Raw genomic sequence first — 57,671 nt, 5'->3', positions numbered from 1 at the left:
TGCTTGTATGATTTTTTTTATTATTTAAAAATTAAAAAATTGTGCCGCTTATGCTTGAAATAGTTTTGCATTCACCCTAACTATGACAACGAACCATCATAAATTGGGTTAATTATTTTTATTCTTACTTTTAGGAGTTACTTACTATGGCAGATTCAAACAAGCCTGAGCCAAAAAAACATAGCTTTGAAGCTGAAGTCGCGCAGCTATTACATCTAGTCACCCACTCGCTTTATTCAAATGCGGATATCTTTGTGCGTGAGCTGGTTTCAAATGCGTCTGATGCCTGTGACAAGTTGCGCTTTGAAGGCAATCAAAACGACGCGCTGTATGAAGGTGACAGTGAACTACGTATTCGCATTGATATTGATAAAGATGCCAAAACCATCAGCTTTATTGACAATGGTATCGGTATGAATGAAGCCGATGCGGTAGAGCATTTGGGGACTATTGCCAAATCAGGCACCAAAGCTTTCTTAGAAAAATTATCCGATGCACAAAAACAAGACGGCAATTTGATTGGTCAATTTGGGGTGGGGTTTTATTCAGGTTTTATCGTAGCGGACACCATCACGGTGGAATCGCGTAAAGCAGGTGAGCCTGCCAGCCAAGGTGTACGCTGGGTTTCAGACGGCACCGGTGAATTCACCACCGAAACCATCGAAAAGCCTACCCGTGGCACGACAGTGATTTTACATGTTACCGATGAACACAGCGAATACCTTGACCGCCACAAAATCAAATCTTTAGTCAATAAATACTCTGACCATATCAGCTTGCCCATCCAAATGCGCAAAGAAGTTTGGCAAGAAGAAGAACTCACTGACGCGCAAAAGACTGCTAATTCAGAAGCAGGGGGCGAAACTGCCAAAGGTGAGATGCCCCAAGGTCAAATGATAACCACTGACGAATGGGAAACCATCAACCAAGCCAATGCCCTATGGACGCGCTCACCTTCAGAAATAGAAGACGAAGAGTATCAAGAATTTTATAAAAATCTTACCTATGACTATGATGAGCCGCTAACTTGGACGCACAACCGTGTCGAAGGACGTCTACAATATACTCAGCTGCTATATATCCCTAAAAAAGCGCCGTTTGACCTGTACCAACGTGAGCAAAAACACGGTCTAAAACTGTACGTCAAACGTGTATTTATCATGGATGATGCCGAGCAGTTATTGCCGATGTATTTGCGTTTTGTTAAAGGGGTGATTGATACCGCTGATTTACCGCTCAATGTCAGCCGTGAAATCCTGCAAGAGTCTCGCGATGTCAAATCTATCCGCGATGGTAACGCTCGCCGTATATTGACTGTGCTAGCTAGCCTAGCCAATAGCGATGAAGCCGAAAAGCAAGAAAAATATAGACAGTTTTATGCTGAATTTGGCAACGTCTTAAAAGAAGGCTTGGGTGAAGACCAAAGCAATAAGGATAAAATTGCCAAATTATTGCGCTATGCCACTACCACTGATGACAATGTGGTCACCAGCTTTGACGACTATAAAGGTCGTATGAAAGACGGTCAAAAGGCGATTTATTATCTAACAGCTGAAAACCTTGCCGCCGCCAAAGCCAGTCCGCAACTTGAAGTGTTCAAGAAAAAAGGCATTGAAGTCATCTTAATGACCAACCCGGTTGATGAATGGGCAATGAACTTTATGTTTGAGTACGATGGCACACCGCTACAAAACATCGCCAAAGGCGCGGTAGACTTGGGTGATTTGACCGATGAAGCCGAAAAAGAAGAAGCCAAAAAGGCGGAAGAAACCTTCAAGCCTGTGGTAGAAAAACTCAAAGGCGTGTTAGGTAGCCGTGCTAAAGATGTGCGCGTGTCAAATCGTTTGGTGGATAGCCCTGCTCTGCTCGTTACCGCTGATGGTGAACTATCACCACAGATGATGCAAATGCTCAAACAAATGGGTCAGCCTGTGCCGGAGAGCAAGCCAATTTTAGAAGTCAACCCGAACCATCCGCTCATTCGAAAATTGGAAAGCGCGGAGCAGTTCGATGACCTCGCGCAAGTGATTTTTGACCAAGCACTACTTGCCGAAGGCGGTCAGCTTGAAGACCCAGCCGCTTATCTAAAACGCGTCAATGCGTTGTTGATGAAGTAAGTTATTTTGCTGACTTCAATATAAAACCCATAAATAAAAACAAAAAAACCGAAGCCTAGGCTGTTGCTTAGGCTTCGGTTTTTTTTTGAAAACCACTGCCATCGCATCGGCTAGTGGTTGTAAGGACAACTATTTTATCAGCGCTCGGCAAGCATACACTGTTTGGGGATTTGCTTGCGATTGAGTGAGGTGATACAGCCCCAACTACCATCGACTTTACTATCGCCAATACGATACATGGTCAGCGTCTGACCATTGAGCCAGCGATTGGGAAACGGCACGCCTCGTACGGTCGCTTGAATCATACAATGACTGTCAGTTGGAATGCTTTCTGCTTGGGTCAGCACTTTTAACACCACTTTTTGGTTATCTGTGCTTAGTGGTGTATTGACAGGACATTGACCGGTGGCTTTGTAGATGGCATCGACTCGCCCCTGTGCGCTTTCTACGATATCAAGCACCTCAAACAGCGTGGCATTGGCTTTTTGTTTGGCATAAATCGGCAAAAACTGCACTTGTATTACAAACAAAGAAAACGCATAAAACCCAAACGCCAGCGCCAAACCCACCAAACTCACCCCGCCGTGCCTGCGGATATGAGCGAGCTGTTTTTCCTCATCCCGCGGATACATTTCAATCGCATCGGCAATTTCACGGCGCGCCATCCGATAATAATAAGCATCGCTCCAACGTGCCACCATCACTGACCAAAACAGCCAAATCGCAAGCCCAATGCCAATACGTAGCGGCATACGAATCGCTTCATCAAGATTGCGTATCAATAAATACTCTATCGCCACCAAAATGATGGTGACATTGAGCTGAATAAATGACCATCCCGCCACCGAATAGACAATGCTATCTAAGAATCGCTTACGGTATAACAGCCAAGGAAACGTCATCAAAAACCCTGCCCAATGCCACTTTGCCGTCAATCGCCCTGCCTGATCAAACTGGGCAAAACGCTTGAGATAATAGGCCTGAGAACGATTGCCGATAAAGGCTTTGTCGTACATCAGACGCTGTTTATCGGTTAGCTGTGGCTGCCAAAATGGCGGCGGTGATGTTTTTTCAAGAAATAACATGGCGATTAGGGATTATCCATTGGTTGTGTTCACTTGTTGAGGTTTTTACTTTTTGGGGTTTTCACTTATAATAGCCGAATTTTATCACAACCACCCTTTATCACACCAACTACGATTTTTGCAAATGATGACACCCCAACATACCCAAACTTCTGAGACAGTCGATGCGGCTAAACCCGATGCACCATTGCTTTCTCCCAATCTCCCCACTAGCCCACAACCGAATGATGAAAACCCTGATTCATCCCCGCACTATCGCGCCATTCAAACTTTTATGAAACGCAAAACCCATGTGGGCAAAAAGGCAGAAGCTGGGTTACAGTCAGACTTTGCCCATTTTTTTGTCCAGCCCAATTTGGATGCAATACAAGCAATGGATATCGGTGGCATAACCAATTTGCGTGAGCTATTTTCAAACCCTGATGCGCCTTTGACACTGGAAATTGGCTTTGGTATGGGCACAAGCTTGGTAGAAATGGCAAAAAATGACCCAACACGAAACTTTGTCGGCATTGAAGTGCATGAGGCAGGACTGGGTAACTGTGCATTTTTGGCAGGGGAACTGGGTCTAAATAACCTCAAACTCATCAGTGGCGATGCCATTGCCCTGATGCAGCAATTACCGGCGGCGCATATTGACACGCTGCAGTTGTATTTTCCCGACCCTTGGCAAAAAAAGCGCCATTACAAACGCCGTTTTGTCAGTGCTGATCGCATGAGGGTGGTGGAACGGGTGCTTAAAAAAGGCGGCATGTTCCATGCTGCTACCGATTGGGAACATTATGCCCACTGGATGATTGAAGTCATGGATAGTTTAACCGCGTTTGCAAATGTCGAAGGCAAAAACAGCGAAGGTATAGGTAACTTTTTGCCACGTCCCGATTTTCGCCCCCTGACTAAATTTGAAAAACGCGGTATGGAGGAAGGTCGCGCTATTTACGATATTATGTATCGCAAAATTTAGCGCGTTGACAATTTTATGCCATAAACAGGATAATCAAAGCGATTATCCTTTTTTTATGCCTGATATTTTTCTACAATGTGACTTTTCGTTATTAGATGGTATCTATCAGGATGTCGATTAGCGTGTGATGCCACGTAAAATCTCTATGACTGCTATCAATTTTTAGTGGTTTTATTACCTTGAATCGGGATGACCTTAGGAGTGATGGGATGACACCCGTTTATATTACATTTACGTTGTATTTGATTTTGGTATTGGGCATCGGGTTTGCGGCATATTTTGCCACGCGTAACTTTGATGACTATATTTTGGGTGGCCGTAGTCTAGGCAGTTTCGTGACCGCAATGTCGGCAGGTGCGTCAGATATGTCAGGATGGCTGCTGATGGGGTTACCTGGGGCGATTTATGTATCGGGGTTGAGTGAATCTTGGATTGCGATTGGCTTGGTGATTGGTGCGTATTTTAACTGGCTTTTGGTGGCGGGTCGACTGCGAGTGCATACTGAGTTTAATAACAATGCGCTGACTTTGCCTGAATACTTTCACCACCGCTTTGGCGCCAACAATCAATTGATTAAAATTGTTTCAGCGGCGATTATTTTATTTTTCTTTACCATTTATTGCGCCTCAGGCATTGTCGCAGGTGCGCGGCTATTTGAAAGCTTGTTTGAAATTGACTATACCACGGCTATGTGGCTAGGGGCATTTGCCACCATTATCTATACCTTTATTGGGGGATTTTTGGCGGTGAGTTGGACGGATACTATTCAAGCAAGTTTGATGATTTTTGCGCTGGTATTCGCGCCCATCATGGTTTATTTAAATTTAGGCGGTATGGATGAAATCCATGCGGCGGTCAGTATGGCGGCACAGGCAAATAACAAAAACTACAGTAACTTGCTGTTTGGTACGTCATTCGTCGGTATCATCAGTGCGGCTGCGTGGGGCTTGGGTTATTTCGGTCAGCCGCATATTTTGGCGCGTTTTATGGCGGCAAATTCGGTCAAATCACTAAATAATGCCCGTCGTATCGGTATGACTTGGATGATTTTATGCCTAGCAGGCGCGGTAGCGGTCGGTTATTTTGGGCTTGCCTATATGACGGTGCATCCTGAACAAACTGCCATTTTAAAAGATAACAACGAGCGTATCTTCATCGGTTTGGCACAATTGTTATTTAACCCTTGGATTGTCGGTGTAGTATTGTCTGCTATTTTGGCGGCGGTCATGAGTACCCTCAGCTGTCAATTATTGGTATGCTCAAGCGCGATTACAGAAGATTTTTATAAAGGTTTTATTCGCCCTACTGCCACGCAAAAAGAGCTGGTTTGGATTGGTCGCTTCATGGTGCTTTTGGTCTCAGCGATTGCCATTGTCATTGCCCAAAACCCAGACAGCAAAGTGTTAGGATTGGTCTCGTATGCTTGGGCAGGTTTTGGCGCGGCGTTTGGTCCTGTGGTGTTGATGTCGTTATTTTGGCGACGTATGACTGGGACAGGCGCGTTGGCAGGTATGCTCGTAGGCGCATTGACGGTCATCGCTTGGAAACCATTAACCGGTAGCAGTCTTTATGAAATCGTACCAGGCTTTATTTTAGGCATGATTGCCATCTATGTGGTATCGCTGTTAACGCCCGCATCTGATAAAGTCATGGCACGTTTTGATGATGCCAATAAAGCCTATAACGATGCTCGTTAATATTGAATGACAATGTGAATAGTCATTTAAATGACAAAAGGGTGATACAGCTATCGCCCTTTTTTTGTTTTTCTTTTTCATTTTTTTATTGTCAAATGACAAACAACCAAATGACAAGCAACAAAAAAGCCAAACATCAAAATGCTTGGCTTAGCAAAATACGGGACTTATCAAAATACTGGGCGTTAAGTTATTTGCAAATGGTGGCGATGAAGAGACTTGAACTCTTGACCTCACGATTATGAGTCGTGCGCTCTAACCAGCTGAGCTACATCGCCATGTTTGGCAAATTTGCAGGATTTAGGCAGAATTTTGAAACTATTTCTTGTCTGTCATGGGGTGCATATTATGCGTATTTAACCCTATGTCGTCAAGCATTTTGTCACATTTTTTTTCATTTTCTCAAAATTTAATTTTTTGCCTGTCGTGGCTGAGCATTGGCTGAGTATTGGCTGCGTGTCGACCTCAAAATCATTTGAAATGACAAAAACCCGTGAACGTCACTTGAATTTTTGCATATATTTACCATAATAGTATCAACGTGCCAAAATATTATATTGGTTACTGTCATACTCCCCTAATCTCTCAACCTTATGATTTATCACAACTATAAAAACCCATAAAAGGAAGCACTCTTGAGCGATACCATCAGCAGAACGGTCGATTTATCATCTCTAAAAGCCCATCAACTCAAAACCTTACTTGGCGAATACAATAACCACATTAAGTACCTTGAACATCGTCTGTCAGTCCACATTCACCAACGCAAAACCGATTTTGTGATTTCAGGTGAACTAGATTCAGTCGCGCGTGCTGAGCGTATTTTGGCACAGCTTGCCGATGAATCACAAAGCAACGACGTCATCTCGCCAGAAGATTTGCACCTGCTCGTGCAAACGAGTTTTAGCCGTGAGCAAGATTTAGCGCTAGAGAATGATGCCGCTAGCGAAAATGGCAGCGAGCGCGTAGATAGCACTGAATTCACCCCGATTAGTTTGAGAACCCGTAAAGGAAAAATCATCCCACGCGGTTACAACCAACAGCAATATGTCAAAAAAATCTTACTCTCTGATGTTTCGTTTGGCGTAGGGCCTGCAGGGACGGGTAAGACTTACTTGGCGGTGGCTTGTGCGGTGGATATGCTAGAGCGCAATGAGATTGAGCGTATTTTGCTTGTGCGCCCTGCGGTAGAAGCAGGGGAAAAACTGGGCTTTTTACCGGGGGATTTGACCCAAAAAATCGACCCTTATTTACGCCCACTTTATGACGCTTTATATGAAATGCTAGGGTTTGAAAAAGTGGCAAAACTGATTGAAAAACAAGTCATTGAAGTAGCCCCCCTCGCTTACATGCGCGGTCGTACCTTAAACAATTCGTTTGTGATTTTGGATGAAGCACAAAACACCACCCCTGAGCAGATGAAAATGTTCTTGACCCGTTTGGGATTTGGCTCGCGGGCGGTCATCACGGGCGATATGTCACAGGTCGATTTACCTCGTGGCACCAAGTCAGGCTTGCGGCATTCGCTAGAAATCTTGGCGGATATTGAAGAAATTCATGTGACGCGGTTTGATAGCAAAGATGTGGTACGCCATCAATTGGTTCAAAAAATCGTGCAAGCCTACGATAAATACGATGAAGCGCAAGAAGCGATTAAAGAAGCCAAAAAGCAATCGCGCCTACTTGAACAAAGCCAAGCACAGTCCCAAGCAGCAAGCTCGGCTATCAGGGTAACGGATAACAATGCACCGGTTGATAAAGCTCCGATTGATAACGCACCCATTGATATAGGTATCGCGGAGTAGCTTATGTCATCAGCTTTGCCAACCCAAATTGATTTAACAGGTGATTTAGCAGGCGCTTTGCCGCAAGCGCCGCTTAGTCAAGTGCCGATAGGTCAAGTGATAATTAGTTTTGCCGAAGACTTACTTGAACTGCCAACTTTTGGCGAACTTGAAGCCTTGTACCAACAAGACAAGATTGTCGCTATTTTGCAACAAGTTCTGCAGTATTTTCAAACCCATCAAGACACTACCGAAATACCTAGTCAACTGAGTGAATTTATCTTTCAAAAAACGGTTGAATTAGAAATTTATGTCACGGAGCCTGTGGAAGCTCGCGCCATCAATTTGGATGCGCGTGGCAAAGACTATGCCACCAATATTTTATCCTATGCCAGTGAGTTGCCTGAAGCTGTGCTAGAATTACTGCCCGCACTGCCGCTAGGTGAACTAGTGATTTGCCATGCGGTGGTGGTCAGTCAAGCCGCTGAGCAAGGCAAGACAGTAGAGCAGCATCTCACCCATTTGCTGGTGCATGGTATGCTGCATTTGCTGGGTTTTGACCATGAACTTGGGCAAGCTGAGCAAGATGAAATGGAAGCGATTGAAATCGCTGTCCTTGATAAGTTATCCATTGCCAACCCTTATGAGTAAAATTTCAATTGAGTAAATCTATCACCAAATCAGGTATTGGCATCATCTACGCGGGCGGCACTTTTGGCAGTTATGGCAAACCGCTTGCCAGCTTAGATGCCGATATTTTTTTACCTGTGTTATCACAGATATTACAGACCCATTTTGCCACCTACCCAAACCATGCACACGACCCTGTGGATTGGCGGATATTGGATAATGAGGTTATTAAAGACAGTAGCCAGTTAACGCCTGCCGATTTTGCGCATTTTTATCAATTGATTGTAGAAGCCATTGCGCAAGGGCTTCGCCAATTTGTGGTGCTAACAGGCACGGATACGCTCAGCTACCTCGCGGCTTTTTTGGCAGAGTGTTTTGCGGGTAGTCATATCAGTATTGTGGTGACAGGCGCAATGAGACCTTTGCTTGATAGCAATGTGTTAACCGATTACCGCATCGACCCGCAGAGCGATGCCACGCAGAATTTATTTGATGCATGCAAAATAGCCCGTCATGGTGAGCCTGGGGTGCGGGTGTGTTTTTCTGGTGAAGATTGGCCTGCGCAAACGGTGCAAAAAATTCATAGCCATGATTTAATGGCGTTTGTGGGGCACCACCGTGCTGGTTATCCCGCCAATAGCTATACCGCAAAAATCACCCAGGCTCAGCATCAACTGTGGCTAGAAGATCGGTTGAGTCAATTGCCGCAAGTCTTTGACAGCTTGTCCTATGCCAACATTGCCACACTCTATCTGACGCCCGTGGATACGCAGTTGCTCGCCACTCGCTTGGGTAATTTATTGTCTGAAAAACCTGATGCCATCATTATTTTGGCATTTGGTGCAGGCAATGTGCCGTATGCCGAATCCATCAAAAACCAATTATTACAGGCGAAAAAACAAGGCTGTCTGGTTGCAGTGACGACCCAATGCGCGTATGGCGGCGTCAGCCAAGCGTATGAAGCGGGGGCATGGCTGGCTCAATGTGAAGTTTTGATGACGGGACGATTGACCTTACCTGCGATATTTGCGCGTCTGCTTTGGTTGATTGGCAATTATGATACCCCTGCTCGCCGCCGTCAGCGCTGGGCGCATTGTCTAAAAGATACCCACACCGTCGCCTAATAACTGATTAGTTGTTATACTAGGCTTTTTTATCGTATGTTTTGGCAAAATTGGCTTTTTTATGACTGTAAATACTTATGCGATCAGCATCGAATTTATTGGTACTCGCTATCGCGGCTGGCAACGCCAACAAGAAGTTGATAGTATTCAGCAGCATGTTGAAGCAGCGTTATCAAAGATAGCCAATGAACCTATAGAAGTCATCGCTGCGGGTCGTACTGATGCCGGCGTTCATGCGTCAAATATGATAGCCCATTTTCAAACCACTGCCATGCGTCAGCCCTATAATTGGCTGCGTGCCGCAAATTCTCTCCTACCTGATGATATCGCGGTGCGCTGGATACAAGTGATGCCCGCTGAGTTTCATGCGCGCTTTTCTGCCATTGCTCGACGCTACCGCTATATTACCCTCAACCACCCCTTTCGACCTGCGATACTCAATCAGCAAATTACCCATGAATACGCCCCACTGAATGTCCAACTGATGCAGCAGGCAGCGACCTATCTAGAAGGCACTCATGATTTTACCAGTTTTCGTGCCGCTTCTTGCCAATCTAACCAGCCTGTTCGTCATGTCCATTTTGCCAAATTGATTCAGCATGGTGAGCTATTGGTACTGGATATCCAAGCCGATGGTTTTTTGCATCACATGGTGCGAAATATTATGGGTACGTTATTTGAAATTGGGCGCGGTGAACAGCCAGTCGCATGGATTGAAGCACTGCTACTGAGCAAAAATCGGTCACTTGCGGCAGCGACGGCTTCTGCCAATGGGTTATACTTTATCAACGCGCTATATCCACCCCAATTTCAATCACTGTTACCGGCAACAAGGCTATCCCCTATTTGGCTAAATTTGCCTGAATAAGGACGCGATGCGTGCAAATCTTTTAGCTGTTTTTTTCAATTGATTGATTTAGGGCTTAAAAGTTGCGATAACACACGCATCAGCGTATAATCTGCATTTATACATTTGACTCATAGATATAGGTATTATGGCAAAAAAAGACGATGTAATTGAATTTGAAGGCGAAGTGGTCGATACTTTACCTAACACATTATTTAAAGTGCGTTTAGAAAATGGGCATGAAATTATTGCGCATATTTCTGGAAAAATGCGTAAAAACTATATTCGTATCTTAACAGGCGATAAAGTTAAAGTTGAAATGACACCTTACGACTTATCGAAAGGACGTATTACTTACCGCGGTCGATAGTTGTTTAGCTAGATATAGTCAGTAAAAAGAGGGTGTTAACTCATTGAGTTAACACCCTCTTTTTTTCGTGACTGCTCAGGTCAATAAATTCTTACAAAAATGTGATTCTACGGTTGTCAATTGTTAAAATTTTGATTATTCTTTACCTAACCAAAGGAAGGTACTACGTCAATTCTAATTTACTGATAAGTTTTTGTTAAATTAGCTGTTAGACGTGATGATTAAAATCAAACAGGGAGCTTCACATGTCATTTAAAATTTCTTCTCTTGCGCTAGCTGTTGCTACGCTTTCTACTGTTTCCATCGCAAATGCCGCCGGTCTAGACCGCTCTACCCAACCAAGTTGGGCTTTTACCGAGCAAGGTACTTTTGCCTATGTTGAGCACATTACTATTGATCCAACAATCGAGGGTAAAGATAACGCAAAAGTTGCGACAACTGACGCAAACTTTACCGCTGGTCGCAATGTCCCTGATATGGCCGATGATTACCAGTTTTTAAACTTCGGCGCAAAAGCCGATGTCAATGACACCATCAGCGTAGGGGCATTTTTTGATCAGCCTTGGGGCGCCGATGTTGAGTTTTCTGGCGATAATAACTTTGTTGGTACACCAACTTCTATAGTGAATGGTATCTATGCGCAGGCAGCAGCGGGATTGCAAAATGCAGGTATTCCACTCCCTGTTACCAATGCGACAGAACTGCAAACCGCTATCTCAACCATCCAAAATCAAGTTACTGCGGGGCAAGCGCGATTAGATGCAGCAAATACTCAATTAGCGAGAGCCCAAGCTGCTTTGGCTGCTAACCCTGCATTAGCGCCTGTTTTAACGCCACAAATTACTGCACTTCAACAAGGGATTGCTGCAGGTACTACCCAAGTTGCGGCTGGTAACCAAGCAGTTAAGACTTTATCTACCGCACAAGCAGCTTCACAAAATTTATCTAAAGTCACAGGTGCCACCAACGTTTCTATCAGCAGCCAAAATTTCACAGGACTGTTGGGGGTAAAACTGGGTGAAAAGAAAAACATTCAAATCTATGGTGGTCCTACGATTCAGCGTTTAGAAGGTGATGTTCACTTACGTGGTAACGCTTATAAAACCGCCTCTGGGTATGATGCAAATTTTACGCGTGATACGGCTTATGGCTGGATGGCTGGGATTGCTTATTTAAAACCTGAAATTGCCCTCAAAGCCGCGTTAACCTATCGCTCAGAAATTGACCACGATGTCACTATGACGGAAAATCTTCCTGCACTTGGTGCGATTGGTGTAAGTAATGAAATCACTATCACCACGCCAAAATCTGTTAACTTAGATTTCCAAACAGGTCTCAATCCAACAACTCTTTTAACTGCAAAAGTACGTTGGGTACCTTGGAGCGATTTTGCGATTAAACCAAAAATCTATGGTAGCGCAAGCGGTTTAAATTTAGTTTCTTATGACGATGACGCTTGGACTGCTGAAGTCGGTCTAGGTAAGAAACTATCACCACAATTAGCTATTTCGGGCGCTGTGGGTTATGACTCAGGTGCAGGCAATCCCATCACTTCTCTAGGACCTGTCGAGGGTAACTGGAATGTGGGCTTGGGGGCAAAATACAATTTGACACCTGAATGGGCTGTCTCAGGCGGCGTTAAATACTTGATGTTTGGTGATGCCAAAGCGAAACTACCCGATGGTAGCATTGTTGGCGATTTCCAAGACAATGATGGCTGGGTATACGGTGTACGTTTATCTTACCAAAAGAAATAAGCTAACTTTCAATAATAAGAAAGCCAATCTGTTTATCAGGTTGGCTTTTTTATGTGTCTAGTTAATCAATTGTTGACACAGTAAGCCTTTCACGATTATTACATAGGTGCCGCTTCAACGATATATTCTATGGTTTAATTTGCAAGATTGGTCAGTGCTATGGTGAGATTACCAATGCTTGGTACCGTGACGCCATTGGCTTTTTTTGGGTAAAGTTTGGCTTTTTGCACTTGTTGGCAAATAAATTTATCCACCTCTGAATCACCCGATGTTTGCGTAATCCTGCATTTTTCCACGCCACCTTGGGCATTGACATTAAGTTTTACTTGCAGGCTTGATAGCTGCTTTAGTGTCACAATACGCGATAAATTGGGTGGTAACTGCGTGTTAGGTTTTTTCTGCCAACTTGCATCCGCATTGCCAAAGGTGATGGGTGTTGCTGGTTTTGGTGACGAATTAATAGCTGGGACATCGGGGATAGCTGAAATAACTGGGCTAACGGGCTGATTTGGCGTTTTTTGTATTTGAGGGCGCATCGAGTCTTTAGATGATTTAGCACGCTCATCGTGAGTTATAGTTTTTAAAGCATACTCAGCATTGGTATGGCTTTGGTTAGTAGTAGCTGATTTGATAGTAGCTGAGTTGGATTGAGCAAGAGATTGGCTATTATTTGAACTTATGTTGCCGTCTATTTGCGCCGTTTGCTGTTGTTTATAGTGGGCATTGTTTTCATGGACGTTCAGTAATGGCTGGCTAGGAATATCTTGTGATTTTTTTTGGGATTGAGTTTGGCTTTGACTTTGACTTGCTGTAGATAACGAAGTTTTAGGTTGACTGGCTTTTTTTTGGTTAGTCGAATTATCTATCGTTGGTCTGAGTTCGATTGGCTTGTGGCTACTATTTTTTGCTGGGTCATTTACCATTTTAGCGGGTACAGGGTTTGGTGTTGATAATGGTTTTTCCTTAATATCATCCGCTTGTGTGTTATCGCTAGGATAAGGTTGTATGGCAGGGTTCGCATGATTAATGGCGACAGGCTGCGGTTGTGAATGGTAAGTCTGCGAGGGGTGTTGAGGCTTCAGCTGGATAAAGCTAATTTCGAGCGGCTGTGTCGTTTGCGGTTTGATTTTTAATGGCGTTTGGTACTGAAAAAATAGATACAGCAGCAGCCCATGTAACGCGGTAACGATTCCGACCACCACTACCCTAATATATAGTTTTGACGCTTTGTTATCGGATGATGGGGTAGATAGCATAACAGGGAAATCGCTTGATACACGCTTGAATGATGGCAGATGATATTGCCATCTTAATATAATTGTGCCATAAATCAAATAATTAGTTTGCTATTTAAGGCGCGTATATCGCAAAGCCAACACAACGTTTACCCGACTTTTGATGCAGGTGATTGCACATTTTTGCAACGGCATGAGTGGTGTTTTACCGTTACGATAGCACAATAAATCTGAAAAAACGTCTTGGGAAGACAAGCCTTTGTTGACATAATACCCTAACGATAAATTGTTGTATTGGGGTAAAGATAATGAGCAGCACAATGAACTTGATGTGGTTTCGCCAAGATTTGCGCACCTTTGACAATACCGCTTTTGCGGCTTGCTGTGAGCATGCACAGCAAAACCATGCTGGCGTCATCGCCGTGGTTTATTTGACACCCAAGCAATGGCAATCACACCGCAAATCGCTGTGGCAAATTGACTTGATACTGCGGCAAATCCGCGCACTGGAGCAGAGTTTATCTCAGTTGAATATTGGTATCATCGTCAGAGTGGTGGATGATTTTGCCTCGCAGGCAACGGACGTGCTTGAGCTTTGCCAGCAGCTTTCTATTAGCCATTTATTTGCCAATTTGGAGTACCCGGTTAATGAAGTTGCCCGCGATCAGTATATTGCCCAGCAGGCGCAGTCGTTGGGCATAGTTACTCAATGGTTTGATGATAGTCAAGTGGTTGCCCCTCAGCGTATCGTCACCGACAAAGGTATGCCGTACAAAGTCTTTACCCCTTTTTACAAGCGTTGGCTTGCGATGATTGAAACTGGCGGCTTAACCCTATCGCCCACCCCTGCTGCAATGGCTATAAATACCATACAACTCGCCAAAGACAGCCGCAATACCAATGACCATATAACGATTGATGCATTTTATCGCGCTTATTTTACCCCCACCGCTGCGCTTGATAAACAGCTCACTCACATGGGTAAGTTAGCTCAATTGTTATACCCTGCCGGTGAAGCGGCTGCTCAATCACGACTGGATGATTTTTTAAAATACCATATCGCTGATTACAATACCGCCAGAGACATGCCCGCTTTGAATAATCACTTGGGTGCGACCAGTCGTTTATCGCCCTATTTGGCAATCGGTATGCTATCACCCAGATTATGCTATCTTGAAGCCAGACAAAGGCTGAACGGTCAGCAAGGACTTGCAAGCGAGAAAGACATCATGCGCTGGATTAGCGAACTGGCTTGGCGCGATTTTTATTATGATGTTATGGTTAACCGTCCAGATATCGTTAAAGGCAAGGCATTTTTGACCCCACTCGATGAATCTGTGGCTTGGCGTTATGACCTAGCCGACTTTAAAAGCTGGTATCAAGGCAAGACCGGTGTGCCGCTGGTGGATGCAGCGATGCGCTGTCTCAATAGCACAGGTTTTATGCACAATCGGCTGCGTATGGTGGTGGCGATGTATCTGAGCAAAAACCTATTAATCGATTGGCGTTGGGGTGAGGCATATTTTATGCAGCATTTGGCAGATGGTGATTTTGCCAGTAATAATGGCGGATGGCAATGGTCAGCTTCCGTCGGTACCGATGCTCAGCCTTATTTTCGGGTGATGAATCCATTTAGCCAGGCGGCAACACACGACCCTGACGCCAGCTATATCCAACACTGGGTGCCCGAGCTTGCAACAGTGCCAGCTAACATCATCAACGATGAGCAAAAACTGCAAACCTACCTAACACAAAATCCTCACATCGCCTATCCAAAGCTTGACACCCCAACAAAAGCCTCACGGGCGATGGCGATTGAGGCGTTTAAAAAACCAATACCCTAAGATAGCTCAATAATCAACTTTGTGTGTATGAGCGTCAGTTGATACGGTTAATGAGCAAAACGGATATGCCCAGTTGCCGAGCAGTTGATTGAAAAAGTTGCTATTGCCAAGTGTGTCGCAATGATGAAATCGACTACCAAGACAGCTTATTGATTGCTGACTATTTATTGAATGGCTGACAAATTACGGCTTGGTTGATATTGCCTGACTGATAAAATCCGCTAATTGTGTACCCCATAGTGCGTAAGTTTTCGCACTGGGGTGAAAGCCATCTTTTGCAAATAAGTTTTTACTATCGTCCTGCTCAGCAAAACTCACTGCTAAATAATGGATTTGGGTATCTAATTGGTTATTGGTGTTTTGATAGTTTAAAATCAGCTGATAAAGTCGCTTGTCCAATAATGACGCTTTTTTGCCTATCAATTGATTCAGCGGGCTTGGCAAGGCAGGCATTTTTTGCATGGGTGGCAATCCAACAAAAATAACATACTTAGCAGTAAATTTACGCCCTGCGATTTCAATAATAGCTTCTATATGTGCTTGCCAGTCTCTAGGCCTTGTATTTGTTACGACATCATTGACCCCGACATTGATGATGACTATGTCTATCTTTTCACTTGCCAATACATAAAGTTGTCGAAGCACATCAAAACTGGTAAATCCAGACACAGCTGCCATTTGCCATTGTAAGTGGCAATAACGTTTTACAATTATTTCATTAGAGGATAAATTTTTGATTAGCTGCCCCATGAGCGCTGCTTCTTGGCTTTCCACCCCTACGCCTGCCGCAGCACTATCGCCTACGAGTAACAGGGTTAAAGATGAATCAGATGCGGAGTTATCTATCTTGTTGAAATCTACCACACCTTTTCTCTCAGACAGCGGCGTTGGTAATACGATGGTTTGGCGTCTTACCTGCTTGCCTTGGTAATAGTATATCGGGCTGATTAGTATATCCTTATAAGACAAGCCATTGATATGTTGTTGCATAACTTTCCTTTTTAACAGCGCTTTTTGGATTATTGTATAGTGATAATTACTATAAAAAAACCACGTTGATTGTTCAAAGGGTGGTTTAACGGATTGATACATTAACGATTAGTCGAGCAACGCATGCTGTTTCGCTAACTGATGCTAAATTGGTACTGGTGATACTTTACCTTATGTTAAACAGCATTGGTGAATAGCAGCGCTTTGCCAAAACATCCGCAAGAATAGTCATGTTTAACAAAAAACGCTTAGACACTCTCTAGCCGTTTTTTATTTAAGGAAAAACCTTAAATGAATAAAATTCATCATTTTTAAATTTTAATTCGTTTTTATTCATCTTAATTTTAGCGTATAACTGTCTTTGTACTTTTAGCAGTGACGATTTTTAGTAATCGTAGGGTGCTAAAAGAAAATTTTTTTGCGCTACTGTTACGGAGATTATAGACATGACTTTACCGATTGATTGTCATATCAAAACCATTGCATTTGATGAAAATTACCAACCTGCCAAAGATACTAGGCTGACTACCAACTTTGCCAATCTGGCACGGGGGGAACACCGCGAGCAAAACTTACGCAATACCCTGCAAATGATTAACCGTCGATTTAATGACTTGGCACATTGGGACAATGTGACGGGCGACCGCTATCAGGTCGAGCTTGAGATTGTCTCTGCCAATCTTGAGATTGTTGGTACGAAAGACAGCTTTCCGGCTATTGAGATTTTAAAAACCGTTATCTTTGACACCCAGACCCAGCAGCGAATCGATGGCATTGTGGGGAACAGTTTTTCTTCCTATGTGCGCGATTATGACTTTAGTGTATGGCTGTTGGCGCATAACAAAAACCAGCCATCGTTTAGCGTGCCCGAGCGGTTTGGGGATTTGCATGGCAAGTTGTTTGAGTATGTGTTGAACTCGCCTGCCTATCGTGAGCAATTTAACAAACCCCCGGTGATTTGTCTGAGTGTATCGACCACTAAGACCTACACCCGAACCGCCAATTGTCATCCGATTTTGGGCACTGAATATGTACAAGACGCATATTCGCTGACGGATGAATACTTTAGCAAAATGGGTTTATCGGTGCGTTATTTTATGCCGCCAAAATCAGTGGCGCCTTTTGCATTTTATTTTAAAGGTGATTTGCTCAATGACTACACCAACCTTGAGCTTATCAGCGCGATTAGCACGATGGAAACGTTCCAAAAAATTTATCGTCCTGAGATTTATAACGCCAATAGCGTGGCAGGTCAAAGCTATCAGCCCAGTTTAAATCATGAGGATTATTCACTGACCAAAATCGAGTATGACCGTGAAGAACGTAGCCAGCTAGCGATTCAACAAGGTCAATACACAGAAACCCACTTTATCAAACCCTATCAAACTTTGTTACAAGAATGGTTAAATTCCCAAGTCGCTTAACCCAAGTAGCTTAATAAGTCGCTTAAGCAGTTTTGCTAACACCAAACAATTAAAGAGAAAACAATGACGACACTTTTTCCAACATCAACGGCAGGTAGCCTGCCTAAACCAAGCTGGCTTGCTGAACCTGAACAACTTTGGTCACCTTGGAAGCTGACAGACAGCGCGCTTGTCCAAGGCAAACAAGACGCGTTATTGGTATCATTGCAGCAGCAATTAGCGGCAGGCATTGATATTGTGAGTGATGGCGAGCAGACCCGCCAACATTTTGTCACCACCTTTATTGAGCATCTAGATGGGGTTGATTTTGCCAATCGCGCTACGGTAAAAATTCGCAATCGCTATGAAGCCAGTGTGCCGACTGTGGTAGGTGCGGTGTCGCGCCCGCAATCGGTATTTGCTGAGGACGCCAAGTTTTTACGTCAGCACACAGACAAACCTATCAAATGGGCGCTACCTGGACCCATGACCATGATTGATACCTTAAGTGACCAATACTACGGCAGCCGCGAAAAACTGGCTTGGGAATTTGCTACCCTACTCAACCAAGAAGCCAAAGAACTCGAGGCGGCAGGGGTTGATATTATTCAATTTGATGAGCCTGCCTTTAATGTATTTTTTGATGAAGTTAATGATTGGGGCATTGCGGCACTTGAACGTGCTATCGAAGGGTTGAAATGTGACACTGCTGTCCATATCTGTTATGGTTATGGTATCAAAGCCAATACTGATTGGAAACAAACCTTGGGCAGTGAATGGCGACAATATGAAGCCATCTTCCCCAAACTACAGCAATCGGCGATTGATATGGTGTCGCTAGAATGTCACAATTCGCGCGTACCGATGGAACTTATCGAATTGATTCGTGGCAAAAAAGTGATGGTGGGCGCGATTGATGTGGCGACGCATCAGATAGAAACGCCTGAGCAAGTGGCAGCAACGCTACATAAAGCCTTGCAGTTTGTGGATGCCAAAAATTTGTACCCTTGTACCAATTGCGGGATGGCGCCGCTCCCCCGTCATGTGGCACAAGGCAAGTTGTCTGCCTTAGCACAAGGCGCCAAGCTTGTCCGAAATGACTATTTAGCCACGCATCAATTGGACGACCTCATAATTTAAAAAGTACTTTGGAAAAAATAATGGTTGACGTTACTGATTTTAGAAATGCCATGTCGATGTTATCGGCTGCGGTCAATGTGGTCACTACTGATGGCCCTGCGGGTCGTCATGGCTTTACTGCATCGGCGGTGTGCAGTGTAACCGATACCCCACCGACCTTGCTCGTATGCATGAATACCGCCTCACGCTCGTATGAATATTTCGTGCAAAACAAGGTATTGGCGGTGAATGTGCTTGCCGATCATCATGCACCATTATCTGCGGTTTTTGCCTCCAAACTCGAAGCGCAAGCGCGCTTTGAGCATGGCACATGGCATACCTTGATGACCCAATCACCGATTTTGGACAATGCCTTGGCGAGCTTTGATTGCCAAATCGAGCAAATCCAGGAAGTCGGCACACACGGGATTTTTATTTGTCGTATCGAAGCCATACAACAAGGCAAAGACCAGACAGGCTTGGTGTATTTTAATCGTGAATACCATGCCGTCAATAAAATTAAAGTCGAAACGCCCAACCAACCATAATGCCAAGCACAGAGTCAGATTTTGTACAATCCAAGCGAATTAATGCTAAAGTAGTCACTCTTATCAATAGTTACAGAATTTAGGATGGGTAATGGCGATTATTAAGTCTTTGTTGGACACGGATTTATACAAATTTACCATGCTACAAGTGGTACTACACAAGTTTCCACAGACGCATAGCGTATATGCGTTTCGCTGTCGCAACCTTGAAGACACCGCCTATCCTCTATCAACGCTACTCGATGAAGTCAATGCCGAGCTCGATGCGCTTTGTGAACTACGCTTTACAGCTGATGAGCTGCAATACCTTCGTGGTCTGCGCTTTATCAAAAGTGATTTTGTTGATTATCTGGAATTATTTCAACTCAAACGGCGTTTTATCAAAGCGACCCTTGATGCCGAAGGTCGGTTAGACATTCGTATTGAAGGCCCGATGATTCAAGCGATGATGTTTGAAATCTTTGTGTTGGCGATTGTCAATGAACTGTATTTTAGTCACCTTGATCAGCAATCGGCTTGGCAAGTCGGTGAACAACGGCTAAACGATAAACTGCTACTGTTACAAGATTATCGTCGCCAAATGGCGGCTTATGACGTCCCGTTTTTGGTATCAGATTTTGGTACGCGTCGACGTTATAGTGTCGCTTGGCAAGAACAAGTGATTGAGCGGTTGATGGCAGTGCCGGAAATATTTCGCGGTACGAGCAATGTGTATTTTGCCAAACAGTTCGATATCACCCCAATTGGCACAATGGCTCATGAATTTCTGCAAGCCTTTCAGGCGCTCGATGTGCGCTTGCGTAATTTCCAAAAAGCGGCACTCGAAGCTTGGGTTCAAGAATATCGAGGAGACTTAGGTATTGCATTGACAGACGTGGTCGGAATGGATGCCTTTTTGCGCGATTTTGACTTGTATTTTGCCAAGCTATTTGATGGACTGCGTCATGACAGTGGTGACCCGTATGAATGGGGCGAAAAAGCCTACGCGCACTACCAACAACTCAAAATCAACCCAAAAACCAAAATGTTAAATTTTAGCGATGGGTTGACGCTGCAGAAGGCGTGGGCACTGTACTTGCATTTTAACGACCGTTTTCAACTAGGGTTTGGTATCGGGACTCACCTGACCAATGATATGGGGCAAACACCGCTCAACATCGTCCTAAAACTGGTTGAATGTAACGGGCAATCGGTTGCCAAAATATCCGATAGCCCGGGCAAAACCATGACCGATAACGATACCTTTTTGGCATATCTGCGCCAAGTATTTGATATCGCTGAGTAAAAATTCTAAAGCGCTCATTGCAAAAAACCAATAAACTAAATCTGCGCGTTCAATCTCACGCCCAATCATGGCAATGTATGCCATGAATTTGGACGATTGAACTATTATTGCACATCAATACACCAATATTTGGTAGTCACATAATCTTCAATCCCATATTTTGAGCCTTCACGACCGAAACCGGATTGCTTCACACCGCCGAATGGTGCAACTTCAGTTGATAACAGTCCTGTGTTTTGCGCAACCATACCATATTCGAGTCCTTCACACACTTTCCACGAACGCGCAACGCTTTGGGTATAAAAATACGCCGCTAGTCCATAAATCGTATTGTTGGCATGGGCAATCACTTCGTCATCGGTATCAAAAATAAATACCGGGGCGACGGGACCAAAAATCTCTTGGCTAGCGATGTCCATGTCATCGGTGATACCCGTGATAATGGTTGGCTCAAAACTTAAATCTGACGCGCTGTGTTTCTTTCCACCGGTGACCACGGTCGCGCCTTTGTTGACCGCATCTTCAAGTAACTGCTCGACTTTGTCCATTGCATCTTGGTTGATGAGCGGACCGATATTCACGCCCTCTGTCATACCGTTACCAACTTTTAAGGCTTCTACTTTTTGTTTGAAGATGGCTAAAAATTTGTCTTTAATACTTGATTGCACATAGACGCGGTTTGCACAGACACAGGTTTGCCCCGCGTTACGGTATTTGGAAGCAATAAGACCGGTTGCTGCTTTCTCTAAGTCGGCATCATCAAAGACGATAAAGGGCGCATTGCCGCCAAGCTCCATCGAGAGTTTTTTGACCGTGGACGCGCATTGTGACATCAGCACGCGACCAACTTCGGTAGAGCCAGTGAATGACAATTTGTGGATACGTTCATCTTGGGTGAGCACTTCACCAATCACTGAGGATTTACCGGTGACGATTTGTAGCAAGCCTGCAGGTAAGCCTGCACGTATGGCAAGTTCGCCCAGTGCTAATGCGGTCAAGGGTGTTTCAGTGGCAGGTTTGACAATTATGCTACAGCCAGCAGCTAATGCCGGTGCCACTTTACGTGTAATCATGGCGGCGGGGAAATTCCACGGGGTAATCGCCGCGCATACGCCAATCGGTTGTTTTAACACCACGTAGCGTAGGTCTTTGTTGGTGCTAGGGATGATGTCGCCATAGATGCGCTTGCCTTCTTCGGCAAACCAGCGAATAAAGCTATTGGCATAGCCGATTTCACCGCGCGATTCGGTCATTGGCTTGCCTTGCTCGGCTGTCATGATTATTGCCAAATCTTCTTTATTTTGGTCGATTAAATCCGCCCAGTTGTTTAAAATAGCTGCGCGCTCGTTGGCGGTTTTTTGTGCCCAGTCTATTTGCGCTTTGTGGGCGATGGCAACGGCGTCGATGACTTGGGATTTTTCTAGACTCGGTATAGTGGCAATCACTTGGTTGTCAAATGGATTGGTGACATCAATGGTGTCGCCTGTCGTGGCGTCCGTCCATTGGTTGTCAATGAGTGATTGGGTTTTAAGTAAGGTTTGGTCTTTAAGTAGTAGCATCAGGAATTCCTGTTCGTTATGTTGTTATGAGGATATTGAAAATTTTTTTATGATAAGCAGGTCAATGCCGCTTATTATAAGCGGATAGCAGCTGTGTGGAATAGCGTCATTATGTTGCAGCAGCTGTCTAGGCAGTAAAAATTACAGCAAAGATTGGATAGAAAGTTGCATAAATATAATTAATTGCATAAAAATGCAAACCGAGTCGGTTACGTCAACTCGGTTATGATTTTCTCATCGCATTTGAGGCTACTGTCTTAGCAGTGGTATGCCTTTGACTGCATGATTCTGTGAAAATTGCCGCTGCTTAAAAGTTTCTCTTTATACTTTTTGTTGGAAATTCTTCTCAACGCGCTGTTAGCAAATGCCGCTGCATAAAATCATTGACCTTGTTAAAGGTGGGATAAAAAGACTGTAACGGTGTTGCCAGTCCAATGACGATACCTGCATGAGTGGCAGGGACTTGCACCCGCTCCACGTTGCCGCCTGCTTGGGTGAGCGCTTTTTGTAGGCTATCAGCATTTTGTGGGTAGACAAGCATATCTTTACTGCCTGTGACCAACAAATGCGGGGGTACATCTTGGCGGATATGATACACAGGCATCACTTGCTGGCGGGTGCTATCAGCTGGAAAGGCAACTTTGGTAGTACCGCTACGAAAATCGTAATCATACGGCCCTGCTAGTCCAATCACGCCTAATATTGCCTTGTTGGGAATGCCGGTGGTTTTCCAAAAACGGCTATCATCCACCGCAGATACCACATTAAACGCCCCTGCAGAATGCCCCATGACAAACAGCTGATTAGGATTGCCGCCATATTGAGCGATATTGCGATACACCCAACCCATGGCGCTGGCTGTATCAAGCACATAATCTGGGAATACGTTTGCAGGGGCTAAGCGATAATCCACCACCACTGTGGTGTAGCCCGACTTGGCAAACTGCTTACCGACAAAGCCATAGGTTTGGCGTTTGCCATGTTGCCAGCTGCCCCCATATACAAATATCAACACAGGGTGACGCTGACCATCTGCAGGGGTATAAATATCGAGTTGTTGGCGGGTATCTGTGCCATAGGCAATATTTTTGATGGTTTTAATACCATTTGACACAGTGCTAGTGCTATCAGCTTTTGCTGCGATGGGTGCGTTTTTTGTCGCCATGGCCTGACAGCCTATCAAATTTAACCCCACAAGGGCTATAACCGCAGCAGTTCCAAGTTTGTATTTATTCAAGCGGACGGTGGCGGATGACGGGTGTTTTGTAGCGTGGGTCGATGAATTTGACATAGGTTTCTCTTTTTTAAAGGTTTCTCTTTTTTAAGGTTTTTGCTTTTTTAAATAAGTAAGTTTTTAAGTCAGGACGTTAAATTTGAAATGATTAAATATTTATGTAAGAAAATGGCTTTTTGTTAAGTATAATCGCTTATAAGCGTTAATCAAATGCCTGCTGTAGTGAATTGGTAACAGCGGTAACCTTATGTTGGATATCGTTATGTGTGATGCTATTTATTATTTAACTTACACCAGTAAAATCACCTTACTGGGCGCGATTAATCCTTTTACTTTCAAAACTATCGAGCAGATTTCTAGGCAAAACAATCATGCCCAACATATCACGGGATTTTTGCTATTCAAACATGGGCATTTTTTTCAATATTTGGAAGGGGATAAGGCATTGGTCACTCACCTGTACCAAGATTTACTTAAAGATTATCGCCATAAAAATTTAAAAATAATTACCGAGGGTCATCGGGAACAGCCGCGGTTCAAAAAATGGGATATGTACTGTATTGACATTGATAAGGATGTGAATAATTTATCCATTAGCCGACTATTTCAAGCGTTTAACCCCACCGATTGGCAGTCACCGGAGGTGAATGAGCTAATCACAGATATGCAAACACAGCATCATAAAAATAATTAAATTTTTACCCTAAAAAGATTTATAAACTTTAATTTATTTTTGTATGAATTAAGGGTTATACTTTAGTTTTAATAAAAGATGCTAAATTAATAATAACATTAAAAATTATTATGCTACACTCAAAGTAACATATAAAGAGTATGGCTGAGGAGTTCTACGATGATGTCTCCCCCTACTTATTACCTGACTTATACCAGTTCGCTTACTTGGTCAGCCGCTTTAAAGCCCAGCACATTTACCCAAATTTATCAAAGTGCGAGAGATAATAATCAAAAAACCGGCATCATGGGTTTTATCCTATTCAAAGATGGTCGCTTTCTGCATTTTATGGAAGGTAGTGAAATGTATATAGCGAATTTGTACCTCGCTATCACCCATGATAAACGCCACCATAAAATTCATCTTATCCATCAAAGTACCACCCCTGCTAAACGCTTTAAGCAATGCGATATGCTATGTGTGACACCGGGCATATCCCATACAACCCCAATGATTAGCGAGCTGTTAGCAAAGTTTGAAACCTACCAATGGCAGACCGAACAGGTCGAGCAATTACTCAATGACATGGTCGCATTCTATGAGCGCGATGATGCTGATATTGCGCCCTACCAAGTCAAAGCAGGAAGCTATATCGGCGCCATCATCAAACACCATGTCAAAAAACACCTTTTTTTCACGCTTACTGTCATCACGGTGCCATGGTTGGTGATATTTATGTTGTTAATTGACTTATAAATTTTTGCCAATCTAATAGTAAAAAAAGCTAACCATCAGACGTTGCTCAAGGTAACGATGCGCTTTTTAAACTCAATTGTTTCGACGTCTTTATTGGGTATTTGGTAGTCTTCACTGTAGGCTCATACCCTATCGCGTTAATCAATGGTTGCTATTAATAGTTGCTTTTTAAGAACAATAAACTGATGAAAAACATACCTAATATCAGCAGTTGAATGATTAAATATTTTTTATTCTGCTCCATAAAGCGGCGATAAATCACCGAGAAAAAACTCCCTGTTTGGGGAGTCATGCCAAGCAAATGGTTTTTTGCCATTAGTGACATCACCTCATGTACATGAGCTTGGCTCCAATGATAAATATCAAAGTCGTACACCATATCTGGAAGATTAAGCAGTTCAAGGGTTTGGGTTTTTTCATCCATGTTATAACAATTCATCAGCCATTGCTGATAATAGCGTTTTTCTAACTGTCCCTGGTCTAACACCACTATCTCTTTATGTCGTCGGTCTTGCTTTATGGTGTTAAATAATTGTTCACATACCGCTTTTTGACCTTCAATATACTGCAAAAATTTGCCATCCTTAAACAATAAAAACCCCGTAATATGATGGTGTTGATTGTTGGACTGGGCTTGCTCGCGAATATCAGTGAATAAATTATGGTCAAAAATTTGGGTCAAATTTATTTTACTGGCGTAGACATAATACTGAATTTGATGATTCATGACATTTTCCGAAAATTTGTGAGGGAAGTCAGTTGCAATAAATTTTCATCGGTTAAAAAAACTTAATCTTATGAAACCTAGAATTGGTCTCATAAAATTAAGCTACAATACAGCGTCAAACGCAGTGCTAAACTCTCTAAAATGGACCTGGAAATAAAATGAACTGGGAACTTGCCATTCAGCATCTTTAGGTCTGCATAAAAATTGTACTATGATACTGTCAATCCGTAGTATTTTATATAAATGGCATTCTACATAAATTTTTCAACCAAAGCTGCGTCAAATTTGGCTTTGGCAATCTTGTTTGCCTGCGCCAAAGCAATATCTGCATCAGTAGGACCCGCCCATTGACACGCTTGCTGATAAAATAACGATAAGATAGTTCTAAATCCTGCTGTATCCGCATCGGTCAACGACATTGTCAACGACATTGTCAACGCACTTTGTTTATCGCCACCAAAAAACTGATCAAAAAAGTAAATCATGGTTAAGGTTAAAGCCTGATTGGTTTCTGCCTTGCGAGCTAATAGCCCAAAACCACGGGATTTTGATGAATTATGATGCTGATGAATCGTCTGCTTGACACTGTCTAAAATTTGGCTGCCCAATAATGGTGAAAATTGCGCCATAAAACTATCAATCAGTAACTCAAAGGCGGCCATTTGGTTAGATGTTTGGCTAAATATTGGGCTAGATATTGCGTCAGGTTTTTGGTTAGAGATAGCTACTTGACTGGATGATGGGTAAGTGACTGGGCTATTTTGCCCCAAATTAGGGATATCATGGGTCATCGATTGGGGGTTGGCTGCACCCATTTGGTAATCACTCAGCGCTTTCATCAAACTTCGACGGATATTTGAGCGATATTCTTTGGTTTCGTTGTCTTGCGTAATTTCATGGACAAAACGCTGGATTTGGTAGGGCGTAATATCGGCATAATCTTTATGAAAGATGTCCATGGCTTTACGTATATCAGCATCTTTTAAAAACGGTGTTAACGCAGATTTGATAGTAGCTTCTTTGTTCATGACGGTGCCAAATATTTAAAGTTAATAAAAGTACAATTGACGCAAATGACTGTGGTGGGTCGGGTACCTGTGACGACAGAGCATACAGGTACCGCAAAAATTTAAAACTAATGCCGCTCAGTTAGCGTTTGCTGACTAAATAAGCTATCTTGGAATTCAGGGTAAGCCCCTTCGGCATGTTCGGTAAAGTCAAGCCCGCGTTGCTCATGCTGTGCAAGTACCCGTAGACCGATGGTTTTTTCTATCACAAAATACACCACCATACCCAGTCCAAACGACCAAACAAACATTGCCCCGATGCCCATCAGCTGTACGATAATACGATGGCTGTCGAATAAATCACCTTCATAAAACAGCCCTGCTGCCAGCGTACCCCACACACCGCCGCCCACATGCACGGCAACGGCATACACCGCATCATCCATTTGAACATTATCCAATAACCGCTTCACTGCCAAATACGCCAAACATGCACCACCACCGGTAACAATCGCATACACAGGTGACATGGTTGCACAGCCTGCGGTAATGGCGACCAACCCTGCAAGGCTGATATTGACCGTATCACTTAATAAAATTGCTTTACGCATCACCCCTGAAATCAGCAGATAAGCCGTCACCGCACTCACCCCTGCTAGGTGGGTATTTAGCATGATTTTGCCCAAATTACCTGAGCTGGTCAGTGTAGAACCTGCGTTAAATCCAAACCACGCTAACCATAGAATAAAGCCGCCCAAGGTGACAAGCGTGAGATTATGACCGGCAATCAAACGCGGCGTGCCATCAGGGCCAAAGCGACCAATACGCGGTCCAAGGACGATAATACCCGCGAGCGCTAACCACCCACCGACAGAGTGCACCACCGAAGAGCCGGCAAAATCAATAAATCCAAGCTGGGTAAGCCAGCCTTGACCGCCATAATAACCACCCCATGCCCAACTGGCTACGACGGGATAAATCAGTCCGCAAGTCATCAACGTACCAATCAGATACCCTGAAAATTTAATACGCTCCGCCATCGCACCACTGGCAATGGTGGCGGCGGTGGAAGCAAACATCATCTGAAAAAACAAATGTGCCCATTGCATATTGCTAAGCTGCTCTGGTAAAAACTCGCTTTGACCCACGTAACCTGTGGGGTTGTTGCCTGCCATCAAGCCATAGCCCAAGATATAAAAAATTAATCCGCCAATCGCCATATCGGTATAGTTTTTCATCAGCACATTCACGGTATTTTTACTGCGCACTGAGCCTGATTCAATGAGCGCAAAGCCCGCCTGCATAAAGAACACCAGCAAACCGCCAATAACTACCCACATCACATTTTGGTAGTCATATAGCTGCTCATTGGTGGGCGTCGCAGCGTACACCGAGGAATGTTGATAAAAAACCATCACGGATAATAGCCATTTATAGGCTTTATTAAGCCGTTTACCCGTATGCCGTTGAACCGTATTGTTTAACCTTCTCATGAAGCTTTTACCCTTATGCCCTTATGCCCTCGATAAAAAATTATCGCTCAAGTATTAATCAGTTTTGCCAAGACAGGGAATGCAAATTGTGTACCAAATAAGAAAATAATTAAAAAATAGCGAGTTTTGAAAACGCATAAAAAAGCGCTTTAAGCCGTGATGACTTAAAGCGCTAATGGTTGAGGTTGATGGCTATAAGGACTCGTTATCTGAAGTCTTACCTGTTTTATGGATATCTTCAGTGGGATTGCCTTCTGTCACCGTACCATCATTGGTGGGATTATCGTCCTTAGCTTTTGGATTAAAGGCTTTATTACGCGCATCGGCATTTTCAAGCCACAGCGCGTTTAAAATCGCCAATAATACCGCAAACCCCAATCCTAATATCCACGCAAAATACCACATTGTGTTCTCCTATTAAGTTGCCTTGATTTGGGTCAGTAAAGTGAATGCTCTTGCTCTCGAACATAAGCCTTGGTCACTTTACCGCGCATCACGCTATATGCCCAGCTGGTGTAACCTACAATCATCGGTAATAACACCACCACGACAAACAACATAATCATCAAGGTGAGATGACTCGATACACTGTCCCAAACCGTCAAGCTTGAACGTGGGTCGCTAGAGGATGGCATGACAAACGGAAATAATGCCACCCCTGCGGTCATAATCACACTAAGCACAGCAATACTGGATGCGATAAATGCGCTCAAGGTTTTACGCGCTTTTAACAATATTGCCGTGACAATCGGCATGATGACACCAAGTGCAGGAAATGCCCATGCCAGTGGATACTGATGATAATTTGCCATCCATGCGCCCGCTTGACGCGTCACCTCTTTATTGAGCACATTTGGTAAGGCTTGGGGGTCAATGGGGCTGGTGATATGATAGCCGTCAATCGATTGTATCCATACCCCTGCCAGCACAAACAACACTGCCATTACCATACTACTGATAGCAGCGTAGTTAAGAGTACGATTTTGTACCTCATCGAGGGTGCGATGCGCTAAATATGCTCCCCCTTGCATAATCAACATAGACGCACTAATCAAGCCACACAGTAGGGCAAATGGATTAAGTAATGCCCAAAATGAGCCTGTGTAAGTCGATACCAAATGGTTGTTAAAACTAAAAGGCACGCCTAAAAACAAATTACCAAATGCCACGCCAAACACCACAGCCGGGATAAATGAACCCACAAACAACCCCCAGTCCCACGCTTTGCGCCAGGTTGGATTGTGTATCATACTGCGATATTTAAACCCCACCGGGCGGAAAAATAACGCCCACAATACTGCCATCAACGCCCAATAAAAACCGCTAAAGGCAGTGGCATACACCATCGGCCATGCCGCAAAAATCGCGCCACCTGCCGTGATAAACCATACTTGGTTACCCTCCCAGTGCGGACCAATGGTATTGATAATCACCCGGCGCTCTTCATCATCTTTGCCGACAAAAGGCAGTAACGAACACACGCCCATATCATGCCCATCCATGATAGCAAACCCAATGAGCAGCGCACCGACCAATAACCACCAAATAATTTTGAGTGTTTCATAATCAAACAACATGATTCACCTCGGCTGTATCATGGGGCAAATTTAATGAAGGACTCACGTGCACCTTGTGAGTATCTTCGCCGTAGTATTTGCCTGTACCTAGACTCGCAGGTCCTTTACGGGCATATTTCACCATCAAGTACATTTCAATCATCAGCAGCACCGTATAAAAACCAACAAATCCCGCCAGCGAGGCATACACATTCGCCACGCTAATGTTGGAGACTGAAAAATACGTTGGTAACATGCCATAAATCGTCCAAGGTTGACGCCCATACTCGGCAACAAACCAACCAAATTCAGCAGCAAGCCAAGGCGCAGGCAGCATCAATAATGCCCAGCGTAACAGCCAAGGTTTTTGGATAAAGTTATCTTTGACACTTGACCAAAGACTAATCGTAAACAATGCCAACAATAAAAAGCCCAAGCCCACCATGGCACGAAATGACCAAAACATTGGGATAATAGGCGGAATGGTGGCATCGGTGGCTTGTTTAATCATTGCCGGCGTGGCTTTGCTGACATCAGGCGAATAGCGTTTGAGCAATAACCCAAAGCCCAAGTCTTTTTTTACCTTTTCAAACTCCGCCACTGTCGCAGGATTTGGGGTTGAACCTGGGGGCGCACTGCGTAATTGATCCAGTAGTACCACCGCTTTTTGACCATTGATGATGCGTTTTTCATTGATGATTTTGATGTCATGGATGCCCAAAATCGGGGTATCTAGTGAGCGCGTCCCAATCAAGCCCATCACATACGGAATTTGCACTGCCCAGTTGTTTTTTTGCTCGGCTTGGTTGATATCGGCAATCAAATTAAAACTGGCAGGCGCAGGCTCGGTTTCCCACATCGCCTCTATCGCTGCCATTTTGGTTTGCTGTGCCAAGCCAATGGAGTAACCCGACTCATCACCCAGCACGATGGTACTACAAATCGACGCAAAACCAAATGCCGCCGCGACTTGAAAGCTGCGTTTGGCAAATTCGACATCGCGTTTTTTGAGCAGATACCACGCTGAGATGGCAAGCACAAAGGTCGCTCCCACCGTATAGCCGGCAGAGACGGTATGCACGAATTTGTTTTGCGCCTCAGGGTTAAATAATACTGCCGCAAAATCGGTCATTTCCATGCGCATGGTTTGGTAACTAAACTCTGCGCCAACCGGATTTTGCATCCACCCATTGGCAATCAAAATCCACAATGCGGATAGATTGGTACCCAGCGCCATCAACATAGTCACTAGCAAATGCTGTCCGCGTGACAGTCTATCCCAACCAAAGAAAAACAGTCCAACCATGGTCGATTCTAAAAAAAATGCCATCAAGCCTTCAATGGCAAGCGGCGCACCAAAAACATCGCCGACATATTGTGAGTAGTACGCCCAGTTGGTACCAAACTGGAATTCCATGGTGATTCCGGTGGTGACACCCAAGGCAAAGTTGATGCCAAACAGTTTGCCCCAAAAACGCGTCATGTCTTTCCACACTTCTTTGCCTGTCATCACGTACATGGATTCCATGATGACCAGCAGCCACACCATGCCCAGTGTGAGTGGTACAAATAAAAAATGATATAACGCCGTGACTGCAAATTGCAGACGGGAAATATCGACGAGATGTTCTGTTATCATGTTGACTCCTTGGTTTGACAACCAATTCAGATGTCAATTACCCTCATGCGTGGTTAAAAAAGGGTAATGTTTTTATTTACAAACATTATATAAATCTATAAATTATTTGTCATGCGGCATAATGTCGCACCTGACTACAAAATACTATGATGAGTATGGCGTTGCTGCTACCATCTTCTCATACCCTGTCAAAGATGGTGATAGTTGAATGAGTGATAGTTTATGGGTCTGTTGAGGGTAATATTTTAAAGTGGGGTCGTTCATCGCTTTACTTATTTAATTGTCTTTTATATGGCTTTTTATATGCCTTTATCAAGGTTTTATCAACCCTCATTGGTAGGCAGTGTGTTTACACTTTTTTATCTCATTGCCTTGATGAGCATGATTTGTCGTACCTAACCCGTGCTTGATACGCTATGATATGTCCATTGATTTTATCGTTACTGTTAACCAACCATGTCTGAAACTTCTGCTGTCAACCAAACCCTTCGTCACTATGCCGCTATGGCAAAGCGACCGATTTATATGGCATGGGGACTGTCAGTTGTGTCCACGCTGGTATTGATTGTGCAGTCTTGGCTGATTGCGGTCATCTTTGCAGATTGGTTAACACAAATTACCCATCACCGCCCTGCCACTGACGTATTTTTTGATTATCTGCCGTGGCTGATGGGATGTCTGTTGCTACGTCCTTTACTGCATTTTTGCAAAGACCAGCTGGCGTTAGACGCGGGACTACAAGTAGCCAGCATCCTACGAAAAACGCTAGTTGAAAAACTGGCACAAGTAGGTGCGGCGCGCGACCAGTATGGCAGTGATGGCGGGCTTGCCAGTATGGTGATTGAGCAATGTGACGCCTTAACGGGCTATGTCAGCCGTTTTTATCTGCAGCGACTGATTGTGGTGACCACGCCTATCATGCTATTAGTCGCCGCTGCGACCCAAAGCTGGATAGCGACGCTGATTTTACTACTAACTGCACCGCTAGTCCCTGTATTTATGGTATTAATTGGTCATGCCACCGCCCGTAAAAGTCGGCAACAATTTGCCGCGATGGCACAGCTAAGCGGGCGATTTTTGGATTGGTTACGTGGTACAGCGACACTGCAACGGCTCGATGCTGTTGGGCACGCCAGTCAAGATATCGATGCTTCAGCCGAAGCCTACCGTATGCGCACCATGTCGGTGCTCAAAATTGCGTTTTTAAACACCGCAGCGCTAGAACTGTTAGCCGCGCTGTCGATTGCGCTACTTGCCGTGTATTTGGGTTTTGGTTTAATCGGTATTTTACCCTGGCAAAAAAACACGGTGCCTGTGCCTTACCAGTCGGCGCTATTTTTGCTGCTGTTGGCACCCGAATTTTATGCCCCGCTACGTCAGTTGGGCGCGGATTATCATGTCAAAGCGCAAGCGGAAGGCGCGATTGCTGAGTTATCACCGTTGTTAGCGTTTGCGTCAGCGGAAAAAACAAAAGCTAACCCCTTTGTATTAACTGCAGCCCCTGCCATTGACGCGGATAATATTTGGGTCAATCATCAGCAGCGCACACGGCTTGCACCGTTAAGTTTTGCTATTGCCTCAGGGGAACGGTTAGCGATTGTCGGTCAAAGTGGCAGCGGCAAATCCACCCTATTGCAAATTTTTTTGGGTTTTTGTGCCTATCAAGGCGATATCTTTATTGATAACCAAAATTTTAACACCATCAATTCCACGCAATTTCGCCACCAAATCGCCTATTTGTCACAACAAACCATGCTACTGCCAATGAGTATCGCCGATAATTTACGCCTGCCCGACCCAACCGCCAGTGATGACAAATTATGGCAAATTCTTGCGCAAGTGGGATTAAAACCTTTGATAAAAGCACTGCCAAATCAGCTAGATACTCAGTTAGGTGAGCGTGGTAGCGGCTTGTCGGGTGGGCAGCAGCGACGACTGGCAATAGCCCAGTTACTATTACAAGACGCGCAGCTTTGGCTACTCGATGAACCCACTGAGCATTTAGATAGTGAGACCGCAGCCGAGATTAATGCGCTATTACAACAAGTGACTAGGGGTAAAACCGTGCTATGGGTGACGCACGATGCCACAAGCCTGCCTTGGCTGGATCGGCAAATAAGCCTTGATATTGCATCTACTTTGGCGAAGGTGTAACGGTATGACAGCCTCTAATAGTGAAAATAGGCTTATTAGTCAAAATAGCCTTGTCAAAACTCACCCGCAAAAAAAAGCAAACAGTCATCAAACCTTCCGTTTATCCCAGCTGTTTAGCACGCAGCTAGATAAATGGCTCATTGCTGCCTTGTTAGGGATAATGACTGCGTTATCGGTGATTGGGCTATTGATGACGTCAGGGTGGTTTATTTCTGCGGCAGCAATGGCGGGGATGGTGGCGCTGGGCTCACACAGTTTTAATTATCTGGTACCGGCAGCGATTATCCGTGTGATGGCGATGGTACGTACCGCAGGACGCTATGGTGAAATGATGGTATCCCACCATGCGGTGTTTGGTTTGTTGCAGCGGCTGCGAGTGCGGTTTTTTAACCAGTTTGCACGGCTGCCACTGGCAAACTTATCAAGTACCCTACAATCTACCCATGCCATGCACCGTTTAACCCATGATATTGAGGTGCTCAATGAGTTGCCACTGCGCGTGGTATCACCTTGGCTAGTCGCGACAACTGCTAGTTTGCTAGTAGCCACCTTACTTTATCAGTATGAGGTTAACCCCATGCTGATTGCCATATTTTTAATCGCAGGTTTGATGCTGCCTGCCATGCTGACATGGCGCAGTATCAAGCACGCCCGCGCTCATCAGGCATTGGCAGAGTCTAGGCGTGTCAGTTTGCTCAATCCGCTATCGGCGCTTACCCATTTATTGATTTGGCAGCGCTGGCAATCCGAATTGACTGCTTTTAACAGCCTCGACACTCAACATACGCATCAGCAAAAGCGCATCCAGCGCGCCCAGTCATTGGTCATGCTGATCATGCAGTGGCTGATTGCAGCGGTTTTGGTCGGCTTGCTAGTGGGTTTTTATCACACGCCCCTTGTCATCAGTGTGCCGATGTTGCTTGCGTTATTCCTCGGTATCATGGGCATGACTGACTTGCTAGCGCCGTTAGTCACCCATTCGCTAGCCCTTGGCAATAGTTTGGCAGCAAAACACCAACTCAATGAATTACTCAATCCTTCGCTACAACCTAGCCATCATTTAACGCCTGATTTAACCAATCACTTAAACCATGATTTAGCCCCTTTACCCATCGATGTTGCGCGCCTAAGTGCACCACTCACACTCACCATCCATCAGCTAGCTGCCAAAATGCCGCAGGCGATTGTCGGTTTCAAAGCTATCAGCTTGACTGCCACCCAAGGCATCCCTGTATTGATTACTGGGCGCTCGGGCGCGGGCAAATCAACACTGTTACAAGTGCTGGCTCGTGAACTAGCACCGCAACAAGGCAGCATAGAGCTCAATGGTAGGGATTGGCTAGCGTTACACGATACGCCCGCGCTCACAGGTTATCTGGGGCAGCAGATTGATATTTTTGACCAGACCTTGGCGACCAATTTAAGATTGGGCAACGCCGATGCCAGTGATGAACAGCTTTGGCAAGTGCTGGGTAAGGTTGGACTCAAAGACTGGGCGCGCAGTCAGCCGCTACAATTACAGACCCCGCTAGGAGAATACGGGCAAGCTATTTCCGGTGGACAAGCCAGACGCATTGCCTTGGCACGGCTATTACTCACCCCAAAAAAAATCTTGCTGCTAGATGAGCCGTTTGCGGGACTTGATAAAAAAAGCCGTGAAGCACTGTGGCAAATGCTGGTACAGCATCAGCAGCAAGGCATTTTAATCATTGTCACCCACCATCTTTGGCAAACTGATTATCCAATTAATATCGTGCAATTACCTGAGCCTGATGTTTTAATTTAAAAAAAATGATACAAATATTTTTGAATATTGCTGCAGGCGTTTATCTAAAGCAAATTTTTTAATTCTATTGCTATAACCTACCTAGCCTGATTCTGCGTTATCGCTAAGTCTCTGCTGTCTTAATTTTTGTATGATAGTACTATCCAATCAAGGGTTATCAACAACTATATTAACAACCGCAGGAAAACCTATGAACTTAGCAAAATTTAACCCCTCATTTTTAGCCACTGGGCTTAGTGTAGCTCTGCTTAGTATTGTTACAGGTGCGACAGTCACCGCCTGTGCGAGCACCTCAGCGGCACCACAAGCGCAAAAAATGCAAAAGCGCCATCCAGCCAATGCCAAGAACTTTGAGCAACGCTTACAAGCCATGCAAGCCAACGCCCGAGCAGCCGCCAATGCGAGCATCAGTGCCTCTCAAGCGGTCGCCTTGGTACAAAAACAAACCGCGAACACACGCATCGTTGGCGTACGCTATCATGACAGTAGCAACCGACCCAACCCAAACCCTGCCCGTATCGCCAACAACGCCGATGACAACATTGTCGGCTACCGGGTCATGACCCTCAGTGCGAATGGTCAGCCACAACTGTATATCGTCAATGCGTCTAATGGTCAAGTGAGCCAAGCAACTATGCCATCACGGCCATCACGGCCATCACGCCCAGCGCGTCCGCCACAACCCAATACCCCCAATAACCCTAATAGCCCCAACAACATCGGCAACCCCAACAATCAACTAACTGCGCCGCCTGCCACCAATATCAGCCTAGAGCGCGCCATGCAATTGGCAGCAAGCCAAGTCGGTGGTGAAGCCATTGGCGCCCATTTGGGTGGGGATAAAGGGGGTAAAATGGGTCATGGTCCTCGTGACGGTCACCGCCGCCCTAACAGAGACCCACAAATGGGCAATACAGGCATGCCGCCTGCACCAAACCCTGCCCAGAATCAATCACCAAGAACCCCAAGCTATCAGATTGAAGTGGTAAAAGGTAAAGAAGTCTACCATGTTAAAGTTGATGCCCAAACAGGTGCCGTGAGCGATGTCAAATCATTGAACGACTTCAAACGTCGTGCGCCCACTCAGCCATAATTGAGCGACAAATGGCAACCTTGCTTATGAGCAACTATGAGCAACTATGAGCAACACCGTCATTCTTAGAATGGCGGTTTTTTGTGTTATAGTCTATTTGTTTAACAGTATTCGTGTATAAAGGTAACCCAATGAGAGTATTACTCGTCGAAGATGACGTCTTTATTGCCGACAGTCTGATTGATAGTCTAGAAGAAGAAGCGTATGCGGTAGACTGGGCAAAAGATGGGCGAGAAGCGATTTTGACCCTCAAAGTCGAAGCGTATGACGTGATTTTGCTGGATTTGGGCTTGCCAGAAATTGACGGCATGAGCGTGTTAGAGACGCTTCGCAGTGCCAAAATCGATACGCCTGTACTGGTGCTGACCGCCCGAGACCAAATCAAAGACCGCGTGAAAGGGCTGGATGCTGGGGCAGATGACTATATGACTAAGCCATTTGCGATGAGTGAATTACTCGCTCGTATGCGTGTGTTGGTGCGCCGCTCACAAGGCAATAGCCACAACACCCTACAAGTCGGCGACTTAACCCTGGATATCAATGCCAAACGCCTCAAACGTGACGGCATAGAAATCGATATTACCGCCAAAGAATACATGCTGCTCACCACTTTTATGACCGCGCCCGATAAAGTGTTCTCAAAAAGTGAATTGGAAAATTCTATCTACAATTGGGAAGCCGGGATAGAGAGCAATGCCATTGAATTTTTAATCTATGGACTGCGCAAAAAAATTGGTCAAAAACGGATTAAAAACATCCGTGGTTTAGGCTGGTATATCAGTGCCGAAGCCCAAGACTAACAAAAAGTGATACCAAAAGGCCTCAAAAAACATTCAGACAATGGCCGCTAACTACCCACGAAAATGACCATGACTACCCCCACAAAAACCGCCCTGCCCTTGCAAAAATCATTGCAAAAATCACTGCAAAAACAGTTGCTGGTCTGGATCCTTGGCACGTTACTATCGATTGGCATTTTGGTACAGATTGCGGTATTTTGCTATACCTATCAAGAGTTTAACACCTCACAAGAAACCAATCTTAGCTATCTTGCTGAGCTGGTTAGCTCGCGCGCGGCCCTGCGACCCCCTCCCCGTAACCTGAAGCCTAATAGGCGTCTATCAAACCCAGATAACGATTTTGCACCGCATGACTTACCACCGCCTAGACCACCTCTACCAGCTAAGATAGCTTCTGCCCCTAGCAGTAGCACGCCGACCACGGTTTTCTCATCCAATGATGAAAGCAGCGTACTACAGTATCAAGGCGTTAAAGACGGTGTGCAAGTTGATATCTTCCCGGCCCGTTTTGGCAAAATTGACACCAATTTTATTGAGCCAATGGCTCACCCGCAATTGATTAACACCCCTGTCGGTTTTAGTGAATTAACCCTCGATGGTGAAATCTGGAAAGTCTTTCGTAAAGACACCCCAAGGCGGGTGATTTTTGTGCGTCAACCTGTCGAATGGCAGAAAAAAATTGCGTTAAAATCGGCTTGGCAATCCATTATTCCAATTTTACTAACCACCCTGTTGCTGCTTGCACTATTGCCTTGGGTATTAAAGCGCGTATTGCGTCCGATTCAGATATTAGCTAAGCAAATGGCAAAACGTCACGGTCAAGATCTCAGCTTGATCGAACTACCCACTGACAGCCAACATCGCTCAATTCTGCCCAGCGAGCTCATGCCCTTGGTCATTGAAATCAATGCGTTGTTACAACGGGTTGACACCCATATCCAAAACCAAAATCGCTTTATCGCGGATGCAGCACATGAGTTACGCTCGCCATTGACCGCCATCTCGCTGCAAGTACAACAACTGCAAAAATACAGTCAAGACGCGGCGATGTATAGCGACCCTGCAAGGCAAGCCAAATTCAAACAAAACATTCATAAGCTCGCTGTCAGAGTGGAACACAATCAACATTTGGTGGAACAGCTACTCACCCTTGCCCGTATGGACGCCCAGCAATCACAGCTGACCGAGCGCACCAACACGCCCACCGATTTAATCGCCGTGCTACGAGAAGCCATCAAACTGCTATTTCCGATTGCCGATAGCAAAGACCAAACCCTGTCGGTTGACAACCATCTCGCCGCGCTGGGGGGGTCTGCGACGCAGGTCAGTCTAGATGAAACCGCCTTGTTTATCCTCCTCAAAAATTTACTGCAAAATGCGATTTTATACACCCCAACCACAGGCAATATCGCGGTTGTCATTGACCAGATGGCTATCGAAGATTTAATACAAACGTCAAGCAGCAGCGATTCGACCCATACCACCCATACCAACTTCGCCAACGCATTGACCCCGACCCCTGTGTTGGTGAACAACGCTAGCAACACACCCAATCACCGCGCAAAACGACTCATCGTCCAAGTTGCCGATACCGGCATTGGCATTGATGCAGCCCATTATCAAGACGTCTTTCAACCTTTTTACCGCGTCAATCAAAATGCGTCGAGCGCATCACTAGCACAAGGACAAACAAGCAGTACACAAACCCATAGTGATACTGCCAAAAAATCTTTTTCCACCAAAGACACAAGTACCCATTCAGGTTTGACGGTGATTGGCGGTACGGGCTTGGGTTTATCAATTGTTTATCAAATTTGTCAACAAGCCCATATCGATATTTATTTGAGTCCTACGCAAGTGGTTGAGAATAACGCCCAAACCACTGCCACCACCCAAGGCTTAACGGTAACCTTGGTGTTTCAGCCTGCCTCAAAAACAACGTAATTTTATCAAATCATCGCTGCTTTTTTTAAATCATTGCTCAATCTAGTTTTCTCAAACGTATAATTGCGGTATAAAGTACAACAACTATGCTTGGGTAAAACGGAAGTCAACTTTACGATGTTTGATTTTATATTGAAAAAAAATAAAAAAAATGCGCTAGACTCAATGCATGACAAGCCATCGGGTGTGTTTAATAAACTGGTATTTTATAGCAGTTTATTCGCTGTATTGCTTGCGATTATTGAGACAGGGTTTGATTTTAAAGTTTGGTTGCATGGCGTGGCTTCGACGTTTTATTTAATCGTGCTTGGGCTTAATTTTATTGAGTTATTGAGTCAATATGTGCAAAAAGGTATACGCTCAAAGCTTGTGCTAACGTTTGATTTGTCCATTGCTTTATTAGTCATTGCGCTATTGGTGACACATTTTTTTGCCGATAATAGTTCTTTTTTATACAAATTCCTGTTTGAAAAATCGCTGATAAAAATTGCGTTGTTGGTTTCTTTTATTCGTAAGTTATTGGTGATGGAGTTCAGCTTTAAGATAGTCGTTGCCCATCCTGCCCAGTTGTTTATTTTAAGTTTTCTATTGCTTATTTTGCTCGGCACGTTTTTGCTGATGATGCCAAATGCCACTTATGGTCATATTGCGTTTGTTGATGCTCTATTTACTGCCACGAGTGCGGTGTGTATTACAGGTCTAGCGGTAAAAGATACCGGCGCTTTTTTTACCCCATTGGGTCAAATCATTATCATGTGTTTGTTTCAATTGGGCGGCTTAGGGATTTTAACTTTTGCCACTTATTTTAGTTATTTTTTTCGAGGACGCATCAGTTACCAGACACAGCTACAGATTGGGCATGTGACCTCAGCTAATCGTATGAGTGATGTGCTAAAGACGCTCAAAGTAATTTTTGCGGTCACGTTTGCGGTGGAGTCCGTGGCAGCCATAGCGATTTATCTCAGTATGCTTGATGTCCCTATGAGTATCCATCGTCGCATCTTTTTTTCGGTTTTTCATGCCATCTCTGCATTTTGTAATGCAGGTTTTTCAACGATGAGTGATAGCTTATATGAGTTACAACTGCGCTTTAATTATCCGTTACAAATGGTTGTGGCGGTGACATTTTTATTTGGGGGGTTGGGGTTTGCGATAGTTGCCAATGTCGTGGAATATTTGCGCCATCAGGTGATGCGCCTGTTGTTTCCTAACCGCTCACGATATGGTGCCAAGCCGTGGCTACTGAGTATCAATAGTCGCATTAGTTTAGTAACGACCTTGTCCTTGCTAGTGCTTGCCTTTGTCAGTGTGCTTGTATTTGAGTGGCAAGGCACCTTAACTGAGCATACCAGTGTCATCGGCAAACTTGTGACAGGGTTTTTTGTGGCAGCTGCACCGCGCTCATCAGGAATCAATGTGGTAGACATGGCACAGCTAGCGCCACCGACCGTGATGCTTACCATTGCACTGATGTGGGTTGGGGCAGCCCCAAACTCTACAGGCGGTGGTATCAAAACCACGACTTTTGCCGTCGCTGTACTCAATATTGTGTCACTGGCACGCGGCTATTCTCGTATCGAAATATTCCGTCGTGAAATTGCGGATATCTCAGTGAAGCGGGCATTTGCGATTATCTGTTTGTCAGTGATTATCATTGCGTTTGGTTGTACGTTAATACGCTGGGCAGAGCCCAACATGAGTATGACAGAAGTGTTATTTGAAAGTGTTTCTGCTTACACCACCACAGGATTAAGCTTAGGTATCACCCCGCATTTAAGTGCATTTAGTAAATCCGTACTGATTGGGCTGATGTTTTGTGGACGGGTTGGGGCATTGACCATCTTAATTGCCTTATTAAATCGCCCAAGGCATCAAAGCTATCGCTATCCTAGCGAAGAGATTATTATCACCTAAAGATAAATTGATAAGGTATAGATATGAAATACATCATCGTCGGTCTAGGCAATTTTGGCTCATCACTTGCCACCAAACTCACCAGTCAAGGACATGAGGTCATTGGTATTGATATCGACATGGATAAAGTTGAGCGCTACAAAGAATCCATTTCGCACACGATTTGTATCGATTCTACCAGTGAAAATGCCGTCTCGGGGTTACCCATTGCCCAGACAGATGTGGTACTCATTACCATTGGCGAAGACCAAGGGCAAAACGTGATGGTCACTGCGCTATTCAAAAATCTCAATGCCAAATATATCATTAGCCGAGCCATTAACCCACTGCACGAAAAAGTGCTACAAGCATTGGGGGTTGATGACATCATCCAGCCCGAAAACGAGGCGGCAACCCACTGGGCAAAGAAACTGTCGCTAACTGGCTTAATTGATTCATTTGAACTCGATAACGATTATAGTATCGTTCAAATACAGACACCGCCTACATTTTACGGTAAAACAGTTCACGCCCTTGATTTAATCAATCAATTTAATGTGATGCTATTAACCACCATTTCATTTCACCAAAACCAATTTGGTTTTGGTCGAAATCAAACTAAATCCAAAATCGATGGCATTGTGCATCCAGATTTTGTCATTGAGCCTGATACGGTTTTAGTATTATTTGGGGAAACCAATGACTTAAGACGGCTGTTCAAGTATATGCACGCATCCCAGAATTCATAACAATAGCTCATCAAAGCATCTAGTCGTTGTGGCTAATTTTTTGATTGTCGCTAGGCTTCTTGTGTTTTAACCACGGCTTGTGACCTTGTAAGCCGTAAGCCAAAATTTTCGGTCATAAAATGGTCACGTTTTAGTCACAAGCGTTTGATCACATTAGTTTTACTTAAATATTAGAAATAGATATCTTTTTAACTTAACAATCAAAATCAATTTTCCTAATCACATCAATATAAAAATGTATAAAATAATATATTTCTTAAAATCAATAACTTAGTATAAAATTTAAGCCAAAAAAAACCTCAAATCAGGGGAGATTTGAGGGATAAAACTTTAAAAATTTCGTTTTTAGTTCCACTAAAATAAGTGGCGCAGCGGACGGGACTCGAACCCGCGACCCCCGGCGTGACAGGCCGGTATTCTAACCAACTGAACTACCACTGCACGGTAGCTGATGACGACGACCCAAACTTGTCAAATTGGTGGGTCGTGACGGATTCGAACCGCCGACATTCTGCGTGTAAGGCAGACGCTCTACCAACTGAGCTAACGACCCTGATAGGCAATTTATAAGCCAATCAAGTTGCTTCAATATCATCGAAGTGACGCGTATTATATAGACTTGTGATGGATTGTCAACTAGTTATTTAAAGATTTTTTCGATATCTTTTTGCAAGCTTGGCATCGCTTTTTCAAATTGGCTTGTGTCACCTATCAAGGTCGGCATCATCACCTGCACAAACTCACTGGAAACTTGCGATTGTTTACTTAAAATGCGTTGTCCCATTGGGGTCTCATAAAATTGGTTGAGGGCATCGACCTCAGCTTGGGTATAGGTTCTTTTGGCAATCGCTTGATAAGTTTGTTGCAGTTGCTGTTTAGAGATGGGTTGGTCTAATTGCTGTCCTAAGACGGTGCTATATTTAACAAAGATATTTTTAAGCTGTTTTTGCGCATGACGGCTAAAAATACCCGCATTTTCATCTGTAGGCAATTCTTGAGGTAGCCCTTTCATCATACTGGCCGCTTGCTGACGTTGGGCAATCATTTCATCAATCATTTTATCGATATGTAGCACCTTGATAAGCTTGTCAAGCGATGCATCCGTGGGCTGGGTTTGCAATTCGTTGATAGTCGTAACTGGTGGTTGAGCACTAACTGGGTTGTTCTGAATGATTAATTCGGCGTAAGCAGGATGAACCAGCATAGTCATGCTAGATGATACCAATAAGGCTAGCCCTGCTAACTTTTTAGCGGTTAATGACCATAATAGGCGTAACGGTTTGTTGGATTTTATAGAGGGATATTTATGACGCATTTTTCTGCCTACTCGATATCACATTGGGGAATGTTATTACTTTGAAAACGTAATGCTTTACGCATCTGTGCGGCTTTTTGGCGGCATTCTTGCGGGCTATCTTTGATTTCAAGGGGTGGTACACGGGTGGGCTTGCCATATTTATCCACCGCTACCATGGTGAAATAACAACTATTGGTATGGCGTATCGTACGGTTTTGGATATTTTCTGCCTGCACTCGAATGCCTACTTCCATCGAAGTTTTGCCCACATAATTGACGCTTGCCAAAAAGGTGACTAACTCCCCTACATGAATCGGCTCACGAAAAATCACTTGATCCACCGATAGCGTCACCACGTAACCACCACTATAGCGACTGGCACAAGCATAAGCCACTTGGTCAAGCATCTTTAATAAATCGCCGCCATGCACATTGCCAGTGAAGTTTGCCAAATCAGGCGTCATCAGTACAGACATGGTAAGTTCGTTTTGTAAAGGGGCAACTTGCAAATTTTGATTTGATTCAATGGCGTTGGGCACAATGACGATCCTTCTTAATTTATATAACAACTATCATAAAAAATTATCAACCTCGGCATCTCAGATGTGAACTAACATAGCTGTAAATCAATGCTGTGAGCCAACTTGACCCATAGAGTGATGCCTTAATCGCTAAAGTAGCAAATTCGCCTTATCATCACAATAGCCAATCAGTAACTGACTGACTACTAGCCGCAATCTGGTCAAAAATAAAAAATCCGAATATTTTTGATATAGGGCTTGACAGTCACGGTTAATTTGCTACAATACGCACCACTTAAACACTGCGATGGTTTTTGCAAGTTTAACAAAAAATTCTACCGCTTATTCTCCAATAGCTCAGTCGGTAGAGCAATGGACTGTTAATCCATGTGTCCCTGGTTCGAGCCCAGGTTGGAGAGCCATATTAAGAAGACCTTTAACATTGCTTGTTAAAGGTCTTTTTTTATCTAGCATTATTGCTATAAATCATTTTGCATCATGAACTTTATTAATATTTTTTGCTAAAAAATGCTTGACTCATTTTTTAAATCTCAGTAATATACGCACCACTTGATTATCTGTTCTCCAATAGCTCAGTCGGTAGAGCAATGGACTGTTAATCCATGTGTCCCTGGTTCGAGCCCAGGTTGGAGAGCCAATCAAGCCAAATTCTGTTGTATATTTTGAACCCGTTCCCTTGTGAATGGGTTTTTTTATGAGCAAAGTTTAACAATTTGCTGTTTACTACGCCTTTGTTTGATACCCTATTATCTCACTTGCTAAAGTACTACTAGTATTACTATAAGATACTATTGATAAGATACTACTTATGACGCTGTCGTTTTCCCCTACCCAATCTCAATTTTTGACCCTACAACAAGCGATTAATAAAGACCGCATCACCCAGCTAGTGAGCGATCAGCAGCAAGGTAAACTGTCATCAGATGATAAATCTTACTATGAAAGCTTAATCACCCAATTTATCGAGCTAATCAAGCTGCCTGATAGCGCGCATTTGGCCATGCAGCTTTTACCAGAATTCAAAATCACCGTGCCAGCCTTGCTTGATGGCATGGCTTATCGCGCCGTGGCTGATAAAAACCCGAAAGCGTGTGTGTTTGCGGCATATATGATTGACCAATCGCTGTTGCAGCGCGATATGACGCCCCTGTTCAATGTGATTATTGAATTCGGTACGCCTGAACTGTGGGTTGAATTGGTAAAAAAAGTGAATAATGCCCCTGCCGATCGCATCGTTGAGAAGGTTTATCAATGTGATAAATCGGTACAGACCTATTGGGAACAACAAATTTTGTAAAGAAAATTAGCTTGATGGTCGCATCGAGCGTTAAGCTAATCCAACATTTGGCTAAGGTTTTTGTAGGAATTTTACGTTTGCCTTGCTTGTTTCTCGCCAATGAAATAATTACACTAGGTTAAAGATATCTAATTGCGCTAAATTTTCCGTCTAATTGATAAATTGGTTACATCTAGCTTCATTGCTAAAAATTGATCACACGCGAGGCATGCAAATGATTAGTAAAATCAAAAAAAATCAACAAGTCATGGTTCCTATCCATATCAAAATCACTGAAGAAATGCGGGATTTGTTGACCCAAGTCGCCAAAAGCCATGGGTTTCCACGTATTCAAGGCTTGATCCGCTTATATATTCGCCGGGGACTCGATGCCGAGAATGTCGGCTACTCACTTGCCAAAGACAGCCGTTTTATCGAAAAGCTGAAGCGTCAAGGGGTGTCCGATGAGGTGATTTTTGAAGCGATTGAAGAGACAGCCAATGAGCCAGAAGCCAAAGCAAACGATACGGCAAAACCTTAGGCATTTTTAGCCCCATAAAAAAACCCAAAACGCATATGTTTTGGGTTTTTTACGATTCATCAACGCTTTTATACGCTTATACAGTGGGATGATGCTCAATAGGCGGTAATGGCTGACCATTGAGCGCTGCGTCCAAGCGCTGTTTGTCTAGCGCATTTTCCCAACGTGACACGACAATCGTCGCACAGGCATTACCCGTTAGGTTGGTCAATGCACGGCACTCTGACATAAAGCGGTCAATCCCTAAGATAAGCGCCATACCTTCGATGGGCACAGTTGGCACCACCGCCAAAGTCGCTGCCAAGGTGATAAAACCAGCGCCCGTGATACCTGCCGCGCCTTTTGAGCTTAACATTGCGACCAATAATAACGTAATCTCTTGGGTCAATGTCAAATCAATATTACAGGCTTGCGCGATGAATAACGCTGCCATGGTCATATAAATGTTGGTACCATCTAGGTTAAATGAATACCCTGTTGGAATCACCAAACCGACCACTGATTTTTCGCAGCCTGCGCGTTCAAGTTTTTGCATCAAGGTTGGTAGTGCCGCTTCTGATGAACTAGTCCCTAACACCAATAGCAATTCATCTTTGATGTATTTAATCATCTTGATGATTGAAAAGCCGTTGTAACGTGCCACAGCACCGAGCACCACCAGCACAAATAGCAATGAAGTGATATAAAAACAGGCTATCAAAAAGGCTAAGTTACCCAGTGAGTGCACGCCATACTTACCAATGGTAAATGCCATCGCACCAAACGCCCCAATTGGCGCAGCTTTCATCAAGATTTCAACCGCTTTAAACACAGGCGCAGATAACTCTTGAAAGAAGTTTAACACGGGACGAGCACGATCACCCACGGATGCTAACGAAATACCAAACAGTACTGAAACAAATAACACTTGCAGGATATTCCCTTCCGTCAGTGGACTTACCATGGTTTCTGGAATGATATTCATCAAAAAACCGGTAATGGTACTATCGTGCGCTTTGCTAACATACTCAGACACTTTAGCCGCATCTTTCCCTGTTGCCAGTGTGGCTGGATCGATATTGAGGCCCGCACCAGGTTGCAACACATTGGCAACCACAAGACCGATGATCAATGCCAAGGTTGAAAAGGTAATGAAGTACAGCATTGCTTTACCAGCAACACGACCGACTCGCTTCATATTGCTCATACCAGCAATACCCGTTACCACTGTCAAGAAAATAACGGGGGCGATAATCATTTTAACCAATTTAATAAATGCATCACCCAGTGGTTTCATTGCCTCGCCCACTTCTGGGGCAAATACACCAAGCAAGATACCCAGTACAATGGCGATAATCACTTGTACATACAGAATTTGGTACCATTTACGGGGTTTGGGGGGTTCCACGAGTGTGGTGGTATCGATAGGTATCATGACAGATACACTCCTTTATCTGACGAACCCTAAAACTGGGATAAGGTTACATTTTCGATAAAAATTGTGGAACAAATTTAGCCAAATAGTCGCACAACCTTTAGAATTTTATCAACAATCATTAGAAAATCTAATGGATTACAGTGCTGCGTATATTAACAATGTGATAACGTATCAGCAAGGTAATTTTCAACATTATTGTTAAGCTGCAATGGGTCACATGGAGGCACTAAAACAATCCGTTGTATCAATATTTTTAGAGGCAGGATTGGTGGGTTTTTGAGCGTTTTTCGCTTCAATACTTTGCTTAAAATCAGCGCATGGTATGAGGCCAAGGTATTCAGTATAGTTATCTAACTTTCTATTTAGCTTTCTTTCGCTAATATTTTTTGCATTAACGTAAAAAAGTGCTTGCATTGTTATTTCACTTGTATATAATAGCCACCACAATTTGGAAGCTTGGCAGAGCGGTTGAATGCACCGGTCTTGAAAACCGGCAAGGGTGCGAGCCCTTCGAGAGTTCGAATCTCTCAGCTTCCGCCATATTAAAAAAACCCCTGACTTAATTAAGTTTTGGGGTTTTTTATTGCCTAAGATTTATCCCTATGAATATCATTCTTTTACCGCAAAATACCTCATCGACCGCTATTATTGATGATAAAACGAGTGTGATGCATTTAAAACAGGTGCTTAAAGTGACATTGGGCGATACGGTGAAAGTCGGTATCAAAAATGGTCATTTAGGCACAGCGGTTGTGAGCAATATCTACGATTCAAGTATCGAATTATCGCAAATCCACTGTACTATTGCGCCACCTGCCAAACTGCCACTGACTGTTATTTTGGCAATTCCCCGCCCCAAGGTATTGCGTCGTCTATTTTTGGACATGACGGCGATGGGCGCCCAGCATATTATCTTGGTCAATAGTTACCGTAGTGAAAAAAGCTACTGGCAAACCCCATTTTTAACTCAGCTCGATAACTATATCCATGAAGGCTTACAACAAGCCTGTGATACCGTAAGCCCGACCGTGAGCCTCAAAAAACGCTTAAAACCCTTTGTTGAAGATGAACTACCTGCTTTAATCGCAGGTAAACAGGCGATTTTGGCACATCCTTATGCCAATGAGCAGTTTACCCAAGTGTGGGACAATGCCCTGCCACATGTGCTAGTGATTGGGGCTGAAGGCGGCTGGATCGATTATGAAGTCGAATTATTCAAAACCGCTGGCTGCCAAGTGGCGCATATTGGCAATCGCATCTTACGCACTGAGAATGCCGTGAGTGTGCTCTGCGGTCATGCACTGTTAACTAGCCAATAAAAACAGCCCTATATTGCCGTCAGATAACCTGCTATCGCCAAAGTTAAGCGGACTCAAGTCTGAAAAATCATTACAACATCATAACAATTTTGTCTTGGGATTGATTTTGCATAAGGGTGTATGATATTTCCTGCTTCATGTCATAACGATAAAATTAAATAATATTGCATAACTAAACAACATGACTAGATAATATAACGAGATAAAAAGGAAAGCTCATGAAAGCGAGTGATATCTTAGATAACGCGACGTTTATGCCTTTTACTGCCCCACCTTGTTCGAATGGTCCTTACGAATTTTTTGACCGCGAATACTTTATTATCACCTACCGCACTGATCCCGAAAAACTGCGCGCTATTGTACCTGAGCCACTCCAAATCACTGATGACGCGCTAGTGAGTTACGAGTTTATCCGCATGCCTAACAGCACAGGTTTTGGCAACTATACCGAATCGGGACAAGTGATTGAAGTGATTGATGCCGAAGGCCGTCATGCCAATTATACCCATTGTATGTTTTTAGATGACTTTGGACCTACCGCGGGCGGGCGTGAGCTGTGGGGTTTTCCAAAAAAAATGGCGTCACCTGTATTAACCGTCGACAACACCGACACCCTACTTGGCACCCTCGACTATGGTAGTGTGCGTGTGGCCACAGGCACTATGGCGTATAAATATGATGAACTGGACAAAGCCACCGTCAAAGCCAATATGGAAAAAACCCCCAATTATTTGTTAAAACTTATTCCCCATGTCGATGGCACGCCGCGTATTTGCGAGTTAGTGCGTTATTATTTGACCGATGTAGAAGTTAAAGCAGCCTATACAGGACCTGCTACCTTACAGTTATTTGACCATGTGATGGCACCCGTGTCAAAATTACCTGTGCTAGAAATCGTCAAAACCTCTCATATTATTGCTAATCTCACCCTGGCGTTGGGAGAAGTAGCGGTAGACTACATTGCCGATGCGCAAGCCCGTCCCGATAGTAACTTTCAATAATTAATTTTCAATAAGTAAAACCGTCATAATAAAACCACTTTGTCATAAAAAATTAAGGAGAAAATCATGGCTACTCAACTCACTACTGATTTAACCGGTAAAGTCGCACTCGTCACTGGCTCTGCAAGTGGTATCGGTCGCGATATCGCAGAAACCTATGCCAAAGCAGGCGCTGCGGTAGGTATTGCAGATATCAACCCAGATGCGGCGCAAGCAACCGTGGATGCAATTAAATCCGCAGGCGGCAAAGCGGTTGCCATTGTAATGGATGTGACCAATGAAGATGCGGTAAATGCTGGCGTGGATAAACTGGTACAAGAATTTGGGGATATTGATATTTTAGTGTCCAATGCCGGTATCCAAATCATCAACCCCATCGACCAATTTAGCTACGCTGATTGGAAAAAAATGATTGGCATCCATCTAGACGGTGCTTTTTTGACTACCAAAGCGGCACTTAAATACATGTATCAAAATGATAAAGTAGGTACAGTTATTTATATGGGCTCAGTACACTCGCATGAAGCCTCAGCCCTAAAAGCGCCGTACGTCTCTGCCAAACACGCGCTATTAGGTCTAGCCCGCGTATTGGCTAAAGAAGGCGCAGCCCACAACGTGCGCTCATATGTGGTATGTCCAGGCTTTGTCAAAACCCCACTGGTTGAAAAACAAATCCCAGAACAAGCCAAAGAAAAAGGCATTTCTGAAGAAGAAGTGGTGAAAAACGTGATGCTAGGTCAAACCGTTGACGGTGAATTTACCACAACCGATGATATCGCTCAATTAACCTTATTTTTAACGGCTTTCCCAACCAATGCGATGACGGGTCAATCATTTATTGCAAGTCACGGCTGGTTTATGAAATAGCTGAATGCTGTCCTATAAAACCAAAGTACAAGAAAATCTGAAGTACAAAAATAAATTACAAAACTGACTGATAAAAAAGGACTAGCTAAGCTAGTCCTTTTTATTTTTGCATTTGCAATCTATATAAATGGTTAATTCATAAGTTACAGATCGTCAATGAGCTTTCGACCATCACTCGCCACAGGTTCATGGTCAATTTTTTGAATCTCTGATTTTATAAGCTGTTCCTTATTATCAGCGATACATTGCATGATCATGGCAAGTTGTTGCTTGGTCGCATCTTGATATTTTTCTGCTAAGATTTGCCCGACGTGACCGGCAGTTTGGGCGGCTTTTGGGTTGGCAAGCCAGCGAGCCAGTTGCTGCGTTAATTCATCACTACCATTGACTTGCACCAATGCACCGGCTTGTTTTAACTGATCTACAATCAGTTGGCAAGATTGGGTATACTGCCCCATAATAATTGGCTTGCCGACAATGGCTGCTTCAATCGGATTATGCCCCCCGATATTGACCAAAGACCCACCGACAATGGCAATGTCTGAAAGAGCATACCACACGCCAAGTTCACCCATACTATCTGCCAGATAGACGCTCTCGTTTTTGGCAGGTTCGCCATCTTGGCTACGACGAATCACCGGCAAATTTTTGGAATCAATCAATTTGGCGACATCATCAAAACGCTCGGGATGACGTGGTACGATAATGAGTAGCGGATGACGGTTGGCATACTGGGCTTTCACGGTTAAAAAACTGTCTAAAATTGCCAATTCTTCGCCTTCATGGGTGCTGGCTGCCAAAATCACGGCGCGATCTGGCAAGTTCCAACTTTCTCGTAACTTTTCGGCACGGCTTAGCATCAACGGGTTGGTTTTACTAGACCATTTAAGCGAGCTGGCAATGCGGATTTTGTCACTGGTAGCGCCCAATTGGCGAAAGCGTTTGGCAGAATCGCTGTCTTGGGCGATGATAAGGCTTAAATTCTCCATCATACTTTGGCTAAGCTTGGCAGCTTTTTGATATCCCTTAAAAGATTTTTCAGACAAGCGACCATTGACCAAAATCGTGGCAATTTGACGATTGTTCAATTCAGCAAGCGTGGTGCCCCACAATTCAGTCTCGATAAATAACGCGGCGACGGGTTGGACATGGGTCAAAAATTTATCAATCACTGCTTTGCTATCGACCGGTACAAAACTATGGTACGCCTTACCTGCTGCTATCTCAGGCGCAAACAGCTGCTCGACGCGGTTAAAGCCTGTATGGGTGGTATTGGTCACCCACAACGCATAGCCTTGCGCGAGCAAATCTCTTAAAATCGGTTCGGCGGTATTGGTTTCACCGAGGGACACCGCATGACACCAAATTATCGGCTGGCGGGTATGAATCTTTGGAAACACTTGACCAAAGCGTTGCTGCTTTTCATTAGGCAAGGTGGTTTTGCTCGCAAGTTTTAGTTGGTATAGTGGCTTTAACAGCGACATGGCGAGACGATAGTATAACGGTGTGGCTTGCATAACGACTCTTGAAACAACTTAATAAAAAAATGCCGTTATTGTAAAAAACGAGGGCTTAAATAGCAATAAAAACCCTACTTTGTAAGTAGGGTTTTTGAACTTAGAGGTTCGCGAAATTCAAGGCGAACAATTAGGCTTGTTCTGTCCAGCGTTTTTGTGATTCTTTAATCACCGCTTTGGCTTCCTCGATGTCACCCCAACTTTCAACTTTGGTTGTGCCCGCTTTTTTCAAATCTTTATAGTGATTGAAATGGAACTCGATTTGTTTAATCAATTGCTGTGGTAAATCTGCTAGGGTATTGATCGCGTTACCGTTGTTGCGGTCGTCGGCAGGTACCACAACCACTTTGTCATCCACTTCACCATCATCCACGAATTTCATCACGCCAATGACTTTGGCTTCGATAAAAATACCTGTTGGTAGCGGGGTGTCAGTGATAATCAGTGCGTCTAATTCGTCGCCATCTTCATCAAGGGTTTGTGGGATAAAACCATAGTTGGTTGGTTTGGCAAATAATTGTGGCTCTACGCGGTCAAGTTGCATCACGCCAAGTTTACGGTTCCATTCGATTTTGTTGTTTGAACCCGCTGGAATTTCGATAACTACGTTAATCACGCCGCCATCAACATCGCCCGCATCAAGAATTTGGTTAAAATCTGCCATGAGTTTTTCCTTTTTGTTAATAAAGTTGTTTATAAAACTGCTTGTAAAAAAGTAGCCTAAAAGTGGGTTGATTATAGCAAAGTCTGTTGGCTTTCTCTATTTTTTCCCGCCGCAACTTCTAGGAAATTATGAATATCCATAGGCAAGTTTGGAATTAAAAAAATTGGTCGTTTAACATCCTGTGTTAATTAAAATCCACTTACTTTTCAATAAACTTGGCTTTGTCTTTAAACATACATTCGTCAAACACCGGGCATTTGCCACATTCGGGACTTCTAGCTTTACAAGTATAACGCCCATGCAAAATCAAATAATGGTGCGCGTCCAATATATAATCCTGTGGTATGCGTGCGATGAGTTTATCTTCCACTTCTCGCACATTTTTACCCGTTGCCAAGCCTGTTCGATTGCCGACACGAAAAATATGGGTATCCACTGCCATGGTGGGCTGCCCAAAGGCGGTGTTGAGCACCACATTGGCAGTTTTTCGCCCTACCCCCGCTAGGCTTTCAAGCTCGTGGCGGGTTTGCGGTACTTCGCTAGCAAATTTATCCACCAAATCTTGGCAGCATTTCATCACATTTTTGGCTTTGCTATTATATAGCCCAATGGTTTTGATATAGCTTTTTAGCCCGGCTTCACCCAAATCCAAAATTGCTTGCGGGGTATTGGCAACGGCATATAGTTTACGGGTAGCCAGATTGACACTGACATCGGTGGCTTGTGCCGACAGTATGACCGCGATCAACAATTCAAAGTTGCTCTGATATTCCAGTTCCGTCTCTGGTTTTTCAATGGCTGCGGCTAGTTTTTGGAAAAACGGCAACACGTTTTTATTGGGCATACGCCGTGAGGGCGGCGTCTCTGCGGTTTTGGGCACTTGGATTTTTGGTTTGATGTTGGCAACCATTATGCACTCTTTAAGTTATTGCAGTGTCGCAAGTTGCTGCTGCAAGGCTTGCACCAAGGCTTGTTTATTGTCATCTGCGCGTACGGCAAGTTGTTTTTCTAATTTTTTGATTTGGGTGCGTAGTTTTGCCGCTTCAATGGCGTTTTTAGCCGCTGCTGCATCGATATCGACTTTGATATCATTGAGTTTGGCTTGTACCATACTGACCACAGGTTTGGCATTGGTATTGTCATTGACTTGGCGTTCGATACGGTCAAGGTGCGCGTAATAGCGCGCGCGTAATCCGTCTTGTTCGGTTTGCCTTGTCGCGTCATCCATCAACCGTGTGAAGGGCACCAGCTCGATGCAGTCCACTGGACAGGGTGGCAAACACAGCTCACAGCCTGTGCATAGGTCGGTAAAAATGGTGTGCATACGTTTGCCCGAGCCAATAATGGCATCGACAGGACACGCAGGAATACATTTGGTACAGCCAATGCAATCTTCTTCTCGAATGATGGCTCGCATTTCCATCGGACGATTGGTAGCGGGATCGGTTTGCCACTTTGAGGCTTCAGCTGTCAGTGGGATACGCCCAAGCAACTTGCCGATTTGGTCAGTAACTGATTGTCCACCGGGCACGCATTGGTTATGCGATTCGCCCAGTGTGACAATGGCGGTGGCATACGGCAGACAGCCTTCAGGATGACCGCATAGCCCGCATTGGGTTTGCGGCAGGACTTGGTCGATTTGTTGTATTAATCGTTGATGCTCGATACTTAGGCTATTTAGGTTTAAATTATTAAATAGATTGGGTACCTTGAAAACAGGTTGGCAATCAGACATGGCTCAATTTTTATTCACTATAATCATTAATGTGTATTTTACCATAGCTCATGCCTATTTCGCCTATAACCTATCAATACAAATCATCAAGACAAATCATCAAGACAAATCACTTAATCAATCTGTTTTAGATTGGTAATGCTGTTTGACCCATTCGATCAGTTGGTAAGCAATCGTGCCTTTTGGCGGAATGACAGGGCCGTTTTCATCTAAACTATCTACATCAAAAAATTGGGCATCCATCAGCTCATTGTTATCTATGGTGATATCGCCACTTTGGTATTCTGCAATAAAGCCTACCATTAAATTGCTAGGAAAAGGCCACGGTTGGCTGCCAAAATAGCGCAAATTGCTGACAGATAATCCTACCTCTTCCATCACTTCACGATGCACGCATTGCTCTAAGCTCTCACCCACTTCCACAAAACCTGCCAGCACGGTATACATTTTGCTATCGGTCGCCCGTAGATGATGCGCTAACAAAATCTGCGGTTTGTTTGCGGTAGTTTTGATGATGGCGGTGATGATACAAGGCTGCACTCTGGGATATTGGTGATAATGGCAGCTAGGGCAAACGGTGGCATTTTCAATGAGGTGTAACTCCGTGGGCGTACCACAGCGGCTACAAAACTGATGATCTTGACGAAAGCGTAACAACTGCATGGCTTTGGCTAATTGGTTGGTTTGTAGCGCATCAAGGCTGCCAATCAGATGTCGAAAGCGCAAAAACTCAATCTGTCCTGTAATTTCTTCTGGCAATTGTGACAAGTCGATATCTTGATGGGCAACGGCATAAATACTGTTGCCTGCCTCATCTGTGTCCACTTTAACGGCCTGAGCGGGCACGTCCTCACAACGATAAAAAAAAGGAAGTCCGCCTATACAGGCGAACATATCGTTATCACATATAAGTAAATCATGGTGTAATGCGGTCATATTGGTTACCAAATTACTTTAAGCCACAAGCATGTGTTGTAAGCTGCGATAGCCGACATACATTGCATGGTTGCCTGCGGGTTTGTTCGTTTCAAGACTTTCTAGATAATAATCTGCTGACATCACAATATCGGCAATTTTAGCAAGCTCATGCTCTGACAACTCGCGACCGTGTTGCTCGATTAAGTTTTGTAGCACTGTAGCAGCGTGTTTGAGCAGTTGGCTTTGTCGAGGTAAGTTTAAAAATAAGCAAGCACCCGAGATAGCGCGCATCATATCAGGCACAGGCGTGATATGTAGAATATCTTTGTCGGCGTCATTTAGATAATCATTGAGCGCAGTTTCAATGGTGGCAATCGCGGTACGGCTTTCTTGGACTAGCGTGTTGTGAGCCGTTTCGATTTGATGTAGCGAAATAGTCTGGTTGTACACGGGCAATGTCACCGCACCTGGGGTATGTGATTTTGCCAGGTTAATCGCCGCATTTTCCGCCATCATTAAAGTGCCAAGCAAGCCATCAAAATCATTAGGCGTTGGCTGCGTCCAAGTTTTTACTTTGCCAGTTTGTTGATTCAGTGCCGCACTAACCTCATTTAAATTTAAGGTTTTAAACACATTACTTAAATCATGCAAACGCTGGGCCATGCTATCAATCTCATCTGTACTTGAATTGAGATTAACTTGGCGGGCATAACTGTCACTGGCAGATTTAATCAAATCGATTTCTTGCTGGATGAGCTGGTTAAGCGTACTGGTCGCTTCACAGTCAGGTCCAAATAAGAAGCGACGCATGGCTGTTAACTGGGTTTCGTTTAAGGTATTGGCCGAGAATTTGCGCTGAACTTGCAGGGCAAGCTGGCTATCTCTTGAGCTGGCAAACTGCACCAAATCAGCAAAACGAGAATCATTGACAGGCAGATAGTCATTAAATTGTTGTTCAACAAAAATCAGCGCGCGCTTTTGCAAGTTACTAAGCGGTAATACCTCTGCCAAATCTGATACCGCCGCATCAGCGGCATGCCAAAACAAACTATCGGTACGTTTTGAAACCATTTCACACGCAGCTTGCATGGCTTTGAGTTTTCCTCGCTCTTTTGGCGATAATTGATTGCTTTGTGCGGTGAGCGCCACGCTCAGACCTGCGCGATAAGCTTCCACTAATTTTTTTGGGTCAATGCCGAGTGATTTTAACGGTTGGTAATTTTGTTCCGGGTTGGCAATCGCGATGCTGCTGTTTTTGTGGCCAGTTAACGCTGATAGCTGCAGCGCTGGCTGATTCAAATCGCTGTGAAGTTGATTGATAATCGGCAACAACAACGAAGGTTCAATGGTCTCTTTAAGTAATACAAACTCGATATAACGCGCCAATGTCATGATGCCTTCTGACACATCCATTATCATATCATTGCTGGCTTTGTCACGGTTGGCTTGGTCACGCTCGTCATAGAGTTTTTGCAGTCCTGCCGATAGACTATTGGCAAGTTCATACCCTTCCTCTAATTGAATCAACCGCAGTACTTTTGCCAATTGCGCCAAGGTATCCACGGAATCAAGTAGCAAAGGCGCTTGACTACTGTCGTCATTAAACTCACTTAAATGCATCTCGGCATCGTGTAGCGTCACGGCAATCTCAGGTCTTAATAAATGCAATGAAGGCAAATCAAAATTGGTGGCCGTTAGTTTTTGTGAGTTAGGACTTGGCAGACTCATGTTTTTTTATCCAAAATGACTTTAAGTTGATAAAGGTAAAATGACAGCTACGCTTATTGCTGATTATTGTAAGACGTCCCTATGCCAGTGTCTATGTCAAAGTGTTAATACCAGCACAATAATTACACTTTATCATGAAATTTTGCCCATCAAAAAAATGCTTTTACAAAATTTAATGAGGCATTGTTTATTGTTAAATACTCGCCCAGTTTTCAGCCAGCTGTGGGTTGTTATCTTTTAAGGCGTTAAGCCATTCAAGATGCGCCTGCTCAGCGTCACTACTTGCTAAAAAGCGCTTGATAGTCGTGCTAAAACGCTGATGCTCAGTTGCGCCGCCGACACCGCCGCCGACATCATCATCGATGGCTAATGCTACCTGTCCACCTGTCATCGCCAGATACACTTCCGCTAAAATCTCGGCATCAAGTAACGCCCCGTGGAAGGTACGGTCTTGTTTACCGACATTGAGACGTTTAACTAGCGCATCCAAGGTATTGCGCTGCCCTGCGAACATGCGTTTGGCGATGGCAAGGCTGTCTGTCACGGTGACGGCTTGGTTAATATCTGGCAAGCCAAGTCGCGCAAACTCAGCTTGCAAAAAGCTCATGTCAAACCCTGCATTATGCGCGATGAGTTCTGCGCCTTGCAAAAAGTCATAAATCGCTTCACCAACTTGCTCAAACACGGGCATATCATTTAAAAACACATTGTGAATGCCATGAACGCGAATGACTTCCTCACCCATCTCAATTTTTGGGTTGATATAGACATGCAGTTTTTCACCGGTAAAACGTCGATTAATCATCTCAACGATACCGACCTCAATGATACGGTCACCATTTTGTGCTTCAAACCCTGTGGTCTCAGTATCGAGAATCAGCTGACGATTGGCAGTACCTTTGTGTTTGGCGATGGGTAATAAAGGTATAAAGGTCGGGTTGGGCTGACTGGTAATACCATTAAACGCTGGACGCTGAGCAATCAAGC

50 protein-coding genes and 6 tRNA genes (1 of these 56 cut by a window edge) are annotated in these 57,671 nt (G+C 44.2%); 31 read left to right on the top strand and 25 right to left on the bottom strand.

The features are described from left to right. Positions 1-146: 146 nt before the first annotated feature. On the top strand, positions 147-2,117 hold the full coding sequence (gene htpG, locus RTP55_RS04565; RefSeq protein WP_312384537.1) for a molecular chaperone HtpG: 1,971 nt from the start codon (positions 147-149) through the stop codon (positions 2,115-2,117). 137 nt (positions 2,118-2,254) lie between these two features. On the opposite strand, the gene RTP55_RS04560 is transcribed toward htpG, so the two are convergent. Beyond that, positions 2,255-3,202, bottom strand: a complete 948-nt coding sequence (locus tag RTP55_RS04560; protein WP_050324205.1) for a pilin — start codon at positions 3,200-3,202, stop codon at positions 2,255-2,257. Positions 3,203-3,329: 127 nt separating this feature from the next. Here RTP55_RS04560 and trmB point away from each other — a divergent pair, with 127 nt between their 5' ends. Beyond that, positions 3,330-4,166, top strand: a complete 837-nt coding sequence (gene trmB / locus RTP55_RS04555; RefSeq protein ID WP_409418189.1) for a tRNA (guanosine(46)-N7)-methyltransferase TrmB — start codon at positions 3,330-3,332, stop codon at positions 4,164-4,166. A gap of 209 nt (positions 4,167-4,375) precedes the next feature. Further along, entirely contained in the window at positions 4,376-5,863 is a 1,488-nt protein-coding gene (gene putP / locus RTP55_RS04550; RefSeq protein ID WP_312384533.1) for a sodium/proline symporter PutP, read from the top strand. A 201-nt stretch (positions 5,864-6,064) separates the two neighbouring features. Here the strand turns inward: putP and RTP55_RS04545 are convergent. Next, a tRNA-Met gene (locus RTP55_RS04545) sits at positions 6,065-6,141 on the bottom strand. A 357-nt stretch (positions 6,142-6,498) separates the two neighbouring features. Here RTP55_RS04545 and RTP55_RS04540 point away from each other — a divergent pair. From RTP55_RS04540 to RTP55_RS04515, 6 genes are all read left to right on the top strand, one after another. Beyond that, a complete protein-coding gene (locus RTP55_RS04540; protein ID WP_312384531.1) occupies positions 6,499-7,668 on the top strand; it encodes a PhoH family protein in 1,170 nt (389 codons plus the stop codon). Between the two features lie 3 nt (positions 7,669-7,671). Further along, the gene (gene ybeY / locus RTP55_RS04535) at positions 7,672-8,298 is read left to right on the top strand and encodes an rRNA maturation RNase YbeY (RefSeq protein WP_312384529.1); all 627 of its coding nucleotides are present in this window, start codon (positions 7,672-7,674) and stop codon (positions 8,296-8,298) included. Positions 8,299-8,306: 8 nt separating this feature from the next. Then, the gene (locus RTP55_RS04530) at positions 8,307-9,401 is read left to right on the top strand and encodes an asparaginase (protein WP_312384527.1); all 1,095 of its coding nucleotides are present in this window, start codon (positions 8,307-8,309) and stop codon (positions 9,399-9,401) included. Between the two features lie 61 nt (positions 9,402-9,462). Then, positions 9,463-10,269 (top strand): tRNA pseudouridine(38-40) synthase TruA, encoded by an 807-nt coding sequence (truA, locus tag RTP55_RS04525; protein WP_312384525.1) that lies wholly within the window; start codon positions 9,463-9,465, stop codon positions 10,267-10,269. Positions 10,270-10,396: 127 nt separating this feature from the next. Then, the gene (infA, locus tag RTP55_RS04520; protein ID WP_007116282.1) at positions 10,397-10,618 is read left to right on the top strand and encodes a translation initiation factor IF-1; all 222 of its coding nucleotides are present in this window, start codon (positions 10,397-10,399) and stop codon (positions 10,616-10,618) included. 245 nt (positions 10,619-10,863) lie between these two features. After that, positions 10,864-12,375: an outer membrane protein transport protein gene (locus RTP55_RS04515; RefSeq protein ID WP_312384523.1), complete on the top strand. Its 1,512-nt coding sequence runs from the start codon at positions 10,864-10,866 to the stop codon at positions 12,373-12,375. Positions 12,376-12,509: 134 nt separating this feature from the next. Here RTP55_RS04515 and RTP55_RS04510 read toward each other — a convergent pair whose 3' ends face one another. After that, on the bottom strand, positions 12,510-13,631 hold the full coding sequence (locus RTP55_RS04510) for an energy transducer TonB (RefSeq protein ID WP_312384521.1): 1,122 nt from the start codon (positions 13,629-13,631) through the stop codon (positions 12,510-12,512). 287 nt (positions 13,632-13,918) lie between these two features. Between RTP55_RS04510 and RTP55_RS04505 the strand changes: the two genes are divergently transcribed. Further along, the gene (locus RTP55_RS04505; protein ID WP_312384519.1) at positions 13,919-15,454 is read left to right on the top strand and encodes a cryptochrome/photolyase family protein; all 1,536 of its coding nucleotides are present in this window, start codon (positions 13,919-13,921) and stop codon (positions 15,452-15,454) included. A 183-nt stretch (positions 15,455-15,637) separates the two neighbouring features. Here RTP55_RS04505 and RTP55_RS04500 read toward each other — a convergent pair whose 3' ends face one another. Then, the gene (locus tag RTP55_RS04500) at positions 15,638-16,444 is read right to left on the bottom strand and encodes an SGNH/GDSL hydrolase family protein (protein ID WP_007116288.1); all 807 of its coding nucleotides are present in this window, start codon (positions 16,442-16,444) and stop codon (positions 15,638-15,640) included. Positions 16,445-16,890: 446 nt separating this feature from the next. On the opposite strand from RTP55_RS04500, the gene RTP55_RS04495 reads away from it, so the two are divergent. The 4 genes from RTP55_RS04495 (at position 16,891) to pncB (ending at position 20,799) form a co-directional block, all read left to right on the top strand. Then, positions 16,891-17,868: a DUF1852 domain-containing protein gene (locus tag RTP55_RS04495; protein WP_312384516.1), complete on the top strand. Its 978-nt coding sequence runs from the start codon at positions 16,891-16,893 to the stop codon at positions 17,866-17,868. Positions 17,869-17,931: 63 nt separating this feature from the next. After that, positions 17,932-18,987 carry a methionine synthase gene (locus tag RTP55_RS04490; protein ID WP_159769521.1) on the top strand — a complete coding sequence of 352 codons (1,056 nt, stop codon included), beginning with the start codon at positions 17,932-17,934 and terminating at the stop codon, positions 18,985-18,987. A gap of 20 nt (positions 18,988-19,007) precedes the next feature. Next, positions 19,008-19,514 carry a flavin reductase gene (locus tag RTP55_RS04485; RefSeq protein WP_007116291.1) on the top strand — a complete coding sequence of 169 codons (507 nt, stop codon included), beginning with the start codon at positions 19,008-19,010 and terminating at the stop codon, positions 19,512-19,514. A gap of 91 nt (positions 19,515-19,605) precedes the next feature. Then, positions 19,606-20,799, top strand: coding sequence for a nicotinate phosphoribosyltransferase (gene pncB / locus RTP55_RS04480; protein WP_007116292.1), 1,194 nt, complete (start codon positions 19,606-19,608; stop codon positions 20,797-20,799). A gap of 104 nt (positions 20,800-20,903) precedes the next feature. Here pncB and RTP55_RS04475 read toward each other — a convergent pair whose 3' ends face one another. Continuing rightward, complete coding sequence (locus RTP55_RS04475; RefSeq protein WP_312384508.1) at positions 20,904-22,358, bottom strand: NAD-dependent succinate-semialdehyde dehydrogenase; 1,455 nt, start codon at positions 22,356-22,358, stop codon at positions 20,904-20,906. Positions 22,359-22,704: 346 nt separating this feature from the next. Continuing rightward, positions 22,705-23,649, bottom strand: a complete 945-nt coding sequence (locus RTP55_RS04470; protein ID WP_312384505.1) for an alpha/beta hydrolase — start codon at positions 23,647-23,649, stop codon at positions 22,705-22,707. 190 nt (positions 23,650-23,839) lie between these two features. On the opposite strand from RTP55_RS04470, the gene RTP55_RS04465 reads away from it, so the two are divergent. Together RTP55_RS04465 and RTP55_RS04460 are read left to right on the top strand one after the other, a co-directional pair. After that, complete coding sequence (locus tag RTP55_RS04465) at positions 23,840-24,286, top strand: BLUF domain-containing protein (RefSeq protein WP_082741470.1); 447 nt, start codon at positions 23,840-23,842, stop codon at positions 24,284-24,286. Between the two features lie 159 nt (positions 24,287-24,445). After that, the gene (locus tag RTP55_RS04460; protein ID WP_312384500.1) at positions 24,446-25,021 is read left to right on the top strand and encodes a BLUF domain-containing protein; all 576 of its coding nucleotides are present in this window, start codon (positions 24,446-24,448) and stop codon (positions 25,019-25,021) included. A 154-nt stretch (positions 25,022-25,175) separates the two neighbouring features. Here the strand turns inward: RTP55_RS04460 and RTP55_RS04455 are convergent, their stop codons facing one another. The 6 genes from RTP55_RS04455 to RTP55_RS04430 all read right to left on the bottom strand — a co-directional run bounded on the left by RTP55_RS04455 (position 25,176) and on the right by RTP55_RS04430 (position 31,443). Then, a complete protein-coding gene (locus RTP55_RS04455; protein ID WP_312384498.1) occupies positions 25,176-25,748 on the bottom strand; it encodes a BLUF domain-containing protein in 573 nt (190 codons plus the stop codon). Between the two features lie 251 nt (positions 25,749-25,999). Next, positions 26,000-26,776 carry a hypothetical protein gene (locus tag RTP55_RS04450; RefSeq protein WP_219298840.1) on the bottom strand — a complete coding sequence of 259 codons (777 nt, stop codon included), beginning with the start codon at positions 26,774-26,776 and terminating at the stop codon, positions 26,000-26,002. 107 nt (positions 26,777-26,883) lie between these two features. Then, positions 26,884-28,170 (bottom strand): ammonium transporter, encoded by a 1,287-nt coding sequence (locus tag RTP55_RS04445; RefSeq protein WP_409418415.1) that lies wholly within the window; start codon positions 28,168-28,170, stop codon positions 26,884-26,886. Positions 28,171-28,440: 270 nt separating this feature from the next. Continuing rightward, positions 28,441-28,653: a cytochrome bd-I oxidase subunit CydX gene (gene cydX / locus RTP55_RS11065; protein ID WP_007116301.1), complete on the bottom strand. Its 213-nt coding sequence runs from the start codon at positions 28,651-28,653 to the stop codon at positions 28,441-28,443. Between the two features lie 32 nt (positions 28,654-28,685). Continuing rightward, complete coding sequence (cydB, locus tag RTP55_RS04435; RefSeq protein WP_312384602.1) at positions 28,686-29,822, bottom strand: cytochrome d ubiquinol oxidase subunit II; 1,137 nt, start codon at positions 29,820-29,822, stop codon at positions 28,686-28,688. After that, complete coding sequence (locus tag RTP55_RS04430; protein ID WP_312384491.1) at positions 29,815-31,443, bottom strand: cytochrome ubiquinol oxidase subunit I; 1,629 nt, start codon at positions 31,441-31,443, stop codon at positions 29,815-29,817. The genes cydB and RTP55_RS04430 overlap by 8 nt, the downstream gene beginning before the upstream one ends. Before the next feature lie 456 nt (positions 31,444-31,899). On the opposite strand from RTP55_RS04430, the gene cydD reads away from it, so the two are divergent. The 7 genes from cydD to RTP55_RS04395 all read left to right on the top strand — a co-directional run bounded on the left by cydD (position 31,900) and on the right by RTP55_RS04395 (position 41,862). After that, entirely contained in the window at positions 31,900-33,597 is a 1,698-nt protein-coding gene (gene cydD, locus RTP55_RS04425) for a thiol reductant ABC exporter subunit CydD (RefSeq protein ID WP_312384488.1), read from the top strand. A gap of 4 nt (positions 33,598-33,601) precedes the next feature. Next, positions 33,602-35,383: an amino acid ABC transporter ATP-binding/permease protein gene (locus RTP55_RS04420; RefSeq protein ID WP_312384486.1), complete on the top strand. Its 1,782-nt coding sequence runs from the start codon at positions 33,602-33,604 to the stop codon at positions 35,381-35,383. 190 nt (positions 35,384-35,573) lie between these two features. Continuing rightward, entirely contained in the window at positions 35,574-36,476 is a 903-nt protein-coding gene (locus RTP55_RS04415) for a PepSY domain-containing protein (protein WP_312384484.1), read from the top strand. A 131-nt stretch (positions 36,477-36,607) separates the two neighbouring features. Beyond that, a complete protein-coding gene (locus RTP55_RS04410) occupies positions 36,608-37,276 on the top strand; it encodes a response regulator (protein ID WP_312384482.1) in 669 nt (222 codons plus the stop codon). A gap of 69 nt (positions 37,277-37,345) precedes the next feature. Continuing rightward, complete coding sequence (locus RTP55_RS04405; protein ID WP_312384479.1) at positions 37,346-39,220, top strand: sensor histidine kinase; 1,875 nt, start codon at positions 37,346-37,348, stop codon at positions 39,218-39,220. A 132-nt stretch (positions 39,221-39,352) separates the two neighbouring features. Continuing rightward, on the top strand, positions 39,353-41,134 hold the full coding sequence (locus RTP55_RS04400) for a TrkH family potassium uptake protein (protein WP_312384476.1): 1,782 nt from the start codon (positions 39,353-39,355) through the stop codon (positions 41,132-41,134). A 23-nt stretch (positions 41,135-41,157) separates the two neighbouring features. Further along, the gene (locus RTP55_RS04395) at positions 41,158-41,862 is read left to right on the top strand and encodes a potassium channel family protein (RefSeq protein ID WP_135889249.1); all 705 of its coding nucleotides are present in this window, start codon (positions 41,158-41,160) and stop codon (positions 41,860-41,862) included. A gap of 364 nt (positions 41,863-42,226) precedes the next feature. Here RTP55_RS04395 and RTP55_RS04390 read toward each other — a convergent pair. The 4 genes from RTP55_RS04390 to RTP55_RS04375 form a co-directional block, all read right to left on the bottom strand. Beyond that, positions 42,227-42,303 (bottom strand) — tRNA-Asp (locus RTP55_RS04390). A 36-nt stretch (positions 42,304-42,339) separates the two neighbouring features. Beyond that, positions 42,340-42,415: transfer RNA gene (locus RTP55_RS04385), tRNA-Val, on the bottom strand. 87 nt (positions 42,416-42,502) lie between these two features. Beyond that, a complete protein-coding gene (locus RTP55_RS04380; protein ID WP_312384471.1) occupies positions 42,503-43,177 on the bottom strand; it encodes a DUF2059 domain-containing protein in 675 nt (224 codons plus the stop codon). 8 nt (positions 43,178-43,185) lie between these two features. Beyond that, positions 43,186-43,635, bottom strand: a complete 450-nt coding sequence (locus RTP55_RS04375; protein WP_188875133.1) for an acyl-CoA thioesterase — start codon at positions 43,633-43,635, stop codon at positions 43,186-43,188. 391 nt (positions 43,636-44,026) lie between these two features. Between RTP55_RS04375 and RTP55_RS04370 the strand changes: the two genes are divergently transcribed. The 4 genes from RTP55_RS04370 (at position 44,027) to RTP55_RS04355 (ending at position 45,518) form a co-directional block, all read left to right on the top strand. Beyond that, positions 44,027-44,102 (top strand) — tRNA-Asn (locus RTP55_RS04370). Between the two features lie 160 nt (positions 44,103-44,262). Continuing rightward, positions 44,263-44,338, top strand: a tRNA-Asn gene (locus RTP55_RS04365). A 171-nt stretch (positions 44,339-44,509) separates the two neighbouring features. Then, positions 44,510-44,998 carry a hypothetical protein gene (locus RTP55_RS04360; RefSeq protein ID WP_312384468.1) on the top strand — a complete coding sequence of 163 codons (489 nt, stop codon included), beginning with the start codon at positions 44,510-44,512 and terminating at the stop codon, positions 44,996-44,998. Between the two features lie 214 nt (positions 44,999-45,212). Beyond that, entirely contained in the window at positions 45,213-45,518 is a 306-nt protein-coding gene (locus RTP55_RS04355) for a hypothetical protein (RefSeq protein WP_007116315.1), read from the top strand. A 76-nt stretch (positions 45,519-45,594) separates the two neighbouring features. Here RTP55_RS04355 and RTP55_RS04350 read toward each other — a convergent pair whose 3' ends face one another. Together RTP55_RS04350 and RTP55_RS04345 are read right to left on the bottom strand one after the other, a co-directional pair. Next, positions 45,595-46,932, bottom strand: coding sequence for a dicarboxylate/amino acid:cation symporter (locus tag RTP55_RS04350; RefSeq protein ID WP_312384465.1), 1,338 nt, complete (start codon positions 46,930-46,932; stop codon positions 45,595-45,597). Between the two features lie 216 nt (positions 46,933-47,148). After that, positions 47,149-47,349 (bottom strand): hypothetical protein, encoded by a 201-nt coding sequence (locus RTP55_RS04345; RefSeq protein WP_312384463.1) that lies wholly within the window; start codon positions 47,347-47,349, stop codon positions 47,149-47,151. Positions 47,350-47,385: 36 nt separating this feature from the next. On the opposite strand from RTP55_RS04345, the gene RTP55_RS04340 reads away from it, so the two are divergent. The 4 genes from RTP55_RS04340 (at position 47,386) to RTP55_RS04325 (ending at position 50,122) form a co-directional block, all read left to right on the top strand. Continuing rightward, positions 47,386-47,475, top strand: a tRNA-Ser gene (locus tag RTP55_RS04340). A gap of 62 nt (positions 47,476-47,537) precedes the next feature. Then, positions 47,538-48,254 (top strand): 16S rRNA (uracil(1498)-N(3))-methyltransferase, encoded by a 717-nt coding sequence (locus tag RTP55_RS04335; protein WP_312384461.1) that lies wholly within the window; start codon positions 47,538-47,540, stop codon positions 48,252-48,254. A gap of 218 nt (positions 48,255-48,472) precedes the next feature. Continuing rightward, positions 48,473-49,255 (top strand): acetoacetate decarboxylase, encoded by a 783-nt coding sequence (locus tag RTP55_RS04330; protein ID WP_060994805.1) that lies wholly within the window; start codon positions 48,473-48,475, stop codon positions 49,253-49,255. Positions 49,256-49,321: 66 nt separating this feature from the next. Continuing rightward, positions 49,322-50,122: a 3-hydroxybutyrate dehydrogenase gene (locus RTP55_RS04325; protein WP_007116321.1), complete on the top strand. Its 801-nt coding sequence runs from the start codon at positions 49,322-49,324 to the stop codon at positions 50,120-50,122. 143 nt (positions 50,123-50,265) lie between these two features. Here the strand turns inward: RTP55_RS04325 and RTP55_RS04320 are convergent, their stop codons facing one another. From RTP55_RS04320 to dnaQ, 7 genes are all read right to left on the bottom strand, one after another. Then, positions 50,266-51,639, bottom strand: a complete 1,374-nt coding sequence (locus tag RTP55_RS04320; protein ID WP_312384458.1) for a 3-deoxy-D-manno-octulosonic acid transferase — start codon at positions 51,637-51,639, stop codon at positions 50,266-50,268. 130 nt (positions 51,640-51,769) lie between these two features. Further along, positions 51,770-52,303, bottom strand: a complete 534-nt coding sequence (locus tag RTP55_RS04315; RefSeq protein ID WP_060994803.1) for an inorganic diphosphatase — start codon at positions 52,301-52,303, stop codon at positions 51,770-51,772. A gap of 199 nt (positions 52,304-52,502) precedes the next feature. Continuing rightward, a complete protein-coding gene (gene nth, locus RTP55_RS04310; protein ID WP_076774650.1) occupies positions 52,503-53,147 on the bottom strand; it encodes an endonuclease III in 645 nt (214 codons plus the stop codon). 81 nt (positions 53,148-53,228) lie between these two features. Next, positions 53,229-54,038 (bottom strand): RnfABCDGE type electron transport complex subunit B, encoded by an 810-nt coding sequence (locus tag RTP55_RS04305; protein WP_312384455.1) that lies wholly within the window; start codon positions 54,036-54,038, stop codon positions 53,229-53,231. A gap of 117 nt (positions 54,039-54,155) precedes the next feature. Next, on the bottom strand, positions 54,156-54,974 hold the full coding sequence (nudC, locus tag RTP55_RS04300; protein WP_312384453.1) for an NAD(+) diphosphatase: 819 nt from the start codon (positions 54,972-54,974) through the stop codon (positions 54,156-54,158). Positions 54,975-54,992: 18 nt separating this feature from the next. Further along, positions 54,993-56,684, bottom strand: a complete 1,692-nt coding sequence (locus RTP55_RS04295) for a hypothetical protein (RefSeq protein WP_312384450.1) — start codon at positions 56,682-56,684, stop codon at positions 54,993-54,995. 193 nt (positions 56,685-56,877) lie between these two features. Continuing rightward, positions 56,878-57,671: the 3' end of a DNA polymerase III subunit epsilon gene (gene dnaQ, locus RTP55_RS04290; RefSeq protein WP_312384447.1), read on the bottom strand. 904 nt of this gene lie beyond the right edge of the window; the window shows 794 of its 1,698 coding nt (coding positions 905-1,698); its start codon lies off the right edge, out of view; it ends in the stop codon at positions 56,878-56,880.

The sequence above is a fragment of the Moraxella sp. CTOTU47579 genome, from assembly GCF_032004885.1.
Lineage (GTDB): Bacteria > Pseudomonadota > Gammaproteobacteria > Pseudomonadales > Moraxellaceae > Faucicola > Faucicola tetraodonis.
Note: the sequence above shows the minus strand (reverse complement) of the source record. Positions and strands in the feature narration are given on the sequence as shown.

Coding starts and splice junctions, on each gene's coding strand:
- truA (WP_312384525.1), top strand. CDS start 9,463: ATGACTGTAAATACTTATGCGATCAGCATCGAATTTATTGGTACTCGC.
- infA (WP_007116282.1), top strand. CDS start 10,397: ATGGCAAAAAAAGACGATGTAATTGAATTTGAAGGCGAAGTGGTCGAT.
- RTP55_RS04345 (WP_312384463.1), bottom strand. CDS start 47,349: ATGCAAGCACTTTTTTACGTTAATGCAAAAAATATTAGCGAAAGAAAG.
- RTP55_RS04320 (WP_312384458.1), bottom strand. CDS start 51,639: ATGCAAGCCACACCGTTATACTATCGTCTCGCCATGTCGCTGTTAAAG.
- RTP55_RS04420 (WP_312384486.1), top strand. CDS start 33,602: ATGACAGCCTCTAATAGTGAAAATAGGCTTATTAGTCAAAATAGCCTT.
- RTP55_RS04465 (WP_082741470.1), top strand. CDS start 23,840: ATGTTGGATATCGTTATGTGTGATGCTATTTATTATTTAACTTACACC.
- putP (WP_312384533.1), top strand. CDS start 4,376: ATGACACCCGTTTATATTACATTTACGTTGTATTTGATTTTGGTATTG.
- RTP55_RS04315 (WP_060994803.1), bottom strand. CDS start 52,303: ATGGCAGATTTTAACCAAATTCTTGATGCGGGCGATGTTGATGGCGGC.
- RTP55_RS04470 (WP_312384505.1), bottom strand. CDS start 23,649: ATGTCAAATTCATCGACCCACGCTACAAAACACCCGTCATCCGCCACC.
- RTP55_RS04430 (WP_312384491.1), bottom strand. CDS start 31,443: ATGATAACAGAACATCTCGTCGATATTTCCCGTCTGCAATTTGCAGTC.
- RTP55_RS04295 (WP_312384450.1), bottom strand. CDS start 56,684: ATGAGTCTGCCAAGTCCTAACTCACAAAAACTAACGGCCACCAATTTT.
- RTP55_RS04560 (WP_050324205.1), bottom strand. CDS start 3,202: ATGTTATTTCTTGAAAAAACATCACCGCCGCCATTTTGGCAGCCACAG.
- RTP55_RS04490 (WP_159769521.1), top strand. CDS start 17,932: ATGACGACACTTTTTCCAACATCAACGGCAGGTAGCCTGCCTAAACCA.
- cydD (WP_312384488.1), top strand. CDS start 31,900: ATGTCTGAAACTTCTGCTGTCAACCAAACCCTTCGTCACTATGCCGCT.
- cydX (WP_007116301.1), bottom strand. CDS start 28,653: ATGTGGTATTTTGCGTGGATATTAGGATTGGGGTTTGCGGTATTATTG.
- RTP55_RS04515 (WP_312384523.1), top strand. CDS start 10,864: ATGTCATTTAAAATTTCTTCTCTTGCGCTAGCTGTTGCTACGCTTTCT.
- RTP55_RS04305 (WP_312384455.1), bottom strand. CDS start 54,038: ATGTCTGATTGCCAACCTGTTTTCAAGGTACCCAATCTATTTAATAAT.
- RTP55_RS04360 (WP_312384468.1), top strand. CDS start 44,510: ATGACGCTGTCGTTTTCCCCTACCCAATCTCAATTTTTGACCCTACAA.
- RTP55_RS04500 (WP_007116288.1), bottom strand. CDS start 16,444: ATGCAACAACATATCAATGGCTTGTCTTATAAGGATATACTAATCAGC.
- RTP55_RS04485 (WP_007116291.1), top strand. CDS start 19,008: ATGGTTGACGTTACTGATTTTAGAAATGCCATGTCGATGTTATCGGCT.
- RTP55_RS04455 (WP_312384498.1), bottom strand. CDS start 25,748: ATGAATCATCAAATTCAGTATTATGTCTACGCCAGTAAAATAAATTTG.
- RTP55_RS04380 (WP_312384471.1), bottom strand. CDS start 43,177: ATGCGTCATAAATATCCCTCTATAAAATCCAACAAACCGTTACGCCTA.
- RTP55_RS04350 (WP_312384465.1), bottom strand. CDS start 46,932: ATGATACCTATCGATACCACCACACTCGTGGAACCCCCCAAACCCCGT.
- htpG (WP_312384537.1), top strand. CDS start 147: ATGGCAGATTCAAACAAGCCTGAGCCAAAAAAACATAGCTTTGAAGCT.
- RTP55_RS04505 (WP_312384519.1), top strand. CDS start 13,919: ATGAGCAGCACAATGAACTTGATGTGGTTTCGCCAAGATTTGCGCACC.
- nudC (WP_312384453.1), bottom strand. CDS start 54,974: ATGACCGCATTACACCATGATTTACTTATATGTGATAACGATATGTTC.
- RTP55_RS04415 (WP_312384484.1), top strand. CDS start 35,574: ATGAACTTAGCAAAATTTAACCCCTCATTTTTAGCCACTGGGCTTAGT.
- RTP55_RS04395 (WP_135889249.1), top strand. CDS start 41,158: ATGAAATACATCATCGTCGGTCTAGGCAATTTTGGCTCATCACTTGCC.
- RTP55_RS04460 (WP_312384500.1), top strand. CDS start 24,446: ATGATGTCTCCCCCTACTTATTACCTGACTTATACCAGTTCGCTTACT.
- RTP55_RS04405 (WP_312384479.1), top strand. CDS start 37,346: ATGACTACCCCCACAAAAACCGCCCTGCCCTTGCAAAAATCATTGCAA.
- RTP55_RS04495 (WP_312384516.1), top strand. CDS start 16,891: ATGACTTTACCGATTGATTGTCATATCAAAACCATTGCATTTGATGAA.
- RTP55_RS04355 (WP_007116315.1), top strand. CDS start 45,213: ATGATTAGTAAAATCAAAAAAAATCAACAAGTCATGGTTCCTATCCAT.
- RTP55_RS04450 (WP_219298840.1), bottom strand. CDS start 26,776: ATGAACAAAGAAGCTACTATCAAATCTGCGTTAACACCGTTTTTAAAA.
- pncB (WP_007116292.1), top strand. CDS start 19,606: ATGGCGATTATTAAGTCTTTGTTGGACACGGATTTATACAAATTTACC.
- trmB (WP_409418189.1), top strand. CDS start 3,330: ATGACACCCCAACATACCCAAACTTCTGAGACAGTCGATGCGGCTAAA.
- nth (WP_076774650.1), bottom strand. CDS start 53,147: ATGCCCAATAAAAACGTGTTGCCGTTTTTCCAAAAACTAGCCGCAGCC.
- RTP55_RS04510 (WP_312384521.1), bottom strand. CDS start 13,631: ATGCTATCTACCCCATCATCCGATAACAAAGCGTCAAAACTATATATT.
- ybeY (WP_312384529.1), top strand. CDS start 7,672: ATGTCATCAGCTTTGCCAACCCAAATTGATTTAACAGGTGATTTAGCA.
- RTP55_RS04325 (WP_007116321.1), top strand. CDS start 49,322: ATGGCTACTCAACTCACTACTGATTTAACCGGTAAAGTCGCACTCGTC.
- RTP55_RS04335 (WP_312384461.1), top strand. CDS start 47,538: ATGAATATCATTCTTTTACCGCAAAATACCTCATCGACCGCTATTATT.
- RTP55_RS04475 (WP_312384508.1), bottom strand. CDS start 22,358: ATGCTACTACTTAAAGACCAAACCTTACTTAAAACCCAATCACTCATT.
- RTP55_RS04445 (WP_409418415.1), bottom strand. CDS start 28,170: ATGGTTTTTTATCAACATTCCTCGGTGTACGCTGCGACGCCCACCAAT.
- RTP55_RS04330 (WP_060994805.1), top strand. CDS start 48,473: ATGAAAGCGAGTGATATCTTAGATAACGCGACGTTTATGCCTTTTACT.
- RTP55_RS04410 (WP_312384482.1), top strand. CDS start 36,608: ATGAGAGTATTACTCGTCGAAGATGACGTCTTTATTGCCGACAGTCTG.
- RTP55_RS04375 (WP_188875133.1), bottom strand. CDS start 43,635: ATGTCTGTACTGATGACGCCTGATTTGGCAAACTTCACTGGCAATGTG.